The 46552-nt window shown below is 58.5% G+C and carries 72 protein-coding genes; 22 read left to right on the top strand and 50 right to left on the bottom strand.

The features are described 5' to 3' along the window. Window positions 1-166 precede the first annotated feature (166 nt). Entirely contained in the window at window positions 167-1345 is a 1179-nt protein-coding gene (locus CXF97_RS13485) for a tyrosine-type recombinase/integrase (protein WP_101158946.1), read from the top strand. Here CXF97_RS13485 and CXF97_RS13480 read toward each other — a convergent pair. The 16 genes from CXF97_RS13480 to CXF97_RS13405 form a co-directional block, all read right to left on the bottom strand. After that, on the bottom strand, window positions 1342-1686 hold the full coding sequence (locus tag CXF97_RS13480; protein WP_101158944.1) for a LexA family transcriptional regulator: 345 nt from the start codon (window positions 1684-1686) through the stop codon (window positions 1342-1344). The two genes, CXF97_RS13485 and CXF97_RS13480, sit on opposite strands and share 4 nt — an antisense overlap. A gap of 79 nt (window positions 1687-1765) precedes the next feature. After that, complete coding sequence (locus CXF97_RS13475; protein WP_101158942.1) at window positions 1766-2188, bottom strand: cell wall hydrolase; 423 nt, start codon at window positions 2186-2188, stop codon at window positions 1766-1768. A gap of 59 nt (window positions 2189-2247) precedes the next feature. Beyond that, window positions 2248-2577 (bottom strand): phage tail protein, encoded by a 330-nt coding sequence (locus CXF97_RS13470; protein WP_101158951.1) that lies wholly within the window; start codon window positions 2575-2577, stop codon window positions 2248-2250. A gap of 32 nt (window positions 2578-2609) precedes the next feature. Beyond that, the gene (locus CXF97_RS13465; RefSeq protein WP_101158940.1) at window positions 2610-2939 is read right to left on the bottom strand and encodes a hypothetical protein; all 330 of its coding nucleotides are present in this window, start codon (window positions 2937-2939) and stop codon (window positions 2610-2612) included. After that, window positions 2939-3892, bottom strand: coding sequence for a phage tail protein (locus CXF97_RS28480; RefSeq protein ID WP_256589820.1), 954 nt, complete (start codon window positions 3890-3892; stop codon window positions 2939-2941). Before CXF97_RS28480 ends, CXF97_RS13465 begins: the two co-directional genes overlap by 1 nt. 24 nt (window positions 3893-3916) lie before the next feature. After that, window positions 3917-4333, bottom strand: a complete 417-nt coding sequence (locus tag CXF97_RS28475) for a hypothetical protein (protein WP_256589819.1) — start codon at window positions 4331-4333, stop codon at window positions 3917-3919. Between the two features lie 242 nt (window positions 4334-4575). Then, window positions 4576-4884: a hypothetical protein gene (locus tag CXF97_RS13450; protein ID WP_256589818.1), complete on the bottom strand. Its 309-nt coding sequence runs from the start codon at window positions 4882-4884 to the stop codon at window positions 4576-4578. A 51-nt stretch (window positions 4885-4935) separates the two neighbouring features. Next, complete coding sequence (locus CXF97_RS13445) at window positions 4936-7980, bottom strand: phage tail protein (protein ID WP_101158934.1); 3045 nt, start codon at window positions 7978-7980, stop codon at window positions 4936-4938. After that, the gene (locus CXF97_RS13440; RefSeq protein ID WP_101158933.1) at window positions 7977-8375 is read right to left on the bottom strand and encodes a hypothetical protein; all 399 of its coding nucleotides are present in this window, start codon (window positions 8373-8375) and stop codon (window positions 7977-7979) included. The genes CXF97_RS13445 and CXF97_RS13440 overlap by 4 nt, the downstream gene beginning before the upstream one ends. Window positions 8376-8377: 2 nt before the next feature. Then, the gene (locus CXF97_RS13435) at window positions 8378-8980 is read right to left on the bottom strand and encodes a hypothetical protein (protein WP_047297606.1); all 603 of its coding nucleotides are present in this window, start codon (window positions 8978-8980) and stop codon (window positions 8378-8380) included. Next, window positions 8980-9564, bottom strand: coding sequence for a hypothetical protein (locus tag CXF97_RS13430; protein WP_101158932.1), 585 nt, complete (start codon window positions 9562-9564; stop codon window positions 8980-8982). Before CXF97_RS13430 ends, CXF97_RS13435 begins: the two co-directional genes overlap by 1 nt. Window positions 9565-9594: 30 nt before the next feature. Then, window positions 9595-9894: a hypothetical protein gene (locus tag CXF97_RS13425; protein WP_101158931.1), complete on the bottom strand. Its 300-nt coding sequence runs from the start codon at window positions 9892-9894 to the stop codon at window positions 9595-9597. Beyond that, window positions 9891-12791: a phage tail tape measure protein gene (locus CXF97_RS13420; RefSeq protein ID WP_101158930.1), complete on the bottom strand. Its 2901-nt coding sequence runs from the start codon at window positions 12789-12791 to the stop codon at window positions 9891-9893. Before CXF97_RS13420 ends, CXF97_RS13425 begins: the two co-directional genes overlap by 4 nt. 59 nt (window positions 12792-12850) lie before the next feature. After that, complete coding sequence (locus CXF97_RS13415; protein ID WP_157830887.1) at window positions 12851-13405, bottom strand: zinc ribbon domain-containing protein; 555 nt, start codon at window positions 13403-13405, stop codon at window positions 12851-12853. A 106-nt stretch (window positions 13406-13511) separates the two neighbouring features. Next, on the bottom strand, window positions 13512-14450 hold the full coding sequence (locus tag CXF97_RS13410) for a phage antirepressor N-terminal domain-containing protein (RefSeq protein WP_256589817.1): 939 nt from the start codon (window positions 14448-14450) through the stop codon (window positions 13512-13514). A 2-nt stretch (window positions 14451-14452) separates the two neighbouring features. Next, window positions 14453-14608 (bottom strand): Arc family DNA-binding protein, encoded by a 156-nt coding sequence (locus CXF97_RS13405; protein ID WP_101158928.1) that lies wholly within the window; start codon window positions 14606-14608, stop codon window positions 14453-14455. A gap of 121 nt (window positions 14609-14729) precedes the next feature. Between CXF97_RS13405 and CXF97_RS13400 the strand changes: the two genes are divergently transcribed. After that, the gene (locus CXF97_RS13400; RefSeq protein WP_101158927.1) at window positions 14730-15125 is read left to right on the top strand and encodes an Arc family DNA-binding protein; all 396 of its coding nucleotides are present in this window, start codon (window positions 14730-14732) and stop codon (window positions 15123-15125) included. Between the two features lie 22 nt (window positions 15126-15147). Here CXF97_RS13400 and CXF97_RS13395 read toward each other — a convergent pair whose 3' ends face one another. The 31 genes from CXF97_RS13395 to CXF97_RS13250 form a co-directional block, all read right to left on the bottom strand. Then, a complete protein-coding gene (locus tag CXF97_RS13395) occupies window positions 15148-15387 on the bottom strand; it encodes a hypothetical protein (RefSeq protein WP_101158926.1) in 240 nt (79 codons plus the stop codon). A gap of 2 nt (window positions 15388-15389) precedes the next feature. After that, window positions 15390-15875, bottom strand: coding sequence for a hypothetical protein (locus CXF97_RS13390; RefSeq protein ID WP_101158925.1), 486 nt, complete (start codon window positions 15873-15875; stop codon window positions 15390-15392). A gap of 71 nt (window positions 15876-15946) precedes the next feature. Beyond that, window positions 15947-16867: a phage tail tube protein gene (locus CXF97_RS13385; RefSeq protein WP_178081185.1), complete on the bottom strand. Its 921-nt coding sequence runs from the start codon at window positions 16865-16867 to the stop codon at window positions 15947-15949. Window positions 16868-16930: 63 nt separating this feature from the next. Next, the gene (locus CXF97_RS13380; RefSeq protein ID WP_101158924.1) at window positions 16931-17326 is read right to left on the bottom strand and encodes a phage tail terminator-like protein; all 396 of its coding nucleotides are present in this window, start codon (window positions 17324-17326) and stop codon (window positions 16931-16933) included. After that, the gene (locus CXF97_RS13375; RefSeq protein WP_101158922.1) at window positions 17323-17898 is read right to left on the bottom strand and encodes a hypothetical protein; all 576 of its coding nucleotides are present in this window, start codon (window positions 17896-17898) and stop codon (window positions 17323-17325) included. Before CXF97_RS13375 ends, CXF97_RS13380 begins: the two co-directional genes overlap by 4 nt. After that, window positions 17898-18257, bottom strand: a complete 360-nt coding sequence (locus tag CXF97_RS13370; RefSeq protein WP_101158920.1) for a hypothetical protein — start codon at window positions 18255-18257, stop codon at window positions 17898-17900. Before CXF97_RS13370 ends, CXF97_RS13375 begins: the two co-directional genes overlap by 1 nt. Window positions 18258-18260: 3 nt before the next feature. Continuing rightward, the gene (locus CXF97_RS13365; protein ID WP_101158918.1) at window positions 18261-18650 is read right to left on the bottom strand and encodes a protein singed; all 390 of its coding nucleotides are present in this window, start codon (window positions 18648-18650) and stop codon (window positions 18261-18263) included. Window positions 18651-18690: 40 nt separating this feature from the next. Then, window positions 18691-19236: a hypothetical protein gene (locus CXF97_RS13360; protein ID WP_101158917.1), complete on the bottom strand. Its 546-nt coding sequence runs from the start codon at window positions 19234-19236 to the stop codon at window positions 18691-18693. Between the two features lie 55 nt (window positions 19237-19291). After that, complete coding sequence (locus tag CXF97_RS13355; RefSeq protein ID WP_101158915.1) at window positions 19292-20320, bottom strand: coat protein; 1029 nt, start codon at window positions 20318-20320, stop codon at window positions 19292-19294. Between the two features lie 14 nt (window positions 20321-20334). Continuing rightward, a complete protein-coding gene (locus tag CXF97_RS13350) occupies window positions 20335-21030 on the bottom strand; it encodes a hypothetical protein (protein ID WP_101158913.1) in 696 nt (231 codons plus the stop codon). 83 nt (window positions 21031-21113) lie between these two features. Beyond that, window positions 21114-22157: a minor capsid protein gene (locus CXF97_RS13345; RefSeq protein ID WP_101158911.1), complete on the bottom strand. Its 1044-nt coding sequence runs from the start codon at window positions 22155-22157 to the stop codon at window positions 21114-21116. After that, a complete protein-coding gene (locus tag CXF97_RS13340; protein WP_101158909.1) occupies window positions 22150-23613 on the bottom strand; it encodes a DUF4055 domain-containing protein in 1464 nt (487 codons plus the stop codon). The genes CXF97_RS13345 and CXF97_RS13340 overlap by 8 nt, the downstream gene beginning before the upstream one ends. Window positions 23614-23624: 11 nt before the next feature. After that, window positions 23625-25112 (bottom strand): terminase, encoded by a 1488-nt coding sequence (locus CXF97_RS13335; protein ID WP_101158906.1) that lies wholly within the window; start codon window positions 25110-25112, stop codon window positions 23625-23627. A 1-nt stretch (window position 25113) separates the two neighbouring features. Next, a complete protein-coding gene (locus tag CXF97_RS13330; RefSeq protein WP_047297584.1) occupies window positions 25114-25635 on the bottom strand; it encodes a hypothetical protein in 522 nt (173 codons plus the stop codon). A gap of 8 nt (window positions 25636-25643) precedes the next feature. Continuing rightward, a complete protein-coding gene (locus CXF97_RS13325) occupies window positions 25644-26075 on the bottom strand; it encodes a hypothetical protein (RefSeq protein WP_064361127.1) in 432 nt (143 codons plus the stop codon). Window positions 26076-26082: 7 nt separating this feature from the next. After that, a complete protein-coding gene (locus CXF97_RS13320; protein WP_101158904.1) occupies window positions 26083-26313 on the bottom strand; it encodes a hypothetical protein in 231 nt (76 codons plus the stop codon). Between the two features lie 59 nt (window positions 26314-26372). Beyond that, window positions 26373-26555, bottom strand: coding sequence for a hypothetical protein (locus CXF97_RS28320; protein ID WP_047297581.1), 183 nt, complete (start codon window positions 26553-26555; stop codon window positions 26373-26375). Beyond that, window positions 26515-26901 (bottom strand): hypothetical protein, encoded by a 387-nt coding sequence (locus tag CXF97_RS13310; RefSeq protein ID WP_101158902.1) that lies wholly within the window; start codon window positions 26899-26901, stop codon window positions 26515-26517. The genes CXF97_RS28320 and CXF97_RS13310 overlap by 41 nt, the downstream gene beginning before the upstream one ends. Beyond that, a complete protein-coding gene (locus CXF97_RS13305) occupies window positions 26898-27212 on the bottom strand; it encodes a phage holin, lambda family (RefSeq protein WP_162276419.1) in 315 nt (104 codons plus the stop codon). The genes CXF97_RS13310 and CXF97_RS13305 overlap by 4 nt, the downstream gene beginning before the upstream one ends. A 334-nt stretch (window positions 27213-27546) precedes the next feature. After that, entirely contained in the window at window positions 27547-27711 is a 165-nt protein-coding gene (locus CXF97_RS28005) for a hypothetical protein (RefSeq protein ID WP_157830886.1), read from the bottom strand. 151 nt (window positions 27712-27862) lie between these two features. After that, complete coding sequence (locus tag CXF97_RS13300; protein WP_101158900.1) at window positions 27863-28543, bottom strand: hypothetical protein; 681 nt, start codon at window positions 28541-28543, stop codon at window positions 27863-27865. Continuing rightward, on the bottom strand, window positions 28540-29184 hold the full coding sequence (locus CXF97_RS13295; protein ID WP_101158898.1) for a recombination protein NinG: 645 nt from the start codon (window positions 29182-29184) through the stop codon (window positions 28540-28542). The genes CXF97_RS13300 and CXF97_RS13295 overlap by 4 nt, the downstream gene beginning before the upstream one ends. Continuing rightward, complete coding sequence (locus CXF97_RS28000; protein ID WP_156497535.1) at window positions 29181-29348, bottom strand: hypothetical protein; 168 nt, start codon at window positions 29346-29348, stop codon at window positions 29181-29183. Before CXF97_RS28000 ends, CXF97_RS13295 begins: the two co-directional genes overlap by 4 nt. Further along, window positions 29348-29749, bottom strand: a complete 402-nt coding sequence (locus tag CXF97_RS13290) for a recombination protein NinB (protein WP_101158896.1) — start codon at window positions 29747-29749, stop codon at window positions 29348-29350. Before CXF97_RS13290 ends, CXF97_RS28000 begins: the two co-directional genes overlap by 1 nt. Continuing rightward, complete coding sequence (locus CXF97_RS28470) at window positions 29746-30228, bottom strand: helix-turn-helix domain-containing protein (RefSeq protein WP_256589815.1); 483 nt, start codon at window positions 30226-30228, stop codon at window positions 29746-29748. Before CXF97_RS28470 ends, CXF97_RS13290 begins: the two co-directional genes overlap by 4 nt. Continuing rightward, on the bottom strand, window positions 30225-30386 hold the full coding sequence (locus CXF97_RS27995; RefSeq protein ID WP_157830885.1) for a hypothetical protein: 162 nt from the start codon (window positions 30384-30386) through the stop codon (window positions 30225-30227). Before CXF97_RS27995 ends, CXF97_RS28470 begins: the two co-directional genes overlap by 4 nt. Then, window positions 30386-31192, bottom strand: a complete 807-nt coding sequence (locus CXF97_RS13280) for an ATP-binding protein (RefSeq protein WP_101158894.1) — start codon at window positions 31190-31192, stop codon at window positions 30386-30388. The genes CXF97_RS27995 and CXF97_RS13280 overlap by 1 nt, the downstream gene beginning before the upstream one ends. After that, entirely contained in the window at window positions 31182-31967 is a 786-nt protein-coding gene (locus tag CXF97_RS28315; RefSeq protein WP_218239550.1) for a DUF1376 domain-containing protein, read from the bottom strand. The genes CXF97_RS13280 and CXF97_RS28315 overlap by 11 nt, the downstream gene beginning before the upstream one ends. Next, window positions 31964-32725, bottom strand: coding sequence for a phage antirepressor KilAC domain-containing protein (locus CXF97_RS13265; RefSeq protein WP_101158892.1), 762 nt, complete (start codon window positions 32723-32725; stop codon window positions 31964-31966). Before CXF97_RS13265 ends, CXF97_RS28315 begins: the two co-directional genes overlap by 4 nt. A gap of 317 nt (window positions 32726-33042) precedes the next feature. Further along, window positions 33043-33243, bottom strand: coding sequence for a hypothetical protein (locus CXF97_RS13255; protein ID WP_039012569.1), 201 nt, complete (start codon window positions 33241-33243; stop codon window positions 33043-33045). Window positions 33244-33272: 29 nt separating this feature from the next. Further along, window positions 33273-33521, bottom strand: a complete 249-nt coding sequence (locus tag CXF97_RS13250; protein ID WP_101158888.1) for a Cro/CI family transcriptional regulator — start codon at window positions 33519-33521, stop codon at window positions 33273-33275. A gap of 96 nt (window positions 33522-33617) precedes the next feature. Between CXF97_RS13250 and CXF97_RS13245 the strand changes: the two genes are divergently transcribed. After that, entirely contained in the window at window positions 33618-34472 is an 855-nt protein-coding gene (locus CXF97_RS13245; RefSeq protein WP_101158885.1) for a S24 family peptidase, read from the top strand. Window positions 34473-34521: 49 nt separating this feature from the next. Here the strand turns inward: CXF97_RS13245 and CXF97_RS13240 are convergent, their stop codons facing one another. Continuing rightward, window positions 34522-34836, bottom strand: coding sequence for a DUF1654 domain-containing protein (locus CXF97_RS13240; RefSeq protein ID WP_101158884.1), 315 nt, complete (start codon window positions 34834-34836; stop codon window positions 34522-34524). Window positions 34837-35354: 518 nt separating this feature from the next. Between CXF97_RS13240 and CXF97_RS13235 the strand changes: the two genes are divergently transcribed. The 14 genes from CXF97_RS13235 (at window position 35355) to CXF97_RS13180 (ending at window position 41846) form a co-directional block, all read left to right on the top strand. Further along, window positions 35355-35663, top strand: coding sequence for a hypothetical protein (locus CXF97_RS13235; RefSeq protein ID WP_256589814.1), 309 nt, complete (start codon window positions 35355-35357; stop codon window positions 35661-35663). A 53-nt stretch (window positions 35664-35716) separates the two neighbouring features. Next, complete coding sequence (locus CXF97_RS13230) at window positions 35717-35881, top strand: hypothetical protein (protein ID WP_256589813.1); 165 nt, start codon at window positions 35717-35719, stop codon at window positions 35879-35881. Then, the gene (locus CXF97_RS27990; protein ID WP_157830884.1) at window positions 35878-36117 is read left to right on the top strand and encodes a hypothetical protein; all 240 of its coding nucleotides are present in this window, start codon (window positions 35878-35880) and stop codon (window positions 36115-36117) included. Before CXF97_RS13230 ends, CXF97_RS27990 begins: the two co-directional genes overlap by 4 nt. A 413-nt stretch (window positions 36118-36530) precedes the next feature. Beyond that, complete coding sequence (locus CXF97_RS13225) at window positions 36531-36854, top strand: hypothetical protein (protein ID WP_256589812.1); 324 nt, start codon at window positions 36531-36533, stop codon at window positions 36852-36854. 21 nt (window positions 36855-36875) lie between these two features. Next, window positions 36876-37136: a hypothetical protein gene (locus CXF97_RS13220; RefSeq protein WP_101158878.1), complete on the top strand. Its 261-nt coding sequence runs from the start codon at window positions 36876-36878 to the stop codon at window positions 37134-37136. A 21-nt stretch (window positions 37137-37157) separates the two neighbouring features. After that, window positions 37158-37586 (top strand): hypothetical protein, encoded by a 429-nt coding sequence (locus CXF97_RS13215; RefSeq protein ID WP_101158876.1) that lies wholly within the window; start codon window positions 37158-37160, stop codon window positions 37584-37586. 2 nt (window positions 37587-37588) lie between these two features. Then, on the top strand, window positions 37589-37780 hold the full coding sequence (locus CXF97_RS13210; RefSeq protein ID WP_101158875.1) for a hypothetical protein: 192 nt from the start codon (window positions 37589-37591) through the stop codon (window positions 37778-37780). Next, window positions 37777-37980 (top strand): hypothetical protein, encoded by a 204-nt coding sequence (locus CXF97_RS13205; RefSeq protein ID WP_101158874.1) that lies wholly within the window; start codon window positions 37777-37779, stop codon window positions 37978-37980. Before CXF97_RS13210 ends, CXF97_RS13205 begins: the two co-directional genes overlap by 4 nt. Beyond that, window positions 37977-38102 (top strand): hypothetical protein, encoded by a 126-nt coding sequence (locus CXF97_RS28465; protein ID WP_256589811.1) that lies wholly within the window; start codon window positions 37977-37979, stop codon window positions 38100-38102. The genes CXF97_RS13205 and CXF97_RS28465 overlap by 4 nt, the downstream gene beginning before the upstream one ends. 168 nt (window positions 38103-38270) lie before the next feature. Further along, window positions 38271-39074, top strand: a complete 804-nt coding sequence (gene bet / locus CXF97_RS13200; protein WP_101158873.1) for a phage recombination protein Bet — start codon at window positions 38271-38273, stop codon at window positions 39072-39074. Continuing rightward, window positions 39071-40693, top strand: coding sequence for a YqaJ viral recombinase family protein (locus tag CXF97_RS13195; RefSeq protein WP_101158872.1), 1623 nt, complete (start codon window positions 39071-39073; stop codon window positions 40691-40693). The genes bet and CXF97_RS13195 overlap by 4 nt, the downstream gene beginning before the upstream one ends. Beyond that, window positions 40690-40932 (top strand): hypothetical protein, encoded by a 243-nt coding sequence (locus tag CXF97_RS13190; RefSeq protein ID WP_101158871.1) that lies wholly within the window; start codon window positions 40690-40692, stop codon window positions 40930-40932. Before CXF97_RS13195 ends, CXF97_RS13190 begins: the two co-directional genes overlap by 4 nt. Then, window positions 40929-41393, top strand: a complete 465-nt coding sequence (locus CXF97_RS13185; protein ID WP_101158870.1) for a hypothetical protein — start codon at window positions 40929-40931, stop codon at window positions 41391-41393. The genes CXF97_RS13190 and CXF97_RS13185 overlap by 4 nt, the downstream gene beginning before the upstream one ends. A 75-nt stretch (window positions 41394-41468) precedes the next feature. Then, complete coding sequence (locus CXF97_RS13180) at window positions 41469-41846, top strand: hypothetical protein (RefSeq protein WP_101158869.1); 378 nt, start codon at window positions 41469-41471, stop codon at window positions 41844-41846. On the opposite strand, the gene CXF97_RS13175 is transcribed toward CXF97_RS13180, so the two are convergent. Then, a complete protein-coding gene (locus tag CXF97_RS13175; protein WP_157830883.1) occupies window positions 41827-42654 on the bottom strand; it encodes a hypothetical protein in 828 nt (275 codons plus the stop codon). The genes CXF97_RS13180 and CXF97_RS13175 overlap by 20 nt on opposite strands. A gap of 195 nt (window positions 42655-42849) precedes the next feature. On the opposite strand from CXF97_RS13175, the gene CXF97_RS13170 reads away from it, so the two are divergent. Further along, on the top strand, window positions 42850-43494 hold the full coding sequence (locus CXF97_RS13170; protein WP_101158867.1) for a hypothetical protein: 645 nt from the start codon (window positions 42850-42852) through the stop codon (window positions 43492-43494). Between the two features lies 1 nt (window position 43495). On the opposite strand, the gene CXF97_RS13165 is transcribed toward CXF97_RS13170, so the two are convergent. Next, entirely contained in the window at window positions 43496-43738 is a 243-nt protein-coding gene (locus CXF97_RS13165; RefSeq protein WP_101158866.1) for a hypothetical protein, read from the bottom strand. Window positions 43739-43866: 128 nt separating this feature from the next. Between CXF97_RS13165 and CXF97_RS13160 the strand changes: the two genes are divergently transcribed. From CXF97_RS13160 to CXF97_RS13145, 4 genes are all read left to right on the top strand, one after another. Further along, window positions 43867-44451 (top strand): hypothetical protein, encoded by a 585-nt coding sequence (locus tag CXF97_RS13160; RefSeq protein ID WP_101158865.1) that lies wholly within the window; start codon window positions 43867-43869, stop codon window positions 44449-44451. Window positions 44452-44524: 73 nt separating this feature from the next. Beyond that, window positions 44525-45640: a site-specific DNA-methyltransferase gene (locus CXF97_RS13155; RefSeq protein ID WP_101158864.1), complete on the top strand. Its 1116-nt coding sequence runs from the start codon at window positions 44525-44527 to the stop codon at window positions 45638-45640. A 51-nt stretch (window positions 45641-45691) separates the two neighbouring features. After that, on the top strand, window positions 45692-46189 hold the full coding sequence (locus CXF97_RS13150) for a hypothetical protein (protein WP_101158863.1): 498 nt from the start codon (window positions 45692-45694) through the stop codon (window positions 46187-46189). A gap of 70 nt (window positions 46190-46259) precedes the next feature. Continuing rightward, window positions 46260-46472 (top strand): AlpA family transcriptional regulator, encoded by a 213-nt coding sequence (locus CXF97_RS13145; protein ID WP_024013576.1) that lies wholly within the window; start codon window positions 46260-46262, stop codon window positions 46470-46472. Window positions 46473-46552: the final 80 nt, after the last annotated feature.

Raw genomic sequence — 46552 nt, 5'->3', positions numbered from 1 at the left:
TTCCACGGTAGCCTCCCGCCTAAAACCCCTCCGTTTCACAACTCCCCACAAAAGCGCTGCTTTACACGATGCTCACGTACCAAGCTGTACCGTGCGATACCTTCCCAGTGGCAAAGACTTAGTACATCATCCAGTACATTGAGATCAGAAAGCAGAGGATGTACTAGTGGCAATCTCGGACACTGCGGCCAGGCAGGCCAAGCCGAAGGACAAGGCATACACGATCGCCGACTCCCTTGGGCTTTCCCTCTATATAGCCACCAGCGGCATAAAAAGCTGGCACTTTCGATTCACTTGGCTTGGTAAACAGGCGCGGATTTCATTCGGGACTTACCCGGATACAGGCCTAAAGGAAGCGCGCGCGCGTCGAGACGCCGCACGGGAAGACATTGCCAGCGGGATTGACCCGCGCAATTCGAGAAGGGAGAAGAAGGCCGAGATGATCGAGGCCGGGGGTCGAACCTTTCGTCGCGTATACGACGAGTGGCTGGCATTCAGGAGGGGGAATATTTCGCCTGGGACATACCGAATCATCAGCAACCTGATGGAGCTGGATGTACTGCCGGTGTTCGGCACACGGCAGATCGACTCCATCAAGCGCGCTGACGTCATCAGCTTGATACGCAAGATTGAGAAGCGCGGCTCGGTGGCCACTGCCGTCAAGGTGCGTCAGCGAACAGGCCAGGTTTTCAGCTATGCCATTGCAATTGGGTTGATCGACGTAAACCCTACCGCAGAGATGCACGCAGTCACTGAGCGCATGGGCCAGCACAAGCCTCACCCCTTCCTGCCATTCAGCGAAATGCCGAAAACGATAGCGGCTGTTCAAGAATCATCATCAGGCCAGCAGCTTCGAGCGGCATTCATGTTGATGATCTACACCGCGTCCCGCCCGGGAGAGGTCCGTCGCGCCGAATGGTCGGAGATCGATCTCGATGCTGCCGTATGGACGACCCCCGCCGCCAAAATGAAAATGCGCAGAGACCACTCGGTGCCTCTGCCTACTCAAGCGGTCGATCTCTTAAAAGCAATGCTGCCCATCACGGGCCACCTTCGTTACGTTTTCGTCAATCGCAGTGACTCGACGATGCCGATCGGCACCAACTACGCCAACAACGTCCTGGATGCCTGCGGCCTGACCGGAAAGCAGTCTCCACACGGTTTCCGCCATCTCTTTTCAACCGAGATGAACGGGAGGGGCTATAACCGAGACTGGATCGAGCGTCAGCTTGCGCACGCAGACAGCAGCTTCATCCGTGACGTTTACAACCACGCTTCCTATCTCGAACAGCGACGGTCAATGATGCAGGAGTGGGCTGATCTGGTAACGCCCGAGCGAGCTTAAGCGGATTGCCCGTGATCACGAATACTGTGAGTGACCACGCCCCACACTTCAAACGTGTCGCCTTCGAGAATGTGTCGATCCGGGTAGCCACTGCTGGCCGACCTCAGGACAGGCCGGCCATGCACGTAGATGAGGAACTTCACTGCTGGTTCCTGGTTGATTACGCCTATGACCATGTTACCGGCAACTGCCTCTCGTCCTTTGTCCACCACCAGCAAATCGCCGCTGAAAACGCCGGCGCCTTTCATGCTGTCGCCCTCGCACATCACCAAGTAAGTACCGGGGGCTCGAATGTTCAGTAATTGATCGAGGGAAATTTCGAGATGGTCGGGGGCGTTCATGGTCGGCTCAGGGCTGTATGGGCAGACAGCATTCTATGCTGATACGCCTTCTATGTAAGAGCTGCTCGTCCGCATTTGATCAAGGAACATCCTTGAAGAAGATGTGGTGACCGAGCTGGAGTGTCTGCTTGGCCTTCGCCGCCCATGCCGGCGCCTTGATGCTGGTGGCGTAGTAGTGGGTGGCCCCGCCGGTAGGGTCCGGCACCTTGCCATCGATCACCTGGTCAGCAGCGATGCGGCACTGCGCCAGCTCGCGGAACGGGATCTGCTTCACGCCGATCAGGAACTGATAGTTCGGGTCGGTCTTATTCCAGCAGCTGAACTGCCACGGCTTTTGGCACACGCTCGCGTAACCTTCACCCCACCACGACTTTTCCCTCCCATCAAACACACGGTTGCGGATCGTCCAAGCGACGGCGATCTGGCCGGCCGTTCCTTCTCCGCGCGCTTCGCCCCAGATCGTGTGGGCGAGGATGTCTCGGTCTTTCTCGGTTACTGGCATCACTTTTCTCCAGGCAAAAAAAATCCCGCTCGATGGCGGGTTTCGGTGTTCGATGCGGCTCAGGCTGCGTCGGGGCCGCTAAGCAAAGGCGCGGCGATGATTTCCGGGATCGGTGGTTCGGCTGGCCATACCGGCGCTTGATACCAGGTAGGCTGAACGGTCACCTTGCCCAGCGCGAACTTATAGGTTTTCCACGCTTTGAGCGTGACCAGCAACGCGGCCTGCTCTGCCTCATCCTCAGCCGTCGCCTCTCCCACTTCGATACCGAATCCGATCGTGTCGATTCGATCCTGAATGCGGGCAATCTGCGACACCGCTGTACTGTTGCGCGCGGCGAGCTCAGCTTTTGCCAGCGCCAGCGCTTCGGCAGCCTGAACAGCATCCTTCATCGCCTTGGTGATCAATTTGCTCCAATCGATATTCACTTGGCTGCCTCCGTGGGTTGCTCTGGATCCGCCAGTGGTTGCGGCAAACTCACCACACCCTCAGGAACACTCAGTAAAGGTTCCGGGTACGCCTGCTCTGGACTGAAATTGATGGGTAGCGGAAGGAAGATTGTGATCTCAAGCTCCCCGCTCTTTCGATCAACCTGTCCCGCGAACCAGGATGAGCTGATCGCCGTGGCCGGCAAGGTATCGCCCTCTTGAATGGGGGAAAAATCGAAGGTCTCGCCGTTTACCACAAGCGCGTCACCGATGCGGACAACGCTCAGTTCGGCGTCACTACGGATGGGTTGCAGATCAATCCTCATCAGAACCATCTCCCAATCGAAAAAATATTGAATGCCACGCTCGAAGTAACAGTCGACGATGCCGGGGAGGCGAGAAACAGACTGAACGTGTTGCCATTGGTGGCTTCTGCCAAGGGGCACCATGCTGCACGTCCCGCTGCAGAAGGGTCTCGCACTTGAACAAAAAGCAGCGGTGCGGCGGAAAACAATGCGGGCATATTGCCGACTATTGGCCCGGAAAAGCGGTTCGCTGCCACTGCAGACCAGCCGGGGGTGAGGCTAAGATATTGCGCAGTGATCATCAGACCTGACGCGAACTTCACCCATGACCCGGCGCTGCTCGAGCCGGATTCAAAAATTGCACCAGTAGGAACGCCGGCGTTTTGTGAGACCGTGCCAAGCACTGCCGCTACAGCAGCAGTTCCCAGCCCAAGCCCGGTGCGAGCGTCAGGAGCATTCTTACCGCCGGTTCCGCCTTGGGCCACAGAAAGCGCTGTGGTCAGAGCCGACAGGGAGTTGATGTCGCTGTTGGCGCCCGATTTGGCCGCGCCAAGGGTTGATCGCGCAGCGCTCGCATCGGCAGCACTCAACAATCCCTCAATGAAAATTGAAAGATCGTCGATTCCGGTACCGCCCTTGCTGGCCGGCAAAATGTCGTAGTTGCCAGTGGTGCCGAGCGCCGCCAGCTTCTCCCCGTAGTTATTGAGGATGGTGCGCACCTGGTCGGACAGGTCCTTCTGGTAGCCCTGCACCGGCATGATTGAGTAAAAACCGCCAGCCACTGTCGGGCCTTCGTAGTTCGGAGCGATCGACAATGCAGTGTTGCTGGCGATGTTGGTCACCTCATACCAGCGACCGTCCGGCCCGCGAAAACCATCACCGACCCGGCTGTTGGCAATGAAAGCAGTGCCTGTGCCGATCACGGCATTAGAATTTTGGGTGACAGAGACCGTTCCCGTCTTGTACCAGGGCATTGTGTATCTCCAAAAATGAAAGGGTCAGGCCAGCAATTTGGCGCAGAGGAATGGGCGATGGCCCTGATTGGTCCAGGCGGTGAATGCGAGGCTGTACATCATGATTCGCCCGTTGGCGTAGTCGACGCCGAGCGCGCAACTGCCTCCCGAACCTTCGCTATGACAGCTCATGGTGAAAGGGTTGAGAGAAACATACTCGCCAGCTCCAAGCGCTTTATTGATCGCCCAGATATAGCGACGGCCCACGCTCAGCTGCTCTGTCCCGATGTATGTCCAGTCCCCTGCTGCAAAGGTCACGATGACCGCCGGGGCTCCGCTGTCGTAGCAAAGCGCGCCGCTTGGGTCCCATAGGCGAAGCCCATATGCAGCAGTGCCCATAGAAGTCCAAGCTGCTACGAAGTACTGCCCGCTCAACGATTCGTTGACCTTGGAGGCGTTCATTGAAAACCCCGTCCAATTGCCCGGGCCTCCGGTGAACCAGACTGTATATGGAACCTGAATTACTCCCGTCTGATCAGGCCGTATGAAAACAAGCGGCGGATCTTGGCTCGTTATTGCTCGGGAGAACGTTGCCGTGGCATTGGCCGTCCCTGAGTATGATCCTCGCGTCAGCATGCAAAGCCGTGGAGCCTCCGAGTCGATTTGCACGAAAGCATTGTCATTAATGCTCTGGAATCCATAGCTCATGTCGAATACCTGATCGCGTACGCCTTTGCGACGACCCGCGATTGAATCGTACCGGCACTGGAAGACGGGTTTTTGGGCAGAACAACAACCTGCCCAGCTGACGTCGTAACGAATGGGTATGATTTCTGGTTCGCAGCGCCGTCTCCTTCGGCTGGCTGCACGTCCTGTGCTCTCGTCGGGATGATCATGAATACGCAAGTAGCAGGATTGAAGCCAGGGATGTTCAGTGTGTAACTGGGCACAGTCCCGCTGAAGTCAATCACGCCCTGCCAGATCACCTGATAGGTGAAGCTGTTGGTGTCCATAGCGAGCTGACCGCTCTCGTTAAAGACACGCAGTCCAAATAGCGCCATTGATTACCCCAGATAGCCGAGACGAACACGAAGCACGTTGTTGGCGTCGTAGACCGAGACGTTCAGTGAGTTGATCACCAGGCGTCCCTGCCCTGGAACGATGCCGTTTATTTCGAGCGTGCCGTCTTTGTTCAGGATCCAGCCTTGCTGGCCGGCGATGTAGTTAGAAGAGCTGATGTAGTTGCCGATCTTCGCGTTGGTGATCGAGCCGTCCATGATGAACGCCGAGTTCATGAACACCTGACCACCCTGCACTGCAAACGGAACCGAGATCGCGCCGCCGGCGATGGTGTTGACGATGGCGAACCGGTCAGCGCTGACTAGGAACTGACTTTGCAGCCCGGCGCCGGTGTTCTCGATGCCGAGGCCGATGCCGGCTGCGATGTACTGACCTGTCCCTGAGTTGTATTGCATCTTCACCGACCAGCTTGTGGTGATTTTGCCGTTCACGTCATTGACGATTGACGTGTTCTGCTCAATCGCCGCCTCTTGATTGCCGACCGTTGTGCTCAGTTGGGTCAACTGCTGAGCTGTTGCCTGCTGGTTTGTAACAACAACCTGCTCGAGCTCGGTAATGTTCGCCGCGTTCGCTCCGATTTTTGCGTCGAAGGTCGTTATACGCCTTGCCATTGCCTCGTTCTCGGAGGCTCGAACCTTCGATTCGGAAGCGATGGCCGCAGTGCTGGTGTGGCTTTTGATCGCGTCCGCGAGATCGCCAGCGCCGTCCTCGTCGCGGTATGAGGCGCGAAGGGCTTCGAAGGCTGTCGCTTGCGCAGTAACCTCTCCGTCGAGTTCGATGATCTCGGTGGTATTGGTCGCCACCTGCTGGGCAAGGCCGTTTGCCGTTTCGATCGACTGGCCGACATCCAGCCAGTAGTCAGCATTCGGCGGTGGGGTGTTGATCGGCACCTGCTCGGTCGCTTGGTAGATGCGCCCATCTTCGACCACCATTTGCCCGGCCTCATAAATCTGGTCAGGCTTGTAAGCTGAGAGGCCATCGAGCGCGTCGATTTGATCCTGGAGGCCGGGAATCTTGTCGATTTCATCAGCGAGCTCCTGCCCCAGCTCCGTCTTCGTGATTTTCCCACCAAGAGCGGCCAGGTATGCGGAGACATCGTTCGAGGTCTGAGCAGGCACGTAGAGAAACGAGCTTTTCCCGTACGCATTGGAGGAGCGGACGAAATAGTAGTAGTTCTTCCAGAACCCCAGCCCAGTGTGCGTAAAAGAAAGCCCCTGACCCAAGTACTCGGCGTCATTCGAGGTCGCAGTCGGCGAAGTGCTGAAGAAGTATTCGTACGTGCCGCCGTTCAGTCCGTTCTGAGAGTTGCTCGGAATCAGCACAATGTTGTCGATCGACGACTGCACAACACAGCTTTCCGGAATCGGCGGGCCGTTGATGCTGACGGTGATCGTCACCTCACCTGAACGCGCCATGGGGCCGGCGGCCGCCACGCTCATGGTGTAGTTGCCGGACGGCAGTCCATTGATGGCGCACTCCGTCGACGTCGCAGGAACGTTATGCGACTGAATTGCGGTAGTGCCCTGTCGGACGATGACGATGTACTCCTTGACCACGCCAGCAGGAGGCGTCCACGACAGAACACCCTGCGTCACCTCAGCCGTGGTGTCCTGCGTCCACGCGAGATTCGTTGGCGTGCCCAGTCCGCCGGATGGCAGATTGATGAAGCCAATCGGGTTGTAAGGCTGACCGACGGCGTCATCGAAGATGGCAGGCTCGTACTGCTTTACCTGAACCGTGCAGCCCTCACGATCGCCCATCGACCAGTCGGAGACGATGAACTCGCCAAGGATGTTCAGCGACGGGAGATTTACCCGCACCACGCGGCCCGGCCGGCAGTTGTATCCGGCGAAGTTCATCGGGATGCTGATAGCGCCACCAGCGCGGCGCCGGCGCAGTTCCATGTTCGCCAGGCGCTGAGCCTGATAGGGATCGGTGACATAGGAATAGGTCAGCGTCTCCGCCGCCTCACCTCCGTCCTCAACGATCCATTCGGCTACGCTGACTTCCGGGTAATCCGTCTCGGTCCAGGACTGTTCCGGATCGATGAACGTGCCGCGCACGGTGTTGATTGCTGTGTCATTGGTTGGCTCAGTGCTGCCGGTGACGGTGCCGATCACCATGTCCTCGGTGATCTCGAAGTCGTACGGACCGTAATAGGCGCCAGCCTGGAACATCCAGCGGCCACCAACACGAATCAGATGGCCGCCCGACGCTGCTTCCAGCTTCTGCAGAACGCCGGTGCGCTGCTCGTCCGCGCCGATAACGCAGCCGGTGCGATACCGCTGGCTCGTCGAGCCGTCGGCATTGGTTACGCCTTCGTCGCAGACGTTGGCAGCGCTGGCGAAGGTCTCGAAGACGATTTCATCGTCCGGCACGTTGCAGCGGTTGCGCAGGAACCAGAGCAGATGCAGCGCAGTGTTTGCGCTGTAACCCGCCGCCCCGGTGCGCGGATCGTAGATATCATTCCGCCCGCGAACCACAAAACGCGTGTCGGGGATACCCGATGGAAACTTCTCCGCGCTGTAACGCAAGGAAACCCGCACGTAGGACAGGCCGCGACCGATCTGCGAGTCTTTCCAGTCGGGGCAGTTGGCCTTCAGGAACGCGTTCACTTGAGTCGGATTGACTACCAGCTCGTAGCTGGCCAGCGGTCCGAATGCGCCGATCTCTTCCTCGCCGAGGTAGATGTTTTCGAGGGCATCGATCGCCCCCTCGCACAGCACGTATACCAGGTGGAGCCATTCACCCTCACCCTGAGCGCCGGTCTGCTCCTGCGCCCATACCAGGACGCCGCCGGTGGAAACGCGCCCAAGGATGAAGCGCACCGGGGCTTTTGAGGACCGCACGGTCTGGGCAGACGGCTCGTTGTCGCGCAGGGGTGACTTGGTGTTGAGCTTTTCTTGCTGCTCGGCTGCGTAAAAGGCAAGCGCCGCGCCCGCGACCGCGCCCCATGGGTTACCGGTCTGCAGAAATCCTGCTACGGCCCCGACCACAACCGCACCGAGTTTTTTAACGCCGCCGCTCATTCAATTCTCCACGCGGCCAGTGGCTCGCACTCAATCCGGGCGGCGCCGTCATCGGTCGCCGCCCAGTAATCTCCAGCCCAGAACACGGCCATGCTTCGGCCGCCGGGCGCGTCGTACAGCACGACGTCACCGCGCTGGATGAATGGCAGTGGCACGCGGGCAAAGTGGGTATCCCAAGCCGCCTCAAGGCTGCCGTGCTGCTTCTTCAGCTGCCGTTTGGCACCGGTTTCCGTCGTGTACTTGCCCCGGTAGTTCTCCGCCGGGTCGACGCCACACACCGAGGCCGTGCAGTCGGCAGCGAACAGGCAGCAGTCAAATTCACCCCATGAAAAAGGCCGCTCTTGGGCGGCCTTGATCGTTTCGTTCAGACGGGTTGTCCAGTCTCGGTAGCGCATGGCTAGCTTCCATAGGTGAATGTCGGAGCGTCCTTCTTCGAGCCCCAGTAAATGGGCCACTCGGACATTTGGGCGATGGCGTAGAAAAACCGGTCACCCTGATGGCGCGCGCGGTGGTTTTCGTCGGTGAATCGCTCGGTACCGGTGCGGCTCCACTCAGCCATGCGATCGATGACCGGGACAGTGATGCTATTGCCGTCCTCACCATTGCCGGCAAAAGAGAACTTTGCCGCGTCCATCCGGCCGGAGAACAGGATGTCCGCCGCGTAGTTACCGGCTTCGTCGAACACCACGAACATGACTTTGGCCATCCGCCCACGGCAGCCCCGGACGTTGGTTTCGGAAAGGATGTAGGCATCCAGGCCGCTGAGTGTCAGCTCGACCGACATTGGCGACCCGGAGTTGTCGCTCTCCTGCGACTGGCTCACCTGGCCGAAATTGCCCACGCCGAGGTAGGTAATGCCGTCGATTACCAGATCGCCGGTACCGGTGTGCGCGAAGACCATGCCGTCGACGAAGTCGAGCTGCACGGCGTACACCGGCATGAATCGGCCGGTCGCGATGATGTTCACCACGTTCTGGCTGAACGGGAATGCTGATGGCATCAGAACGCCTCCCTGAATTGGTAGCTGCCGTTGGCGATCACCGGCTTTACGGACATCGCCCAGGTGTCGGTGGTCATGCGCATTTCGGAATATGGGTTGAGGTACTCGACGGCGGTACCGGCTGTGAGCGTCCTGCGGATCCGCTTGTTGAGCGACACCGTCACCCTGCCCTGCGCGTTCGCCGATGCCGCATCGGTGATCTCGAACATCTCACCCGCGATGGTGATGTAGTCCCCAGCAGCGAACACAGCGGCGTTCGCCGGCGCGCCGCCGATGACCATCGACCGCGCCTGAGCATTGCCGGTGACCACTGAGAGCACGCCGACGCTGTTGGTTCGCCGACGGGTGAAGGCCGGCAAGTTGAAGGTGCCGAACATCCCATCCAGTCGCCCGAGAAACGCCGACAGCTCGCGCTCTTGGGCTCTGGTGAGTAGTCCGAAGGTCAAGGTGCACTGCCAGTAAGCGCCCGGGTAGCCGACGATCTGCTGGGCATTCGAGAGCGTCGAGGTGAACGCCCTGCTGTTGTTGACGATGCCCCACGTCATTTCTGACGGGCGCAGCGAAGCCGGCCACGTGAGAGCCATGCAGTACTCCTTGGGGAAATCGGGGGGTTTTTAGAGTTTGTGGATTTTGCTCAATGAGCCGCCCGGCCCGAGAACCTCAGAAAATGATTGCTCGTAGCCGGTCTGCATGTGCCGCGTGCAAAGCTCTATGAGCTCATGAATATCAGGTCCGACCTCATCGCCGCAGTGCAAAACTGCAGCGATACGCCCCATGACTTGAGCGTTCAGTCGTACACGCTCGCGCCATACGTGGGGCGCTGCCTTCTCGTCTACGCCTTTGAACAGCGTCGGCGCGATAGCTGTGCTGATCACGCTAATAAGCTCTGCAACGTCCAATTCACTCATTTTCATCGATTTCTCCTAATCAGTTGCATTGCTGGTCCGTTCTGTTTGAGGTCACGCAGCACCATTTCGTAGCCACCCCTCATGCCGCGATTCGCGCCGTCATCTGCAGCCTGTTTGAGCAATTGAGCAGTGTTTTCGTCAGGATTTCCCTGGAAATGAAAGTGCTGCTCAATGGCAGGCAGGCTCATCGTTGCCGATGTCGTAGCCGACCTGGACGTGGACGCGCCGCCCACATACCCACCACCAGCATAGCCCTTGGTGTTCGCGTTCATGCGCTCGAGGAATTCCCGTGCACCTGGCTGGTTCACTGCTTCCTTGCGGACCACGAACTCGCCGCCGTGCACCACGCCCTTCGGTTCGAACTTGCCGCCGTCGCCGGTATAGCCGCCGTCAGAGAAACCGAACTTCGAGCCGTAGCCAGCGGCAGATGCGCCGAGCGTGGAAGACGTTGCGCCCGCCGATCCGGCCGCGAGGCCGTTGCCGGCAGCAGCGCCACCGGCGGTCAGCCCGCTGAAGATTGTGCCAAAGATGCCGACCGCCGCCTGCCGCACCTGGATGCGGATCAGGTCGGCGATGATGCCGTCCGCCAGATCTTTGAACGACAGCTTGCCGGTCTTCACGAACTGGATAATGCCGTCTTCCATGTTGCTGAAGGCGTTGGTGAACAGGTTGCGGGTCTGGCCGGCCACATCGCGCGCCTGCTCCGAATAGGTCTGAAATGCCGACGAAGCGCCGAGCGCCCAGTCCGATTGGGCCTTGTCCACATCCGTGTAGTACTGCTGCTGCATGGCGAGACGGGTTTGCAGCGCCGAACGCAGGGCTTCGGTCTGCTGGTTGTACAGATCGGTCTTGCCGGCAGACCTGTCGCTCTTGTTGTAGTCGTAGGTCAGCCGATCCATCTGTGACTGGTACGACTGCTGGATGCTCAGCTGCTCCTTCAACCGCTGACGCTGCTGATCGCCCATGCCGAGGCCTGCCAAATCGTTGTCCAAACCGGTCTGGGCGGTCTTCAGCTGCGATTGCAGGTTTTCCTGAAACGCTGCGAGCTTTTGTCGCTGCTCCGCAGCAGTGGCCAACAGCTCAGTCTGCTTTTCCAGTGAAGCGTTTTGCTTCTGCTGCGCCAGATTGAGGTCCGCCATGGCGAGGATCTGCTTCTGTGCAGCAGTGAGCGTTTTCTTATCTTTGAGGTCGGCGATTTGCTGTTCCAGCTCGAGCAGCTTTTTGGCTTCGGTGCCGAGTGATTTTGTGCCGTCGGCTTGGCTGCCTATGAGCGCGTTTTGCTGCTGTAGAACTGCGTAGCGCTGCCTTGCCTCGTCGAGCATCCGCTGACCAGCATCCTCAGTCACTGCCTTCGGCTTCGGCTGGCTTTTGTCGAAACGCGCCTGAATGGCAGCGACCTCCTTGTCGATTTCAGCCTGAGATTTTCCCGCCTCTAGGCCAACCTTTCTCGCCTCGGCGATCTCCAGAGCGAGCTTTTTCTGCTCCGACATGTTCTTGTTGGTAATGGAGAACCATTTCTCATCGGCCGAAATTGTTGTCCTTCGCTCCTGAAGCTCATGAGATGCCGCTTCCGTGCGCTGAACCTGCGCATCAACCGCTTTTTGGGCGAGCTCTACCTGCTTCTCCAGCCCGGTGATCAAGGCCTTGTCGCCAATTTCCCGCGCGCTTTCCAACTGACTCTGAAGATGCTGCAACTTGAACAGCTCTGGGCTAGCGGAAAGACCGGTTTTCAGTTCGTTCCATGCAGAGGAAACGCTGGTCTTTACGTCATCCCAAGCTTTTGCCAGGCCCCTCGTTGACTCAACCATTTCCCTGTTTCGGGCGCCCATCTCGTCAGCCACCGCGCCGGCCAATACCTTGATGGCCTCCATTCGGTTGCCCTGCTGTTCCAGCGATCGTATCTGTTCGTAAACTGCTTGAGTGATTACGCCATATTTGTCGCTGTACTCCGCAGCGAGATCGGTGACGCTTCCTTTTGTTCGCGACAGCTGATCAGCAATTTCGCCGGCGTTCTTGCCGGTGGCTACGGAAAGCTCCGTCGAAGCTCTGGCGACCTCCGTAAACGCATCACCAACCAATCTGCCGCTGCCGGCCAGCGCCAGCACAGCCTGCGTAGCCTCAGTGAAATTACGACCCTTTGCGAGGCTGTTAGAGAGAGCGATCAGATCATCCGCTGTTCGCCCGGCCGCGTCCCCGGTGATGACAAGAGCCTTTCGGTACTGCTCGGCCTGTTCGTAGCCTTTGTAGGCAGCGAGAGCAAAAGCTGCGATAGCCGCACCCGCAATCGTAAATGGATTGACCAAGCCAGCAACATAACCGCCCAAGGCCTTTGCGGCAGGACCGATGCCACCGAACATATCTTTGAGTTGACCGCCTTGTTGCAGCAAGACGGTAAGCGGAGCCTGCCCTGCTTGCAATGAGACCGCGATGTCGGTGAATTGCGCCGGCACACCACGCAATGCTGCGGCAGTCGCTTTCGCCGTCATCCCAGTCTTACCGAGGTCACCATTAAGGCTACCGAGCGCAGCACGCTGAGCCGTAATTGCAGTCGACTGATCTCGAATAATGCTGGAAAACTCTTTATACCCAGCGTCCCCGATATCTCCTCGCTTGAAAGCTGCTGCGAGTTCCGCCTGACTTCTCGCAAGCTCCTGCTGTTTCTTTCGCAAAGGATCGAGCCTGCCTAAAAGCTGTTCAACTTCCTCCCGGTAGTAACCGTAAGACTTTCGCGCACCATCAGCGCTTTTGCCGGACTCACTGAGCCCCGCTCCGACTTTAGCCATCGAGCGCTGAGTAGGAATCCCCAAGGACTCCAGCTCTTCAAGCGCCTTGCGGGTGTCAGCAGCCTTTTGCTCAGCGTCTCTGCTATCGATTTCCAAGACCAGCCGTGAGGTCTGAGCCATAGGTTTCTCCGGGCGAAAAAAACCCGCTCAATGGCGGGCTAAAATAATCTGAAATGTAATCAGCTGTAGTCTCCGCTGATTTTGTCGCGGAACATCACGGTAGTCGAATATCCCAGCCGCTGTTCAATAGCGTCCGCGGCTTTTTCGGCTTCAGATTTGCTTTCGAATGCGCCGGCTCCGACGCCGCCAACTTTGAGCATTTCGACAACCGGGAATCCAGCCCCGGCAATGGCGTCAGAAACCATTATCCGCTCTTCCTCGCTGGCGCAGATTACCCTCGCAACCCAGCCGAATCGCAGCGCGGACATTGCTTGAGAGGATGCTTTACCAACATCGCCACCGCAGTGCTTGCATTTAACCGCGGCATTTTTGATGTTCTCTGCGCAGAGTGGGCAAGGCCTAGTATCGAATGTTGACTCAGGAGCAGCTTGGGTTCTGCGGCCGAAGATCACCATCAATAAGCCGGCAATCAGAATAACTCCACCGATCAAGGTGTAGTTCTGCCGGTCGGCCATCAACCCCAGGTTGTTAACACGGCCAAGTCCGGACGGAACAGAAACATCCATTGTTGTCGCGGCAATCATGACGATGATCCCAACCGCAACGATCAACAAACCAAATCCCCTCATAAGCGCTCTCCCTGAGTAATGGCAGCAATCTACCACCATCCGCAGGAAGCACCAAAACCCCGCTGATGCAGGGTGATGGGTGAAAGTTTTGTCAGGCTGCTCTGTGCTTAGACCTCAGGCGCAGGTTGCTCAGCGCCGCGAGGGCGAACTCGAAAAGGTCGTCAGTAGAAATCGGGATGTCGCCAGGGATGTGCGCGATGCCCTTCAAAAATTCCCGGCTCGACAACACATAAGCGTCATCAGGAATCCGCGTGATCTGCTGCTCACCTTTGTGATTGAAGCTGAGCATATAGCGGCCATCCTGGCCGACATCGAAATACGGCTCTGCTGGTTTTGGCAGATACTGGCCTTCGATGGCATATGCAGCAACGAAATTCATCGCTGATTCAAGTTTTTCAGCGGGAATGTCTTCCCCGCGCACGACGCTGAAAGCTTTGTGTACCTGCGACCAGATGTGCATGCGCGCGCTTTGTTTGGCGCGCTTATCGAGCCGGCTGATCTTCCCATCGATCACAGCAGACAGGCAGTGAAAGCCATCGGAGCCGATGGTTGTTCCAATCAAGGTGTAATTGGTGTTCGCTGCCAACTCGACAGGCGCATGGATCTTGTTCCAATGCAGCCACAGGACGTCATCGCACTCGTTCTGAAAAGCGATCACGCATTCGCGCAACTCAGGCCGGACCTTGCTTGCATGAATCGACATCAACCAGCCCGGCAGCTTGCGCAACGGAAGACATGACATTTCGTACTGCTTGCCGTCGACACCAGTTGTCACGATCATCGTGATAACTGAATTGAATCGTCCCGATGTGAGTTTGGCGTGCTGGGCTTGCCATGCCAGGCCCATGCCTTCAACGACCGGTTTCATCGGTACGAATGGCTCGCCACCCTTCTCAACCAGCAACAGACTGGCTGAACGGAACGGGATGACATTCGATACCGCTGTGCTAATATTCGACATGACGATTTCTTCCTCGAAGTTGATCTCGTTTTCCGAAGCCTCAGTGTTCCCGCACTGGGGCTTCTTCATTTTCAAGCTGCTGTTTGCTCTTGCCGCTTCTTCGCCGCCGTCAGCCAGAAAACAATCTCGGCGGTCTGGGACCGGCAATTCTCCTTCGCACTCTGCTCTACCCACTCCTTTACCTCCTCCGGCAACCTCAAATTGAACTGCGGATCTTTCCTGCTCATCAGCTCACTCCTTGTATAGCACTTTGCTTGGTTTGGATTAAAGCACTTTGCTTTATTGCCGTCTATAGCAAAGTGCTTCATCCTTTTACTCGTTTTACTTTTAGTGAAAGGCGCCAACCAAATGAGCCGTGCAGACCTTCAGGTCAATTTTCGTATGCCTGCATCCCTAAAGGATGAGCTTGAAGCGCTCGCCAAGCTGAACAGGCGCTCTCTTACCGCTGAAATCGTTGCTCGGCTTGAACGCAGCGTCGGAGATACGGACGAAATGGGTATCAGTGACAGGGATCGATTAAATCCTGAACACTCTTTCTATATCCCGTCTGCAGAGCCCATTCCTGTCACTCGGGGTGTTTCGAAAGAAAAGTTGCTGGCATCTCTTGACCAAGACAGCCCCGTCACAAAAAAGGATCTGAATGAGGCGGTAATGGATGCCATGTTGAAGGCTCTGGATGCATGGCAGGACGGATCCGCATCACCAAAAGGCCCCAAGCCCCGCAAGAGACTCCCCAAGGAGTGACCCTCTTGAAGAGGGCCGCAGATCACTCGTCGGCGCTGGCCAGGCACACCGCATCGAGCGCAAACATCACATCATCGATCTCATCGCGCGGCAGCGGCGAAGGGTGGGATTCCAGCCAGTCGGAAATCTCCCGCGCCGAGAGCGGCAGCGGGAACGCCCCGGCCATGCCGGCGATGTACCGGCGGCCGCGAGAGACGTTCCGGTACAGGTTGAGCAGGTAGGCGGTGAGCGGGTCATTCTCTGGCTCGCCGGGGATAGCCATCTTCAGGCGCGAGTAGACCGCCCGGCGCTTTTCGCTTTCGCCGCCCCACTCTTGCTCCCACTCGAAGCGGGCAAGCGCTTTCCCACCGACTCAGCTCGCTCCTCGGCAGCATCGTTAGCGGCCAGCGCGCCTTCGCGCAGCACGAAGATGAAGAACTCGATGTTGTTTTCGAGCAACTCAGCAGCCACTGCCGGGCTGTATTTGATCGGATTGCCGTCGGCATCCAGCACGCCTTCCCAGTCCTTCACGATGAAGTGGCTGAGCAGCATTGCGTGGTTCTGGTGCTCGGTCATTTCGCCGACGACCACGCCCACCTGGCCCTCTTCAAACCGCGCGTCATTGCGCTGGATCCGGCGCCGCATCCGCTCAAGGGCGACTTGATATTCAGGGTTGTCGATGCTGGCCAGCAGGATTTTGGTGTCGTCGTCGAACTTCGCCCAGCGCTCACCGGCGATCGCCGGCTTCTTCTTGCCTAGTTGCAGAGCCATTTCACTTCCTCAACGCCACGCCAATAAAAGGGCTCCCCCGGCCGGCGTTTAAACCGAGGGAGCCAAATGGTTTACGGGGTTGGATCAGCCGCGTCGCGGGTGATGGTCGGGCTGAGCTTGGCGACGGTGTAGTTCAGCGTGACCTCGATCAGGTCGCGCTTGCCACCGTTCGGCAGCTCACCGTCCACTTCCACTGCTGGGAAGTTGAACGTGTATTTGTTGCCCAGCGAGTCGGTGATCGGGAACACAACTGCGATCGGCGTCCGCGTGAAGGTGTTCTTCCAGATCTCCCACGCTCGCTTCGACCAGGCCAGCGTGATGCTGCCGGTGACCGCCGCCTCGGTGGCGATGTGCGCGCCCGGCCCCAGACGATCGGAGCCCAGGCAGCGCTGAGTTTGCAGGCTGTTGTCGAGGTTCACGGTCATGGCCGAGACGCAGGCAACGCCTTCCAGCGACTGGCCGTTCACAAGGATCGTGCCGACGTTGTTGTTCGACAGAAATGGCGTGGTGGTCGGCGCATTCGGCGAAACGACAATCGGGGTGTCGCCGTCGGTGTAGTCCAGGCACGCCATGTTGAACGTGGCGGTCACCTTACCTTCCGACGGAATGTCGAGCGCGAAGGTCGAGACGTGCGCGCCCTTGAACACGCCATACACGCCGACGTCGTTGTAGCCCTTGGCGATGCTGAAGGTGTGGCGGGTATCGCCTACGCGGAGCACGTCAGCCGTCCACACGCCGTAGAAGGCGGCTTCGAGCAGTTGGTCGAACGAGCCGAACGAGAACTCGGCCGTCAGATCGCCCCCGATATCGATGCTGGTGGCCACCGAGCCTTGGCTCAGGCGGGTGTCTGTGATTTCGTCGCTGACTTCGGTATTGACGGTCGGGGTCAGCGCGTTGCCGGTGAGGCGCAGCGTGTCCCAGGTACCGGTGGGAGTAACGCCGGGCGTCACCTCCGCAATGATGTGGCTTACAACTTTTGCGCCAGAGCTCATTGGAGCCTCCTATTCGCGGGCATAAAAAAACCCGCAGGCGCGGGCGTGGCGGTTGCTTTGCTGTCAGCCGGCGCGAAACCGGATGTTGACGTTGATTTGGTAGAAGCCCTCAAACTCGCCTGCGACCACCTGGCTGGCTTCCATGCACTCAAGGTCGCCGGACATCCAGTAGGCGAAGTGCGCTTCGAGCGCGTCGGCCAGTTCGTTGATTGCTTTGGTTCCGGTTCGCTCGCGGGCGAAGCACTGAATGCTGATTTGCCCGGGCTTGCGCGTGTGCGGCCGGTCGGCCATCCCAGCCATGAAGGCCGAGGCGTATTGAATATTCAGCCGGCACCAGAGGCCGGTCGCCGGTGGCGTGAACACTTCCGGCTGGTTCGGGTAATCGATCCGCGCCTGGTCTATGCCGGTGAAGGCCACCATGCGGCCGGTGATGAGCGCTCTGATCTGCTCGAAGGTCATTTGTAGGCCTCGGATACGCCGATGAACGCGAGGTCATAAACCCCGCCGGGCGCCTGCGTGGAATGCCCCAGTTCCAGCGCCTCGCCGTAGGGACTGTTCGTTTGGATGTAGATGACGGGAAACTGGCCCGATGCCTTGATGAGCATGCTTCCCTTGCTGATCGTTTCGCGGCCGGACGGGTCGATGTTGTCGGTCACGGTCATGTCGGGCGCACCGATCGATACTAGGTGGCTGCCTCGGAACGTGCCTCCGATGTAGCCCTTCCCCGCTGCCTGCGCTTTGACGAAGTAGTTCTCCTCGCGCTCGCGCTTGGTCAGCTTCTTGAATGCTCGGCCACCGGTGCGCGCCGCGTTACGTGCGTCGACGTTCGCGTCATAGGCATCTGCCAGCGCTACGTTCTTTGTGCGCAGCGCCACGTTGGCCTGCCACAGGTCGGGGTTGCCGACCGGAGAACGGTTCACCACCTCCGTAAGCATGGCAGTCGCGATGACGCGCGCCATCTGGGTGATGTCCTCGCCAGCCTGATCAGCGAAGTCCGTGAGGCTATGGCTCCAGCCCGCCTTGTTCGTCATCAGACTTTCCTCAGCTGGATCTCGTAGTGGGCGCCGACCGGGTCGGTCTGGACGTTGACCACGTCGAAATCGTTGATCTTGTGGCCGATGTCCGGAACACCGCCGATCGTTTCGTTAGTCAGCGCGATCAGCAGCAGGTCGGTGGCGCGGATGTTCACACCGTCGACCTGAGCAATCTTGAAGGCGTCGAACACACCTCGGCCGGTGTAGGCGATGACAACAGGGTCGCCCGCCACCTCAGTGACCGGATCCCACGTTCCCGGCAGCGTCACGCCACCGCTGAATGGCTTCACTGCGTCCGCCAGATCAGTGTCAAAGGCCTCGGCCAGATCCGTTTGGATCTCTTCACGTATGCCCATGGGTCACCTGTACACGTTGAAGCTGAAGCCGCTGGCACGCCATGGCGCGAGCAGCCCCAGCGCGAACTGTACGCCATCGGGAAGCGCGGTGGATTTGCTGGTGTCGATCGAGGCGAACGTCTTGCTTGTGGTCACCGATCCGGCCTTCACCGTCTTGGCTTCCAGCGACCCCTCGGTCTGCTGTTGGTACAGCTTGCCCTCGGAGGCGACAACCGCTAGCTCGGCGCCGGCCTGCTTCACCCCTTCGGGAATGGCGTCCATATCGACACCGACCAGGTTGAGCGAGGCCAGATAGGCATTTGCCTGCAACACCGCCCGGGCTTTCTTGTCATCTGGAGCCCAAGAAGGCTCGAGTTCGGCGTCAACGTCCGCCACGGTGATGTAGGTAGCCATCAGGCCTCCGCTTGAATGAATGGGGCCGAAGCCCCGGGTATTACTGGTTGGCCTTCAGCAGTGCGAGCAGCTCAGGCTTCGAGTCGTTGACCTTGTAGGTCACGCCCTTGGCGTCGAGCTGTTCCTTGATCTGCACGACGGTCAGCTCGTCGAGCGGGTCGGTCGCGGCCGCCAAGCGGTCTTTCTCTGCCTGCGCCAGCAAGTCATCGACCTGCTTCTGCAGCTCTTCCGACTTACTCACAGCAGCATCGCGAGCATCCGCCAGGTTCTGCATGCCCGACTGAATGCCGGACAGGGCCTGATACAGGCGCATCGCTGGGCCTTCGCCTTCAACAGGATTCAGTACGCCTGCTTCAAGGCCGGCGGCCAGCGTATTTACTGCGTCGAGCTGCAGAGCCTCGCGGGACGGCTCAGCACCGCCGCCACTGTTACGGCCACCACCTTCTTCGATGCGCGATCGCGCGTGATCGACGCCACCAGTTTCACCCACGGTCTGCGGGCCGACGGTGATCTCGCCTTCATCACCCGAGAAGCCCCAGCGAGCTTTGATGTTCGGGTCGATTTGGTTGTCTTTTTTAACGGTCATGGGTTTCTCCTGGATCAGTGCTGCGCGGCGGGCAACTCACCCGCCGCGCGCTCGGTTACGGCGTTGGCGCAGTAACGAGGGAGGTGATGAACGCCATAGGCACCTGCTTGCGAGCGAACTTGCGCTCCCAGTTGGTGGCCAGCGCCAGGTCCGCCCAGTTCGCCGAGATCGGGCGAGTGGTGGTCGGGGTACCGGTGATGGTGGCGCTGGTGAACGAGAAGCCCAGCGGATGCACAACGAAGTTGCGACGAGTCCACAGGGTTTCAGCGCCACCACCGTTACCGCGATCAGGCGTGCGGTCGTATTCCAGGCCATCCTCGCCTTCCGGCTGCTGCTCGGCGTAGCCGATAGCGCCCGGGCCGAAGATGATCGACAGGTACTTGGCGGTTGGGCCGGTGCCGATCACAGGCAGACCGTCGTCCAGAACGACCGGCATACCTTGGAAGCGACCGAACTCTGGGGTCTGATCCGCAACCGGCGCGAAGTCGATCTGGTTCTGGATCGACAGCTCGGTATGAACCGCCGAGTGCATGGCGATGACGCTCAGGCCGCCCAACTGGCCGGAGTAGTCGCCCATCGTGCCCTTGGCGCGGATCACTGCCGCCGGATTGATGATGCCGCCGGCGTCTACGACCATGTCGCCGCCATTGGAGGCGATGTTGTCGTTGTAGATGCCCACTGCGGTGGCAATCGTGCGGCGCTGGGCCACGCGCTGCCAGTAGGAGATCAGGCGACCTGCCACGAACTCCAGCGGGTCTTGCTTGGTGATGTTTTTCACCAGGTTCATGCAGTTCCAGCCTTCGTTGAGGTACGCGGCGCGCGCCTGCATGGAAGCACTGGTGACCGACAGCGGTACCGCGATATCGGTATACACGTCGTTCGAGTAGTTCGACTCGATGGACGCGTCCAGGTCAACCCACCACGGAATGGTGAAGGTGTTCGACGGGCTGGCCAGCAGAGTGGTCATATCCGAGTTGGTGGTCAGGATGCCCGACTGGAAGAACGCGGTGCGCTCAACGGTGTTGACGGTGATGTAGTCGCGCAGCTCATCGCGGAACACGACGTCCGAGAGAATGGTTGGCATTGCTGAATTTCCTTTTACTTGGCCTCAGCAGCGGCTTTCATGCGCGCGTGCTCGGCGGGGTTGGTTCGGCGAAGCTCTACGCGCTCCATGCCGGTCATTTGGTCCCACGTTTTGGTGGCCCCGCCACCCTTACCCCCGGCAGCCCCGCCGCCGTTCGCTTGCGTGCCGCGCACCAGTGATGCGTAGCGCGGCGCTTGCTGGAATTCTTTTGCCAGGTCTTCGAGACTGGCGATGGTCAGGTTGCCGGAGGCGTCCGTGACCTTGACCTGGCCTTCTACGATCTTCAGGCGGCGCTGGACGAACTCGGCGAGGATCTCGGCGTTTTCGCCGTCGGCGATGCTGCTGGAGACCTTCGAGGCTGCCGACGTCAGGTCGCGTCGCTCAATGTTTGCGGTCAGTTCGGCCAAGCGCGTACGCTCTTGCTCAAGGGCTTGCTGAGAGCTGGTGTACAGCTGCTCGTATTCGCCGTTCGCTCGCTGCGATTCTTCTTGCAGGCGTCGCTGCTCCGCTTCGGCTGCGTCGCGCTTGCGCTTTTCTTCCTTCTTCTCGGTGAGTAGCGTTTGCACTTGGTTGCGCAAGCCTTCGAGGTCATCGCTGCCCGTAGGCAAGCCCTCAACGAAGAGAACGAAGTCATCGCCCATCGCCTTGTAGAGCGCCTGCATGGCCGCATCGAGCGCTTCGTATTCCGCCTTGCTGATCTTGTACTTCATGTCATCCCCCGGATGATTTGCCGTTGGCTCAGCCTCAGGCATAAAAAAACCGGCTCAAGGCCGGTCGTTTGTGTGGTTCTTTGTCAGAGCCCTGCTCGCTCGAAAGCCAGCGGCTCAAGGTCTTTCAGCTGTTGAAGGGTCAGCGTCTTGCCGTTGTCATCCACGAACTTCTCCAGCGTCAGCTCGCCCTTGGTGAAGAGCGCGTAGCGGTTCGGGCCAAGGATATCTCGCTGGAACGCAGCAGGCTGGCGCGAAAGCCACTCCTGATAGCTCGTCTTGCTGGAGACCAGCGTGACGCCGTCAGGGCCGATTGAGGGCCGGGTAGAACCGGGAATCTCGCGGGCAAACTGATCTTTCAGCACTGGCAGCGCGCCTGACCTGCAATTCCAGTGGCCGGGTGGCTTGGGGTCGTCCCATCCGTAGATGTGCTGATCCCTCGCCTGACACATGGCGCTGGTCTTGCTGTCGAGCGTGGAGATCCAGCGCCAGCCCTGCAGGATGTCGTCGTTGGCCTTGAGCGTTTCCATGCGCGCCGTGCTGGCGACATGGTTGGTCATGGTGCGAACGAGCGATGAAGCCTGATCCTGATGCAACTGGTGGATGCTGGTAAGACGCCGACCGATCTGCTGGCTGGTCTCGCCCAGGCTGGAGCCGATTTGAATCTCGCCGATGATCTCGGCTGCCTTCTTCGTGCCGAACTGGTCAAGCGCACCGCTGATGCTGATCCGCTGCACACCCTTGCGAGCCTCCAGCAACATCGGGTCAGCCAGTGCCGCCGCGCTCACCATCTCAGCTGATGGCACGTTGAACTGCACAACGGCCTTAATGACCTTGCCCAGCATCTTGCCGTTGAACTCAGCCTCATAGACCGCGAACTCGCCGAGGTCGAGCTGAGCTCTGCCCTTCATGTCGTCGTAGATGCCTCGCAAGTCGCCTTGGAGCGTTTCGATCTGCGAGGTATACCGACGCGTGCCGTAGGCGCTCAGTCCTGCCGCCACGCGAGCCTTCGCCGTATTGATGGCCTTGCTGATGAATGACGCCACCCGCTTCAGGTTGCCGCCGGCGTATCGCTGGACGTAGACCTGGTGCCGAGTGGTGGCATCCGTCAGATAGCCCTCACTACTCATCCTTCACCTCTGGCGGCTCGTTCGGTTTCAGCGGGTCGTCTTCGCTACCCGGCACCGGCGCCTCGCCCTCGCGATCTTCGTCGATGTCGTCATCCGTGCGATCAGACTCCAGCACGCCCGCCTGACGCAGGTTAGTGCGCAAGTCCTTCTTGGCGATGATGCCCTGTTGCCAGAGCTGCATCTGAGCCAGGATCGACTGAGCATCCATGACCTGATCGAAGAATTCCTGATTGAGCCAGAAGACCGTCCCGGTCTCGTCGATCGCATCCATCATGAAGCGCTGGGCATCGAACAGGGAAAGCCGCACAGCCTCGGACACGTTGCCGGCGATCGTGCCCAGCACCGAGTTATCCGAGCTGTACCGGATGCGAACAGCCTCTGCCGTCTCGGCGCCGCCGCCCTGCTGGACGATACGAGCGCCGATCATGAGCATCTGATCTTCCTTGTCCTTCATCAGCTCGCGGGCCAGTTGCGTTTCGTTGGCCTGCAGCATGATTGCAGTCCCGGACTTGCCGAGGTTGTGGCCCCGGCGCGAACCAATATGCATGCCGTTCGGGTTCAGCTTCACGAACTCAGTAGGGTCAATGTCCGTGGTGATGAACAGGCTTGGCTGGGAGCTGATGAAGCCAGACTCTTCCACCGTTGCGCTGTTGCCGTAATGGAGAATGTTCACCTCGGCCAGGTCTTCGAGCGGCGCCTTGTCGATGCTGGCGTCGTTGTTCTGGGAGCCGAAGAAGTGGAACGGGATGTGATCGAATGACTTGCCAGTCTTGTCGGTCGGGTTCGTCTCTACGCCGTCCGGGGTGTCTTCCGTGTACACACGCTGAACGTAATTGCCGTCGATCAGCATCAGCGCGCGGTATTGATCCTTGGCGGTGAACTCGAACCCGTCAGCCGTGGCTTCGTTGATCTTTTCGTGCAGCACTACCAGAGTCAGCCGGCGTACACCGTCGATCACATCCTCGCGCCAGTTGACGATGCTCTCGGCCGGATAGAAGTGAACGTAGGCACGCGCATTCGCGGCCTGGGCGACTGTGAGAGACGTCTGACCCTCTGGCAGCTCCACCTTTGGAAAGTCCACCAGCAGCCCGCCACGACCAGTGTCGAGGCATTCGCCGGTTGCCTCCTTGCACAGTTGCTCAAGGCTGGATCCGTCGCCGCTGACGTTTTCGAGAAGGTAGTCGATGGCCGGAGGCAGTTCGATTTCCGCCGTCTTGCGGAAAACCGCTCCCAGCAGGCCGGTACGCGTGCGACCGGTGAAGTTGAGGAACATTGCCCGCTTTTTGAGCTGCTCATAGCGCGCGATGTTCTCGGGCGACTGATTGAGCGGGTCAGGCATGGGCAGATATTCGTTGTACTTGCGAACCTCTCGCGGCCCGGCTACGCAACGCTTGACCAGCTGCCAACCGGGCAAGGCATCGCTGTACTCCTGCCTGATGGCGCTGTAGTTGGGCATTGCATATAGCCTCAGAAGGTGAACGTGACAGGAATGTGGGTCATGGTGACGCGCTTGGTCTTGGCGACAGCGAAGTAGCGGAAGGCGTCAGCAGGGTGAGACGCCCAGTCATGAAGCGGCTTGTCTTTCCAGCAGCCCTTCTTGTCGTCCCACTCTTTGCGGTAGTTCTCCAGCGCGGTGATGCCCTCTTCGCACTTCGCCTCGTCAAAGGCGCAGAGCCCGAGGATTTCCCGTGCCTGATCAATGCCGTCGTCGACGCCGATCTTCGGCACGACCTGGAACGTCATGCGGTAGTGCTGGCCGTCGATCTCGTAGCCTTCGCGCGCCATTTCCCGGCGGGTCTTGGCATCGCTACCGAACTCGCGGTTGTCGATGTCGTGCGGCCCCCAGTGTTCGGAGTAGGTGTAACCCTTGTCCTTGAGCACCTTCATGTAATGCCGCAGGCCTTCCCCGCTGTTCTGGTAGAAGTCGATGACGTGGTACTCGTTGCCGACCTGACGCACAAACCAGATGGCCGTGGAATCGCCGACGCCGATGTCCCAGAAGGTCATCACCGGCAGGTGACTGTTGTCTGGCAGCGTGCCGATGCGCTGAGCGGCATACAGCTTTGTGAACTGCTGGGCGTAGTAGGCGCCCTCGATCGACTGCTGGAATGCTTCGGCCGGAATCGATGGGTATTCCCGCTTCATGTCGTCGCCGAGGGTCTTCTCCTTGGCGGCGTACCAGGCGCGCTGGCCGGGGTTGGTGTCGATGCCGTGCTTGGCGAACAGCTCGTTGAAGTAGTCGGTCAGGCGCTGCGGGATGACCGCTTCGGCAGGATCGAGCCAGTAGGCCTTGTTCTTCCACCAACTGAAAAAGAAGAACTTCCAGTCCAGCTTGCCCAGCGGCGTACCGGACAGCAGCTGCTTCTCTGCGCTCTGCGAGTACTCGAAGAAGTAGCCCGCCCGCCCCTCCGCCGTCGATTCAATCGTGACGAAGCAATCGGTGGCGACAGCCTCGAAGGCGCCGGTGACGATCTCTCTGGCCTTGTGGGGAAACTTGGCGCAGATCTTCCCGAACTCGGATACGTGCAGATACCGTAGAGTCCCGCCCCGGAAGGACGTGGACACGTAGAGCGATCCGCCTTTGCTGAACACAAGCTCACCAGCAGCATCGTTAGAAGCAGGATTGGCGGCGCGTATCTCTTTAGGCAGGTTGTCGTAGGCATATTTGACCTTCTCCCGGAACAGGCGCTTGGCGTCGTTCAGGGTGTGAGCGATCAGCGCGCACTTCGCCGACTCGAATAGAGCGGCGTCGAGCTGGATGATGCAGCACTCAGTAGTGAAGCCGAGCTGCCGAGCCTTCAGGATGATGTTGCGGGTATGCATCCCATCGAAGTATTCAATCTGCTCGTCCGTCATCCGGAAGCGGACTTTCTTGCCCTGCTTGTCGGTGATGAAGTAGAGATTGTTCAACCGCCAACGCTTATCCCGGAGCAGCTTCATGTGCTCGGGCTTCATGTCAGGCGTCCTTCGATAGTTCGTCCATCATCGCGGCCAGGGTATCGACTGTCTTGTCACCCTCTTCCGTGTCGAGGTTGTAGGCCTGGCGCTCGCCCTTGATGACCTTGAGCTGGGCATCGACGCCCGCGTTGAGCGATCGGGAGAAGTCGCCGATGTTCGCCTCGTTGACTGTCATGGCCTGAAGCGCGGCACTGAGCTTGTTCGCAATGCCTCGCCACTGAGCCAGATCAACCCGGTGCGCGAGCACTACAGAGGCAACCTTGTCGGAAGCCTCCTCAATGATCTGTTCTTCGGTTACCAGTGGGTCTTGGTAACTTTCCGTGGTAACCGCGTTGGTAACCTTTCGTTTGGCTGCGGCTCTGACCTTATCCGTCAGGTCGCGCACCCAGCCTTCCTTCTTCGCTCGCTTGGCAATCGCTACGTGAGAGATGTTGCTCTCTTCGGCGATTGCTCGAACTGAAAGCGACCCAGCCCGGTAGGCTCGTTCGATCGCCTCCCAGTCGGGTTGCTTGGTTGTCATGGGGATCCTTATTTTTGCTTAATGGTCATCGTGCGGATGGTGCCGCCGGTGTAGATGTCTCGCTTCATGGCGGCACGAACCGCGCCCACCGCGTTTGCCCCCATATCCATCGCTGCTAAGGCATAAGCGGAGCCACTGCCAATAGCGTCAGGGTTGGATGGGTCGAGCTCCTGCTTCCAAAGGCCCGTCTTGTCGTCGTGGCCGACCATCATCAGCTTGCCACCATCGACGACATAGCCCGAACACTCCACAGGAACAAGCGAGGGGGTTCCGAAGTAGGCGGCAATCAAAGCCTTCTCGTCGCATACAGCTCCAGCCAGGAAGAAACTGACTCCATCAACGGTCGCGCACTTCAAGCAATCATCTGAGACGATCGCGCCCGACCTGGTCTGCCGCGAGTCATAGGCGATAACACCGTCCTTGTAGGCAATGGTTGTCATGTGGGCCTCAGCTGAATGGATCCGCAGGTTTGGCGATCGAGCGAACGAACCACATGAAGCCCTGCTGAAGATTGGTCTTGGCCAACGCCAACAGCCGAGGGCCAACACCTTCAATCTGGCCGATCTGCTTGAACAGTTCGCCGGCGTCGACCTCCAGAGCCTTGATCGAGTTCATGCCGTCGATTTCAGACTGAGTCAGGTCGCGGTAGCCGGTGATCTTCTTGTGCTGGTTATCCATGCTGCTCTCCTCGTCGCGTGTCGCGACACAATTTGCACTCTCGCGAAACGTGTCGCGACCTACTTGCTCTGACTGCGCTTGATCTGCGCGTCCACCTGATCTGCGCAGGTGTCGAGCAGGTTGATGGCTTGGTTCTTCAGTTCCCACAGCTGGCCGTTGTCGGCGAGGTCTTCATCAGCTACCCGCTCGCATGGCACCAGCTCAGGGGGCTCGACTCTTACTGCCGCTGTCTTTGTTACCAGTGGCGGCTTTCCCGCGCAGGCCGTCAGGCAGAGGCTGAGCAGCCCAATCACGAACAGGCTTGCTGTTGCGTTTGAGTTCTTCAAAGTTCTTCTCCGCCTTTCTGGCTTTGGCCTGACTGGCCTGTAAACGCTTGTTCAGGTCTTTCTGGTAATCGGCGTTGCGCTGGGCTTCGGCGCGCAGCGTCGTGATCGTGGCCTGGCTTTCGAGGTTGGCGTCGACCGCCTTCTTTTTCTCGCTGGCTTCGAATGCCACCTCCCCGCGAAGGGCGACGACGCGCGACTGCTGAATCCCAATGAGCAGCAGGCCGACCAGGGCGATGATGATTGCTGCAGCGAAGGTCTTCATGCGGCATCCGCCTTGCGACCGAGGAATCGGGTCACCAGTTCGCGAATGGCTGTCACGCCGAGGAACCCAATAGTCCCTCCGGCGGCGACCGACAAACTGGAAGGCCAGGCCATCCACTCGATAATGCTGGACGCGACCAAGCTCAGCGATCCACAGATCAGCGCCTCGAAAACGATACGGCGCTTACTGGTTTCCTTCGCGTCGTACATGACTCGAAGCAACGATACGGTGATGGACATGATCACGCCCTGCCAGAGCGGATTGCTCAACGCCAGCCAGATCTTGGCCCATGTGTCTGGCTTGTCAGGCATGTTTGGCATCCGGGTTGCCTCCCCCATGGGGAGATTGATAAATCCGGCGTCCGCTGCACTCCCAGCTCGGGGCAATGGGTGTGGGGAGCCGAAAACGAAAAAGCCCCTGCGAGTGCAGAGGCCCTGAATAGGTGCGCTCGTCTTTCCGAGCTGTCGGCCAAAGACTTTCCCAGCGTCAACGCCCCTTTGCATCGATCTCGCCCTTCCTGTCTCGCGCCACTCCACAAGCATGTGAGGTCAGAGTGCACGGGCTGCCGGTGTTGATTCCGTACGTCGCACCATCCGGCTATCGACGTCCAGGCCTTCCCTAGGGCTGTCCTGGCTACAGGTGAAACTACAGATTCTTCTTATGGATGCGCCAACCCATGGCGACACCGGGGTGGAGGTATTCTCCGGTCTGCGGATGGCGTGAGAAATCCGTCTCCCCCACCTGCCGCGCGACTACCTCCCACGCTGTTCTGGCGCGCTCCAGCAGATTTGCTTTGGCCTTCAGCTTCATGCGCACCTCCCAGCGAGTCGAATTCGAGGCAATAAAAAACCCGGCGCGGTGGCCGGGTTTAGTTTGTCAGTCCTACACACGCAGGAATGACAGGATGGGTGAATAATGCGACATGGCGACATGACATTGCAAGCCCTTTTGAGGGACTATTTTATGCCGCCTCGCTTTCCAGCACTCCGACTGCTTCAAGCATGTGTTGCGCCTCGACCAGAGCCTCGTTCACCAGCGACTCCAGCCCGTCCTTGATGGCCTTGTTCCAGCGCTGGTAGGTGCGCTCCGTGAGCCCCTGAGAATCCCAGTTCGTCATGTCGTAGTTCGAGTCGGCCAGGACGATCATCTCGCCCGGCTTGTCCTCTGCTACGGCGCGCGCATGCTTGTTCGCCCGGGCAACGTCAGCGTCTGCTGCCGCGTTGCGCCAATCCCACTGCCCCTCCTCCTTGTTCTCCCGGTGCTTCGGCGCCTTGATCTGGGTCACCGCTCGCTGAATGCCCTTCACCTGCTGCGGTACCGCCCAAACGAGAACGGCCTGTTGCGTGAAGCGCTGCGGCGCTGGACTCTTCACCACGGCGACCAGCCGGCCGATGGAGTCGATCTTGCGGCCACGGTGCGTGCTGTACTTCGCCACCAAGGCGTTCCAGTGCCTCGGGGAAAGCTGGGCGTGCAGGAGCTTGTGCACGATGCAGTCAGCCAACAGCGCGGCATCCTTCCCGGATATCTCGCCCTTGAGCTTGCTGGCCTGCACCCGGGGCTCGACGTTGCATCCGCCGGAACTGTTGATCGTCTCGGCGGCCAAGGCCCGAACTACTGCTGAGATCACATTGTGGTAATTCATGCTGCCTGCCCCTTTTTCAGTTCGCGGGTCTTGGCCCGGTATTCGGCGGTGATCGCCTTGAGTTCGTCTACGGTGTGCTTTCGCGGTTCGTGGTCGGCTTCAAGCGCTTCGACGGCCTCCAGGCCGATGCGGGCGATAAGACCAGTTCGGAAGCCTTGGGAGACGGTGTATCCCTTGCGGGCGTGCATGTAGGAGCCTGAGTTACAGGCCTTGCACTGAAGCCATATGTTGGATGGTTCTAGGCGCAGCTCGGGCCGTGCGCCCTTGCCAAGGAAGTGGCCGGCATCGAACGCACCTCCAGTCTTCCAGCCCTGCGCCGCCAGAATCGATTCCTGCGATTCCCCACAGCTCATGCAACCGCTGCCGATGCTCAGCTCATAGGTGCGCCGGTAGTCCCGGACTGCCTTCTCGGCATCCTTGAGGTGGTCGCCGCGACTTTTCAGGGCCTCTTTGCGGACCTTGATCTCGCGGCGTTCGCGCTGGGCGAACGACTTGCGCTGCTTCTCCTGTCGCTGGCGGATGATCGCTACTGCACAGTCAGGTGAACACCAAGTTTGAAATGGCTGCGCAGGGACGAATGTGGCCCGGCATCCGGCGACTCGGCATTTCTTCGGGCGGGACTGCTTCACAGTGAGGCTCATAATGCTTTCCTTGCTGCTCGCTCTACTTCTTCCTTTCGGGCTTTGCGCTTGCGTTCGAACTCTGCGAGCGATTGCTTGCGGCGCCGCTCGATGAAATGTCCAGCAATTACCCCGACGACCAAGGAGAGGAAAATCACAATCCAGAATTGCTCTGCTGGAGTCATCAATACCGCCCTCCCCACTTGTCCTGCTCAGTCCAGCGCACACCATGCTCGGCGCCGAAGGCATGCATCAGCTCGAATAGATCGCTGAACCACTTCTGGGACTGCTTGCGGGTCGATACGGCCATCACGACGAATCCACCGTCGAGGCCTGGCTCGGCGCGCTGCTTCTCCAGCGAGGCACTGAAAAGGCACTTCCAATCCTCACTGGTCAGCTTCTTGCCGTGCCAGACCACCTGCTCGGATACGTCCTTGAGCATTGCCCACATCTTGCGGTTGCAGACGTCAGGGCGCTTTTCGTCCTTGATCACCACGATCTTCGGCTTGGTGAAGTCGGTTGCGTGCAGGACGCCCATGAGGCGGCTGATGTCGCGTTGGCTGCGGATTGCGAATTCCGTGCTCATGACTGCTCTCCATTGCTCAAGGCGGCTTTAATCCGAATCACCGTAGTCGTCGAGCATTTGGCAAGCCGAGCGGTAGGGCGAACCCCATGCCCGTTCTGAAGCAGGTCGATCACCCGCGCATGAAGATCCGCGTCAACCGGCCTTCCTTGATACTTGCCTTCGGCTCTCGCTTTTTCGATTCCTTCGGCCTGCCGTTCTTTACGGATTGCGCCTTGCGCAGCCTTTTCGCCCTGCAGGGCTTTGAGCTCTATGAGCGCCGTCTGCAATTGGCGTGAAAACCCTGCTGCTGCACTTTCGCATTTATCGGCATAGGCTCTATGCCTCTCAACCTCAGCCTTGAGGGTCTCTAACTCCTCCAGAAGCTCCACTACCGCTCTGCCGGTCGCTCTGCGCATCCATGCAGCCTCGTCTCCCTCGGCGATAGACGTGCAGGATTCGATAGCCTCGGCCAGCCGCTTCAGTTCGGTGTAATCGCTCATCTGCACTCCTCCAATGCGGCGGGAAATCCTTTTTGGTCGGTGACCACCTTCACGCAAATGAGCGTCATGCCCCGGGTGGACTCCGAAAGCAGCCAGCTGTAAGAAGCGAATGCCGTGAGCAAAAACAGAATCCACAATAAGTCTTTGGGTATTTTCATCAGAACCCTTCCTTGCCGCGCTGAGATTCCCAGTCGAACGGGACCACGATCATTCCGCCCTCGCGCAGACGGTCGACGCAGCGATCACCCATGGCGGCCGGCAACTGGCTGGCTTCGAGGTTGGAGATCACCACCGTCGGGCGCTCCTGCTCGTACCGGCCGTTGATGATTGCGAACAGGGTCGTCAGCTCGAAGTCGCTCGGCTGCTCCTTGCTCACGCCTACCTCGTCCAGCACCAGCAGATCGGGGTCGATCAGGCTCGACAGAATCTCGGCCTCGCTGCGTCCGCTGTGCTTGTCGTACGTGGAGCGGATCGCCTGAAGGATTGCGCCGACAGTGCGGTACACGGCCGTGCGTGACGTGTTGTGCAGCAGCTCGTTGGCCATGCCGGCGCCGAGGTGCGTTTTCCCGGTACCGGGCTTGCCGATCAGCACCATGCAGCGACCGGTCTTCAGGATCTCGTCGAAGATCTGGACGTAGTGCTGGCAGAACCGGAGGGCTTTGCGCTGGCCGTCGTTCTCGGCCTGGTAGTTGCCCAGGGTGCGAGTAGCGAATCGTTTCGGGATCAGCGCGTCGCCCAGCTTGCGAGCAAGGGACATGCGCAGTTCCATTGCTTTGTTCGCTTGCTCGGCAGCTTCGGACTTCTCCCGGGCAATGCGGCTGCACTCGGGGCAGTTGCTTCTCAGCTCCCTGTTCAGGACCGAGAAGACTCGCTGCTCGTAGGCGCCGTGGGTTTCGCACTCGGCTGGCTGGATGCGAGTGCCCGGCGGCAATTCTGGAGTGGGCTGGACTGGCTCAGAGCGCATAGCTGCCGTCCTCCCGCATTTTCAGGCCGGACGTGTAATCGCGTTCAGCGAAGCCGTTGTGGCGGGATTGCGGGAACGGGTGCACGTTGCTGGCGACTTTCACTTCGTCTTCCCAGCGCTTGCCGTTCAGCCACGTCGCTGGGTGGGGAATGAACTGCCCGCCGTCCTTGACCCATGCCTCGCAAACGACTTGGGCGGCCAGGCCTTCAGCAATCTGGCCGAACAGGTCAGCAGTGACCTTGAGTTTCTTCCAGGCTTTTTCAGCTGCGGCTTTACCCTTCTTGTTCGGGTACATTTTCCAGAACTTCGGGAAGAGGTCATCCACCATCGGTGGAGTGTTGTTTTTGTTCTTATCTGTATCTGTATCTGTATCTTTATGGTTGCCATTCCGTTGCAACGTATCGTCAACGTTCGTTGAACGGTCGTTGAGTTCTTGTTGTTTTTTGAGGGCCTTTGCTCGAGCGGACGCCTTACCCGCGTTGGAGGCAGTGACGACTTTGCTGTTGACTGCCTCGAGATCTGCTTCGACGCGGAACTGCACCCAGTGCGTTTCCGTGACGTGGAAGAACTCACTCAACGTATCGGCAACGGACGGCCAACGTTCGTTGGGAATCCGTGCGACAGTCGCGAGGCGATCGATTCGCAAAGGCTTGCCCGTCTGCCAGTAGCTGAACAGCAGGAGCATGTACGCGCCATGCTCTTCCGCAGTCAGGTGCGTGGTGTCAGCCAAATAGTCGGCGACGTAGAACTGCATGTACGGAAGCGCGGCCATCATTCGACCCCCTTGAGATTGTGCTGAGCCCACAAACCGGCAATCCAGTTGACGCCCTTGGGGGTGAATTTGGATTGGTTGTAGGCGTGGCCGCTGTCGCTAGTGCCGGCTTTGACTTCAAAGCGGCCAGCGTCGATGTGAGGCTGATAGGCCTGCCACTCGCCGCCCATGCGATACATGATCTTTTTGTCGAGCAGGAACTCACGAAAGCGCGATTCGTTGGCCTTCAGGAGCTTCGCTACTTGGCGGAATCCCTTCAGCCCAGTTGATTCCACGTAGCGCTCAACGAAGGCAATCTTCGGCGCGGCCTCAATCAGGGCCTGATTGGCAGCCTGCTGAAGCTCGAACTGCTCAGCCCACGCGCGGGCGGCTGCGGCAGGATTGGAGAAGTCTGGGAGCGTGGCGAGAACCCGAGGGCCTTCCAGCTGCTTCAGCTTTTGAAGCACGGATCGGCGAACCGCTTTCGATTCGCGCATCCCTACCAGCATGCATTGGTCGAGAGTCAGGCCGTAGGTAGCAACCTGGTTGCCGTGGAGGGGGGTGTAATATTTTTGCACCCCCTCCAGATCATCGCCCAGCTCGTCTTCAACCCGGGAAAGGAAATGGTCGTTGCGAACCTTCGGCTCGCCGGCTTGCTGGCGCGCCTCGTTGATCATGTCGCGGAGGGTGATTGTTGAAATGAAACGCGACACGTTTTCACGGTTGCCAAATTGTGTCGCGACACTGGCCGGGGTATTGATTGTTGATGTTGTGGTGTGCATATAATTCGTCCCACAGAGATGCTTAAGAGAGCCGGGTCACTACCCCGGCTTTTTTTCGTCCCGAATTTGGCAGAGGCCCTCTGGATTACCCCGAAGAGTCCCTGCCAGAGGCCCTCATTGGGGTCACCAGTTGAAGGACTGGCGCCTTCTTCCTTCCCACCTCGGAAAGCGCCCCACTCGCGATGGCGGTTTCCATTACTTCGTTGATCGCACGGCTGAAGCTCCAGCCGTTTACGCGCATCAATTCCTCCACTCGCTTTCGAGTAGGCGGAGGAAGCCTTTCAAGCTCTACGGTCATTTGGCCCTCCAAAGGGGCTTCAGCCCGCGATATCTTCTTGTTTGTCCTGCATCAGTTCCTCGATCACGCCATTGGCCACTGCCCATTCGATGATTTCGTAGAGGTAGGTGGCGTGCTGCATACGGGTTTTGGTCGCGGCCTTACGCAGAATCCGATCAAGCACCGGTTCAAATCGAACCTTCACCGGGATGGCGCGCTTTTGATTGGGGTCCATGTACATGCTTCGATGCTCCTGGCTGTTGAAATTGGTTATGCAGCTGAAAGTGTTTGGCCGGGCGCAGACTTGATCTGCGCCCAAGGAAAAGATGGGCAGAGGTCGGCGCGATCAACTGCGCCTCCGGTCAATGCCTCGATTTCGATCGCACGCTTGGCAGGAACAGCGCGCTCTCCGGAACACCACTGGTTAACTGTTGGCGCAGCAACCCGCAGGCGGCGCGCCATTTCCGCTTGGCTGCCGAGCAAGCGGGATGCTTCTTTGGCTGCTTCTGCTGGTTTCATGAGTTCTCTCCTGGAGATGTTGCGGTGAATATAAGGCATTACCTTATCTCAAACAAGCCATTGCCTAACCAACTATTCGAAAGGCTAAATTAGGCAATGCTTACCGGCCCAGAATTAGGCGCCGCCATCGAGGCCGCGCGGATCGCCAAAGGCGTATCCAAGAAACAGCTCGCAGACGACTTCTCCGTGAAGCCTCCGTCGGTACAGGGGTGGGTGAAAAACGGCAGGATCGACAAGTCCAAACTGATGGACGTGATCGCATATTTCTCAGACGTAGTTGGCCCTTCCCACTGGGGGATGCGGCCAGGCTTCACGTATGAGAGCCTCGGCGAAGGTTCGGGAAATGGGCTTGTTGTCGAAGAGCCCGAAACAGGATCGACTGCTGCCGATAAGTTTCGCGCGATGCTCGCCGGCAAAAGGCTCGACGAAAGCAAGTTGACGAAGTTGCTCGCGATCGCCGAGAACGACGCGCTCGATGAATCAGTTGGCGTTCTGGTGCAAGACGCTTATCGGCCTGGCAAAGTCGGCGATGAGGTGTGGATTGCCCACTACGACATTCGTGGGGCGATGGGTGGCGGCGAGGTCAACCACGATTACCCCGAACTGCTACAAGATGTGCGTGTCAGCCCTTCCCAGCTGCGCGCAATGGGTGTCGAGTTCAAAGAACACTTCCACCTCAAAATGATTACCGGCTGGGGTCAGTCGATGGCGCCGACGATCAAGCATGGCGACCCGCTACTGGTGGACATCAGCGTCAAGGACTTCATCGGTGATGGAATTTACTTTTTCTCGTACCAGGGCTTTCAGTACATCAAGCGCCTGCAGATGAAGGGTAAGGATAAATTCAAGATGATTTCTGACAACCGCAAGCACAAAGCAGAGGACATCTGGCTGGAGGAGACGTACATTCAGGCGCGTGTTCTGCTGGTTTGGAATGCGAACTTGGTGTAGCGCCCGATCGTGAAAAAGCCCGCCAAATGAGCGGGCTTTTTTGTGTCTTTTAGAAAGGCGCCACTTCCATTACAGGCTCCTCTTCTACCGGCACCATCCGCTCTTCTTCTGATGAAGGTTCCCAGCGCAGCGTGAAGGAATCGTCTTCATCGTGACGCGTCATAGCGATGCCGTCAGCTTCGGATAATGCGCCCAGTATTTCCGACCACTCCCTCTCCCCGTCCGTATCAAGCCGATGAATCCGCACCTCGCGCCGCTCTTGGGCGATCGGGTGATTGATCATCGACGACACGCGCAGCTGAAGCCGCTCCATGGAGTGCATCGGTCGAATTCCTGACTCTTTCTTATTGCTCTGCTGCGCCATAAAACCTCCTCAAAAATGCTGTATATCCATACAGGTTAGGCGAAGCTTAACGGCTTGCCTTGGAAAAGCAATCCCTCCCCGACCAGATCAACCGAAAGAAAAAATCATGAAAATAATTAGGCATTACCTATTTACAGAAATTAGGCATTGGCTTATCGTTCACCCATCGCAGCGACACACAGCCACTGCAAAGGGCCTCAACAGACCCGCCGCTCTTTAACAACCCAAACCATTCGCGGATCGATCCCCGGAAACGGGCAGCCCTTGAGGCATCGCTGGAAACGGCGAACAACGCGAACCATAAATTTCGATCCCCATGTCAGCTCTGGAACTGAACCACGCCCGGCTCTGGTTACCGGACCAGGTCGACCTGCTGATGCGTCTGGATTTAGCAGTCACCGACCTGCGCTGTGAGCACTCCCTGCCGGAGCCGAGATGAGGCGCTTTACCGGCAAAGTGCGAAGCAGTGACTTAAATGCGCCTCCCGGGATGGCGAGTAATCCCGTACCGACAGCCAGATGATTCAAGCCAGTGACGGCCGCCAGCAGCGGGTCACGGAGAACAGATTTACTGATGCCGCTTCGATGAGGCGGCATTGGAAATCAACGGAGGAAAAGTACATGGCTCAATTCGATATTGATTCACACCTCAGCAACGGCAAGCGTCTCGAATGGCTTGCCCTCCCAGATGCTGGTGAGCGCGCTGACGACGTGCTCAGCAAGGTGAAGCAGGCGGCCATCGACAAGTTCGGCGGCGTCGTTTTCTTTAACCGCTGGGAGCGCGTCGTGGCGAGCAATGGCTACATCACCGTGCGGATGTATGCGTGATGAGGCTGTTCAAACCCATGAAAGGGTGTCGCGTCTTTACGAGCGACAAGCACATGACCAAGCCAGCCGGTGAGCTACTCGGCTGGGTGGATCGGGTAGATGAAAACCTCTGTTACTTCCGCGAGGTTGGCGGCGGCATGGATGTTTTGATCTGGCGGTTCACCAACAGCGGGAACGGTAGCCAGTACCTGAACGCTTGGCATGAGTTTTTGGCATGACGATTTCACTGGCTGGCCTTGGCGACAGGGCCAGACGGGAAATCAACCGGAGAATCACGATGACGCGCAATGAACATGAAGAAGTCGAAAGCTATGCACTGGCAGCAATGATCGGCCTTGTCTCTGCGAACGATTATCCACCCGAGCTGATCGCGGCCAGAGCCTTCGATATCGCCGAGGCATTCCAGCAAGAGAAGCTCAACCGCATTGGTGATAAACCACCATTTGACTGCTGAGCAACCAGCGCCACGACAGCCTGTCGTTAACTGCCCGATCCTCTCTATGAGAGCGCATCGGGGTGTGATTTGGAGTTTGCCTCGGCGGATCAGGGGCGCCCTGCGTGCGGGGTGGTGTCGACTAGGTAGCGCTGCCGAAATCGACGTAATTCTTTTGGGTTCGAATCCCTACCAAATCACACCCGATGCGGACGAAACTGCGGCCTATAACCGCCCACCTGCATTAATCCCAGAATCGGTTGTCATCGAGCGCTGGTGAACTGAACACGGCCGTGGAACTCGTCGCCGGAGACGTAACCGGCATCCCTCCCCCGAAAAACCCCGAATGCACTCCCCTCCGCGCCCAACGGCAACCAGCGGAGCGGATGAGTGCATCCGACTTTTGTTGGATCAATCAACGAATGGAGAAAGCCATGAATTTTCAGCCACCAGATCCGGAACGCTTCGGGTCGTGCTTGAAGTGCAATAGCCTGATCGAGGAGTCGGAACAGTCAGGCGGCGTGTGCTTCGAGTGCCAAGCCGTCGACGCCGCAAAGGAACCGGCCTTTCCTGTTGGCGCCAACGAATACGGCGGGCACGGCACCTGCTTCGGGGTCACGGTTCGCGACTACTTCGCAGCCAAGGCAATGCAAGGCATCTGCTCTCACGCAGACACATGGGGCTTGATCAGCAACGAGAAAATCGCAGCTGCATCTTACGAGCTCGCCGACGCCATGATCGCCGCCCGCTCCGCCTAACCCCAAACACTGGAGGTCGCCATGGCCCGCACCTACGAGTATTGGACGGTCAAGGATGGCGAGGACGTCTCGATCAACCTGACCGTTGTTTATTTTTCCCAATCGAAAGGAAATTTCAGTTCGCAAGCTGCCGATCCCGATGAGTACTTCGGGCATTGCGAAATCAATTGGGAATCGAAGGACGACACCAGCTTTATGACGGAATCCGAGATCGCCTCAATGGAGGAATGGCTTGTAAACGAGCATTCCGAGTATCTGGCCGATCAAGCCTATTACGACTGACCCGCCAAGCTGGAGGCAACCATGAACGCAGCACTGAAACTCTGCCAGGCCATGCACGACGCGCAGTTGCCTCGGATGGCGGCCGAAAGACCTTTATCGGAAACCGAAAAGGCTTGGGTTGCCAACGGCGTGGAGCAGTTGGTGCGGCTCGAGAACGACGTAACGTTCAATCGCCGTAATCGCAGACCCCAAGGCGTCACGGTAGATGATCTGGCCCTTGCGGTAGATGAGCATGTGAATGGTCGAGCTGCTGACTTCCAGATCCACACGCCAGCTCTCGGCTATCTCTTGATCTCTGCGAAGCACGGTCGCGCCGACAAAACAGCCGCTGATGAGCTGCTGGGCAACAGCGAACATGCATACGGCAAGCTCGGCGAGCTGGCTGAGGCCCTACTTCGGCCCTTGGCTCGTGACGCGCTGATCGCCCAGGCCGAGGATGACTCACTGTGAGCATGAGCCCGCACGTCCTCATCGGCGAGGAGCTGGAGACCTTGAGAGAGCCAGCAACACCGATCAGTTGGTCGGTGATGATCCAGAAAACGCTCACCGAAATGATGGCCGACGAGCGCATCACCATCGAAGAATTCAACCACTACTGCGGGCGCCTCAACAAGATTGTTGCAGGGCGCAAGGAGTTGTCATGACCACGCCAATCTACAAGTCTCTGGTCGATGAGCAAATTGAAGAACTGCCATCCGACCGAATGATCTTGGCATTCACCCACACCAAGTGGCTCGGTGCGCTTTCACTGGCGCACGACGCGGGTATCCCGGACGTGCATGCATGGAGTGGCCGGGCCTGCATGTGTGGTGAATGGACGGTCGCCTACGAGGTGAAAGCATGAATCTCGTCTACTGGGTTCTAGTCGTGATTCTGGTTGCCGGCGCAGGCGCCTACGGCATCGTGAAAGACGGCCAGGGTACTTGCCAGGTGCCCCGCTCCACCACCTACAACGTGTTCCGATGACCGGTCGGCAGATGGCACGCCGCATTCTCATTCGGCGCGGATCGTTCTCTGACATCGGCGTTTTCACCTTCCTGATGCTGCTCAGCGCCCTCGCCGACCGCATCACTCAATAACCCAAGCATTCAATCGCTGCGCATGTCGCGGCAAGGATTCCCCATGTCCGCAGTAATGAAACAGGCTGATCATCTGCCAGCCATTTCCGAGGACGCACTCGTCGAAGTCCTGAGCGGAAGCCTGTATCCAGGCGCGGCGCACAACTCGGTAGTGATGGTGCTGGCCTACTGTAAGGCCGCCCAGCTCGATCCGATGCTCAAACCAGTGCACATCGTTCCGATCTATCAGAAAGGTCGTGGGATGGTCGACACCGTGATGCCTGGCATTGGCCTGTACCGCATTCAGGCGGCACGTACCGGGCAATACGCCGGCATCAGCGACCCTGAATACGGGCCACCGATCACCGCCAAGCTTGGTGGTGTCGATGTCACCTATCCCGAGTGGTGCCGAGTGACGGTAAAGCGCCAGATGTCTAACGGCCTTGTGGCCGAGTTCACAGCCAGCGAGCGCTGGCTTGAGAACTATGCCACTGCCAGCAAGGACACTGTCGCCCCGAACTCGATGTGGAAGCGCCGAGCTTTCGCCCAGCTCGCCAAGTGCGCCGAGGCGCAGGCGCTACGCAAGGCGTTCCCCGAGGTCGGATCGGCGCCGACGGCAGACGAGATGGAAGGCAAGACTTTCGACGAGGCTCCGCGCGATGTGAGTCCGCAGCGGCAGCAAGAGCCTGAGCCCGAGGCTCTTCCGCCCTACTCCGATGATCTCCTGAAAGAGAACATCGCCAAATGGCAGCCACTGGTTGATGCCAACCGAACCAGCCCAGAACACCTGATCGCGACCATCAGCAGCAAATACACGCTGAGCCCGGCCCAGATCGAAAAAATCCAGAACCTCAAAGCCATCGACGGAGACACAGCATGAAAATTCACAACGTAGCTCAAGGCTCCGCCGAGTGGCACGCATTGCGCGCTCAGCACTTCACCGCCTCCGAGGCGCCCGCAATGATGGGCGCTTCGAAGTACCAGACCCGCACCGACCTGCTGACCATGAAGAAAACCGGCATTGCGCCGGAGGTCACTCAGGCGCAGCAGTACATCTTCGACAAAGGCCACGCAACTGAAGCGCTCGCCCGGCCGCTGGTTGAAGTCATGATCGGCGAGGAGCTGTATCCAGTCGTTGGCACCGACGGCAATCTGCTCGCCTCCATGGACGGCGCGACGATGCTGGGCGAGACCCTCTTCGAGCACAAGCTTTGGAACGAATCACTGGTCGCCCAGGTGAAGGCCGGCGAGCTGGATCCGCATTACTACTGGCAGCTTGAGCAGCAATTGCTGGTGAGCGGCGCCGAGCGCGTGATTTTCGTTTGCTCCGACGGCACCGCCGAAAACTTCGTGCATATGGAATACCGACCTGTCGCCGGCCGCGCCGCGCAGTTGGTCGAAGGCTGGAAACAGTTCGAGGCCGACCTGGCCAGCTTCGAAATGGCCGAGACGCCGTCGATTGTCGTGGGCAAGGCCCCGGACGAGCTGCCAGCGCTACGCATCGAACTGACCGGCATGGTCACCGCGAGCAACCTCAAGGTGTTTGAGGATTCGGCTCTCGCTGTCATCGACTCTGTGAAAACGACCCTGCAGACCGACCAAGACTTTGCCGATGCCAAGAAAGCGGTCAAGTGGTGCGGCGATGTCGAAGAAGCGGTCGCGGTAGCGAAGAAACAAGCGCTCTCCCAAACCCAAAGCATTGACGAGCTTTTCTCGTCTCTTGATCGAATCAGCGCACATGCTCGCGAGACGCGCTTGAAGGTCGACAAGCTTGTGAAGGCTCAAGAGCTGCTGGTGAAGACCAACATCAAGCAGAAGGCTGAGCAGGCGCTGGCGGATCACGTCGCGGCCATCAATAAAACACTGGGCCGGGTAACGCTGCCAGCGGTTACTTCCGACTTCGCCGGCGCGATGAAGAACAAGCGCACGATCACCAGTTTGCAGGATGCCGTTGACACCGAGCTGGCTCGAGCAAAAATCGCCGCGAGCCAGTCGGCAGATGCCATTCGCTTGAATCTGACCAGCCTGGCCGAGCTCGCGCCCGACCATGCATTCTTGTTCAACGACATCCAACAGCTTGTTCTGAAGGCCAACGATGACTTGGTCGCGCTGATCAAGGTGCGAATCTCTGAGCACCAGAAAGCCGAGGAGGAGAAAGCCGAGGCGCAGCGCGAGCAGATCCGGCAACAGGAGCTGCAACGGATCGAAGCTGAGGCGAAAGCCAAGGCCCCTGTTGAGCCTGCACCAGTCGCCAGTCCAGCACCGGTAAAAGCAGCCTCGCCTGTTCAGTCTGCCTCGAAGCCAACGACCACAACTGCGGCGCCGACGAACCTGCAGGCCGAAGTGTTTGATCTGGAAGAGCTGATCAAAGCGGTTGCTTACGGCCAAGCGCCAATCTCGGTGCTGACCGTGAACTGGGAAAACCTCGACGCGCTGGTCGCCGATCAGGGCAACAAATTCAGCATGGCCGGCGTGAGGCTGGTAAAGGTGGCAGCATGATCAGCAACCACCTCAACCTCGTCGAGCAGCACCGACCGGACGCCGAATCGATCGCTGAACGAATTGCACAGTACCTGGCCTCCGGCGGGCAGATCGACCAACTGAAAAGCCCGCCGCGCAATCCGCTGCCACCGCCCCGCTCGAAGAAAATAGACCCTGAAACGGTCCTCAAGCGGCGGCCGAAGCCGATATCGGCGGCCGAACGCAAGGCGCTGCGCAAAATGGCGGACTCGCTATGAAGTCGAAACGCAAACCCAACAACGGTTTCGCCCGGGCTGAACGCAGTTGCCGGGCGCTGCTGCGAACCAACCACGTCGCGGTCGTAAACATTGATCCCAGCGGAAGCCAGATCATGGCGAACTGGAAGAGCTGCCGGCAGATCCGCAGTCTGGCGATCGCCAACGCGATCTTCGACTTCTCCTACCGCTGGACGATCTACATCGCCGCTATGTGTCGAGACGAGCGCGGCGCCGAGTACATCAAGTCGGTCGAGATCTCGCCCGAGGGCATCTACAAGGTCGAGCGCCTGACCGATGCCATCGAGCATTACTACCTGGAGCTGCGCAACAGCGCGAACCCGAACCATCTGGTCGCATCGGGCTGGATCGCCATTCCCGACGAGATCTCGATGGACGAAGCCCAAGCCGCGAAGCTGTTCTACTCCGCCGGCGCCTGGCATCAGGTGAAGGTCGCAGCGTGAGACGTTTTCGCACCCAGCAACGCAAACGACAGACCTGGCTGGACTTGCCGGCCAGCGGAATTGAAGAGGTGGGCCATGGCCGAAGTACAGGAGCCGACGAAGGAAGCGATCAAGCAAAAGAAAAAGCGCGAGAAGGCAGCAGCAAAGGACGCTGCATTGGGCGTCGAGAAGTTTACGGTTGAAGTGGCCGGCGTGTTCAAGCCAGACCTCAAGCGGGTCATGGCAGCCCACGGCATCAACAACCAGCAGGAGGTTTACCAGCTGCTGCTGATGAACCTTATCGCGGCAGACTTCGATACTCAGACCAAGATGCTTCGCTGTGTCACGACACCTTTTGTCATTACCGAAAAGGTGTCGGAGGCATTTCGATTAAAGAGCTTGGCCGAGATTGAAAAAGACCCAGGCGACGAAATATTACAGCTGCAACGGCCGACTACCTTAGATCTGATGTAGCCAAGCGCTCCAAAATAGCGCTATGTAGTAAATCTTGCCTATATGGTTTCAGGTCGTCATCAGCGGCACCCGCGAGATATTCAGCATGCAATACATTCGCAATCATAATTTTATATTGTTTCGAAAAAATCATCACATAAAAGATGAGTAGCTTTTCAGAGGAAGACATTTGGGCAAACACCGCACGCAGGGCGAACTCCATATTCCGCTGACCCTTTGAATTCTCAATCGCATACTGAATCAAATACAACATTGACTCTATATAACTGGCTACTGCAGGCCAATAGATTCGTTTCCATCGTTCAAATTGAGGAAGTAGCCGGCGATACATATCCGAACCCTGCCCACGCTCAGCTTTGTATAAGTATTCTTCTTGAAGGCTATTCAGCGCATACGCCATGGCACGATGCCCATCGTAGGTGTCTTTTTCATGTCCCGCACTGACGCCCAGAATTTTAACTGACGAAACTGCGCTGTGGCTCAATGTAAGCAGCTGAAACAAACGCGCATCAAAAAGCGCCTCCTCATGACGCTTTTCGGATTTTTTACTTTCAGCTTGCTGCGAGCGCAGTGTAACCATTAGCCCTACTAGAGCAAAAAAAGATAATAAAGGATTTAACACACCACCAAAATAGTCGCCGAACTGCCCCCAAATGGCTTGATCTGTAGAGCGTACAGATGGGAAGCTAGAAAAATAATTAACCGAAACCGATAAAATCAATAATATGCAAATTGATACTGCCAATATCAAAACATTGTTTTCCAGAAAAATTTTGAAACTTCTCCACAACCGGCTGGCTTTATCCATTTTTCCCTGCTCGACCCCGAAAATATTCAAACCATTATCACACTAAATGCATCCGTTCATGAATAGCGGAGCGTGACGGGAGTAACCATGGATATTACTTACGGCTCGGTCTGCTCCGGCATCGAGCCGTCGCATTCTCAAACAACTCTGAACCCACCCTCCACCGCCCGGGCATGCCCCGGCATAGGAAGCCCCATGCCCACAGAAAACAAACCGGCCGAGCCGCTGAAGGTTGAGCGCTCAACTGTGACCAAGCTGGTGATCACCGGCGCGCCGCGTCTCGACGCGATTACCGTGTTCCTTGAGGACTTCGGCCGCCGCGACTGCCCTACTGAATCCGACCCGAGCTATCAGACCGCCCAGGGCAAGATCACGGTCAATTGCTGGGACAACAGCTGGAGCGCCTACTGGGGCGGCATGGGTCCACGCACGGTGGCCGAGTTCGTGGCCGACTGTGATTGGCACTACGTCCTGAACTGCCTCGATCGCGGTATCAGCAGCACGCGGTTCAGCGGGAATGCCCTTCACACCTTCGCGAAAAAATGCATCGTCCAGCGCCGACGGCAAAAGACCGGCCGACATGACTGGGAGCTGGATGAGCTGAGCAAGGATGAGGCGCGTGAGCTCTGGCATGACATCGACGTTCTGCGAAGCGTGGAGTCGCCAAACGAGTGCTGGCATCACGACAGGCTGCTGACTGAACTGTTTGGCGATGAGTGGCACTACCCGGTTGGCGACAAGGCGGTCGAGGAGAATCACGAATTCAACTACCTGCGCCGGGTGGTTGAGGCAGTACAGGCTGCGCTGCGTCAACAACCGCTGGAGCAGCTAGCAGCTTGAATCAAGGCAACTGACTGTCGACCCATCGCTCAGCAGTGGCCAGCGCCTCCGCCAGCGCGCTTTGATAGTCCTCCCACGGGCCAGAGAGATCTGCAACAGTGTTGGCAAAACCTGGAACTTCACTAGCCTCAATGACATGAGCACCCACAGGGGCTTCGTCGTTGGGCTTGTCCCAGTCGAATTTGATGATCACTTCATGCCCTCGATATTCGTGGGCGATAGGCGTATCCAGACTGTGTGACATGTCCCTCTCCTGTGGGCTGCCCTGAGCAGAACTATCAGTTTCAACTATCCCGGTCGATTGCACTATTGAGGCAAAAGGCCACTCCCTCCCCCTTCAAAGTCAGCCGCTATAGCGGCAAGGACGAAGTCATGTCTGAAGAAAAAGTCGTGATGTACGAATCCCCCGAAGCCGCCAGCATTCAGACCCTCACTGGCTGGGTCGCAGCCGATGGCCGCTTCTGGGGCAACGATGAACACATGGCTCGCTGGTGCGGCGCCACTCACCGCCGGTGCGAGAAGAATCCAGATCATCCAATCCACGAGATCCGGAGCTACTGCCGCCAGTGCTACGAAGAAAGTCGTCTGGCGAAGTTTGCATCGATGCCGATCAAGGATTGGGCAGGCGAGCCGCTGGTCATTTTCGATGATGAAGAATATTTTTTCGACGAAGACAGCCTGCGTGATTACCTGATCGACAGCGATATTGATCTGGCAGACCAAAAGCTCTGCATCTGCGAGCCGAACATGCCGCGCGAACTAGACCCGTCCGACATATTTGTTGACGACCTTCCCGAGGATGGCGAAATCCGAGATCAGCAGCTTGTCGCGGCGTTCGAACTGTTGAACGAGATGATCCGTCAGTCCGAACCGCTGTCGTGGTCGGAGGGCAAGTTCGCGGCACGCCTTCCGCAATCGCTCATCGACGAGGTCACAGCTGCGAGATCCGCACCATGATCACCAAGTGCTTACTCGGCTGCACCCTCTTCTTCTGGCTTCCATTGGTACTGACCATAAAGGCGGTGATCGGATGAGCGAACAACACCGTATTTTGGTCGGTGACTGCATCGACATGATGCGGACGCTGCCGGACAAATCAGCTCATACCTGCGTTACCAGCCCGCCCTACTTCGGCCTGCGCGATTACGGCGTGGAAGGGCAGATAGGTTTGGAGGAAACACCGGGCGAGTTCATCGCTCGCCTGGTCGAGGTATTCCGCGAAGTGCGTCGAGTACTTCGCGACGACGGCACGGCCTGGGTGAATATGGGCGACAGCTATGCCGGCAGCTGGGGCGCCCAAGGCAGACCTCAAGGTGACGGCCAGATGTCTGGCCGCAGCGTCACCTCGGCCCGCCAAATCAACGAGCATCCGCGCTTCAAATCCGGTACCGGCGTGCGCGGCCGGGAGATGGGCATGAAGTCGAAGGACATGATGGGTATGCCTTGGCGCTTGGCATTCGCCCTGCAGGATGACGGCTGGTACCTGCGACAGGACATCATCTGGAACAAACCAAACCCGATGCCGGAGAGCGTACGCGACCGCTGCACCAAATCGCACGAATATGTGTTCCTTCTCAGCAAGTCGAAAAAATATTACTTCGACCAAGCGGCAATCCTTGAGCCGTGTTCGCCGAACACCCATGCCCGGCTGTCGCAAGATGTTCAGGCTCAGATCGGCAGCGAGCGGGCAAACGGTGGCGCGAAGAGCAACGGCAACATGAAAGCAACTACGCGGAAGACCAACGGTGTTGGTTGGGGTCATGGAAGCGATGCCGAGGAGCGCCAGCGGGGACGGGTCAAGGATAACGACTCGATGAATTCAGCACTCGCGATCATGCCGACGGAGCGAAATAAGCGCAGCGTCTGGACTGTGGCCACACACAGTTTCAAGGGCGCCCACTTTGCTACATTCCCGCCCGATCTAATCCGCCCCTGTGTTCTCGCCGGAGCCCCGCGCGGAGGTGTGGTGCTGGACCCGTTCGGCGGCGCCGGTACCACTTCGCTGGTGTCGATGCAGGAAGGTCGGCGTTCTATCATCTGCGAGCTGAATCCAGAATACGCCGCAATGGCTCGGCGCCGAATCGACGCCGCCTGGCTCGACGGCGCAGCGCAGATGGACGTTTTTCACGACGCCGCAACAGCCTAACCCCTCCCCCAACTCAACAGCCTGCCGGTGTACGGCGGGCGAGGTATCCCTATGTCCGAAGAAAAGAATGCATTCCGCGACGCTGCTATCGAAGCCATCTCGGATATGGCTCAGCACCTGCCGCTTGATTGCGAGCTGCTGGTGGTGGCCTGCCGTCCCGGCAAGAAAGACTTCGACCTCGTGCTGCCGTCGCCCGAGTCGAACCTGAACAATGCCCTGGACGCGCTGCGCCGAAACGGGCTGAGCATCGACGGCGACAACGCCTACAAGCGTGACTTGCTTGATGTTGTCGTCGGAGCGCTGGCTCTCGGCGCGCAGAACAGCAACCCGCCGCCATCCTCTCACTGGGCAACGCGATTCTGGGAAATCGGTCGGGAAGAGCGCGAGTTGCACGAAGACCTGGTCGCGGCACTGAAGCTCACCCGCGAGAACCTGCGCGCCTGCCAAGCCACCATTCACCTGGCAGGCGGGTTCGACCCCGCCTACGTCAACGATGCGCAGGCTGCCATGAAGGTTGCCGACGCAGTTCTGGCCAAGGCCGGCGCATAACCCATCACCACCTTCTGCCGCCACGCGCGGCATAAATTCAAGCCAAGCCGAAATCGGCGAGGAGTTTCAAATGGCAGCGACAGAAAACATCGATCGTTTCCTGCGCCTCGACGAGGTGCTTCACACAACCGGTCTTGGCCGTAACACGGTTTATCGCCGGATCAGGGAGGGCACCTTCCCGAAACAGGTTAGAATAGGCCCCAACTCGGTCGCCTGGCGTCAGTCTGCTATCTCGCAGTGGATGCTCGATTTGAACCCCAGCAACGACCAATCAGTACATTGATCAGTACACCAGCAACTGACAATTCAACAGATCCCGCTAAATTCAAGCCCTACAGGTCATACCGTGGAAATCTTCAAAGA

Source organism: Pseudomonas sp. Choline-02u-1 (genome assembly GCF_002836515.1).
Taxonomy (GTDB): domain Bacteria; phylum Pseudomonadota; class Gammaproteobacteria; order Pseudomonadales; family Pseudomonadaceae; genus Aquipseudomonas.
The sequence above is the reverse complement of the archived record's forward strand: the minus strand, read 5'-3'. Positions and strand labels throughout refer to the sequence as shown.

What these genes read in the sequence shown, in the direction of transcription:
- CXF97_RS13480 (WP_101158944.1), bottom strand. Translation starts at nt 1,686, where the DNA reads ATGAACGCCCCCGACCATCTCGAAATTTCCCTCGATCAATTACTGAAC.
- CXF97_RS13475 (WP_101158942.1), bottom strand. Translation starts at nt 2,188, where the DNA reads ATGCCAGTAACCGAGAAAGACCGAGACATCCTCGCCCACACGATCTGG.
- CXF97_RS13470 (WP_101158951.1), bottom strand. Translation starts at nt 2,577, where the DNA reads ATGAAGGATGCTGTTCAGGCTGCCGAAGCGCTGGCGCTGGCAAAAGCT.
- CXF97_RS13465 (WP_101158940.1), bottom strand. Translation starts at nt 2,939, where the DNA reads ATGAGGATTGATCTGCAACCCATCCGTAGTGACGCCGAACTGAGCGTT.
- CXF97_RS28480 (WP_256589820.1), bottom strand. Translation starts at nt 3,892, where the DNA reads ATGCCCTGGTACAAGACGGGAACGGTCTCTGTCACCCAAAATTCTAAT.
- CXF97_RS28475 (WP_256589819.1), bottom strand. Translation starts at nt 4,333, where the DNA reads ATGAACGCCTCCAAGGTCAACGAATCGTTGAGCGGGCAGTACTTCGTA.
- CXF97_RS13450 (WP_256589818.1), bottom strand. Translation starts at nt 4,884, where the DNA reads ATGGACACCAACAGCTTCACCTATCAGGTGATCTGGCAGGGCGTGATT.
- CXF97_RS13445 (WP_101158934.1), bottom strand. Translation starts at nt 7,980, where the DNA reads ATGAGCGGCGGCGTTAAAAAACTCGGTGCGGTTGTGGTCGGGGCCGTA.
- CXF97_RS13440 (WP_101158933.1), bottom strand. Translation starts at nt 8,375, where the DNA reads ATGCGCTACCGAGACTGGACAACCCGTCTGAACGAAACGATCAAGGCC.
- CXF97_RS13435 (WP_047297606.1), bottom strand. Translation starts at nt 8,980, where the DNA reads ATGCCATCAGCATTCCCGTTCAGCCAGAACGTGGTGAACATCATCGCG.
- CXF97_RS13430 (WP_101158932.1), bottom strand. Translation starts at nt 9,564, where the DNA reads ATGGCTCTCACGTGGCCGGCTTCGCTGCGCCCGTCAGAAATGACGTGG.
- CXF97_RS13425 (WP_101158931.1), bottom strand. Translation starts at nt 9,894, where the DNA reads ATGAAAATGAGTGAATTGGACGTTGCAGAGCTTATTAGCGTGATCAGC.
- CXF97_RS13420 (WP_101158930.1), bottom strand. Translation starts at nt 12,791, where the DNA reads ATGGCTCAGACCTCACGGCTGGTCTTGGAAATCGATAGCAGAGACGCT.
- CXF97_RS13410 (WP_256589817.1), bottom strand. Translation starts at nt 14,450, where the DNA reads ATGAAGAAGCCCCAGTGCGGGAACACTGAGGCTTCGGAAAACGAGATC.
- CXF97_RS13405 (WP_101158928.1), bottom strand. Translation starts at nt 14,608, where the DNA reads ATGAGCAGGAAAGATCCGCAGTTCAATTTGAGGTTGCCGGAGGAGGTA.
- CXF97_RS13400 (WP_101158927.1), top strand. Translation starts at nt 14,730, where the DNA reads ATGAGCCGTGCAGACCTTCAGGTCAATTTTCGTATGCCTGCATCCCTA.
- CXF97_RS13395 (WP_101158926.1), bottom strand. Translation starts at nt 15,387, where the DNA reads ATGGCTATCCCCGGCGAGCCAGAGAATGACCCGCTCACCGCCTACCTG.
- CXF97_RS13390 (WP_101158925.1), bottom strand. Translation starts at nt 15,875, where the DNA reads ATGGCTCTGCAACTAGGCAAGAAGAAGCCGGCGATCGCCGGTGAGCGC.
- CXF97_RS13385 (WP_178081185.1), bottom strand. Translation starts at nt 16,867, where the DNA reads ATGAGCTCTGGCGCAAAAGTTGTAAGCCACATCATTGCGGAGGTGACG.
- CXF97_RS13380 (WP_101158924.1), bottom strand. Translation starts at nt 17,326, where the DNA reads ATGACCTTCGAGCAGATCAGAGCGCTCATCACCGGCCGCATGGTGGCC.
- CXF97_RS13375 (WP_101158922.1), bottom strand. Translation starts at nt 17,898, where the DNA reads ATGACGAACAAGGCGGGCTGGAGCCATAGCCTCACGGACTTCGCTGAT.
- CXF97_RS13370 (WP_101158920.1), bottom strand. Translation starts at nt 18,257, where the DNA reads ATGGGCATACGTGAAGAGATCCAAACGGATCTGGCCGAGGCCTTTGAC.
- CXF97_RS13365 (WP_101158918.1), bottom strand. Translation starts at nt 18,650, where the DNA reads ATGGCTACCTACATCACCGTGGCGGACGTTGACGCCGAACTCGAGCCT.
- CXF97_RS13360 (WP_101158917.1), bottom strand. Translation starts at nt 19,236, where the DNA reads ATGACCGTTAAAAAAGACAACCAAATCGACCCGAACATCAAAGCTCGC.
- CXF97_RS13355 (WP_101158915.1), bottom strand. Translation starts at nt 20,320, where the DNA reads ATGCCAACCATTCTCTCGGACGTCGTGTTCCGCGATGAGCTGCGCGAC.
- CXF97_RS13350 (WP_101158913.1), bottom strand. Translation starts at nt 21,030, where the DNA reads ATGAAGTACAAGATCAGCAAGGCGGAATACGAAGCGCTCGATGCGGCC.
- CXF97_RS13345 (WP_101158911.1), bottom strand. Translation starts at nt 22,157, where the DNA reads ATGAGTAGTGAGGGCTATCTGACGGATGCCACCACTCGGCACCAGGTC.
- CXF97_RS13340 (WP_101158909.1), bottom strand. Translation starts at nt 23,613, where the DNA reads ATGCCCAACTACAGCGCCATCAGGCAGGAGTACAGCGATGCCTTGCCC.
- CXF97_RS13335 (WP_101158906.1), bottom strand. Translation starts at nt 25,112, where the DNA reads ATGAAGCCCGAGCACATGAAGCTGCTCCGGGATAAGCGTTGGCGGTTG.
- CXF97_RS13330 (WP_047297584.1), bottom strand. Translation starts at nt 25,635, where the DNA reads ATGACAACCAAGCAACCCGACTGGGAGGCGATCGAACGAGCCTACCGG.
- CXF97_RS13325 (WP_064361127.1), bottom strand. Translation starts at nt 26,075, where the DNA reads ATGACAACCATTGCCTACAAGGACGGTGTTATCGCCTATGACTCGCGG.
- CXF97_RS13320 (WP_101158904.1), bottom strand. Translation starts at nt 26,313, where the DNA reads ATGGATAACCAGCACAAGAAGATCACCGGCTACCGCGACCTGACTCAG.
- CXF97_RS13310 (WP_101158902.1), bottom strand. Translation starts at nt 26,901, where the DNA reads ATGAAGACCTTCGCTGCAGCAATCATCATCGCCCTGGTCGGCCTGCTG.
- CXF97_RS13305 (WP_162276419.1), bottom strand. Translation starts at nt 27,212, where the DNA reads ATGCCTGACAAGCCAGACACATGGGCCAAGATCTGGCTGGCGTTGAGC.
- CXF97_RS28005 (WP_157830886.1), bottom strand. Translation starts at nt 27,711, where the DNA reads ATGAAGCTGAAGGCCAAAGCAAATCTGCTGGAGCGCGCCAGAACAGCG.
- CXF97_RS13300 (WP_101158900.1), bottom strand. Translation starts at nt 28,543, where the DNA reads ATGAATTACCACAATGTGATCTCAGCAGTAGTTCGGGCCTTGGCCGCC.
- CXF97_RS13295 (WP_101158898.1), bottom strand. Translation starts at nt 29,184, where the DNA reads ATGAGCCTCACTGTGAAGCAGTCCCGCCCGAAGAAATGCCGAGTCGCC.
- CXF97_RS28000 (WP_156497535.1), bottom strand. Translation starts at nt 29,348, where the DNA reads ATGACTCCAGCAGAGCAATTCTGGATTGTGATTTTCCTCTCCTTGGTC.
- CXF97_RS13290 (WP_101158896.1), bottom strand. Translation starts at nt 29,749, where the DNA reads ATGAGCACGGAATTCGCAATCCGCAGCCAACGCGACATCAGCCGCCTC.
- CXF97_RS28470 (WP_256589815.1), bottom strand. Translation starts at nt 30,228, where the DNA reads ATGAGCGATTACACCGAACTGAAGCGGCTGGCCGAGGCTATCGAATCC.
- CXF97_RS27995 (WP_157830885.1), bottom strand. Translation starts at nt 30,386, where the DNA reads ATGAAAATACCCAAAGACTTATTGTGGATTCTGTTTTTGCTCACGGCA.
- CXF97_RS13280 (WP_101158894.1), bottom strand. Translation starts at nt 31,192, where the DNA reads ATGCGCTCTGAGCCAGTCCAGCCCACTCCAGAATTGCCGCCGGGCACT.
- CXF97_RS28315 (WP_218239550.1), bottom strand. Translation starts at nt 31,967, where the DNA reads ATGATGGCCGCGCTTCCGTACATGCAGTTCTACGTCGCCGACTATTTG.
- CXF97_RS13265 (WP_101158892.1), bottom strand. Translation starts at nt 32,725, where the DNA reads ATGCACACCACAACATCAACAATCAATACCCCGGCCAGTGTCGCGACA.
- CXF97_RS13255 (WP_039012569.1), bottom strand. Translation starts at nt 33,243, where the DNA reads ATGTACATGGACCCCAATCAAAAGCGCGCCATCCCGGTGAAGGTTCGA.
- CXF97_RS13250 (WP_101158888.1), bottom strand. Translation starts at nt 33,521, where the DNA reads ATGAAACCAGCAGAAGCAGCCAAAGAAGCATCCCGCTTGCTCGGCAGC.
- CXF97_RS13245 (WP_101158885.1), top strand. Translation starts at nt 33,618, where the DNA reads ATGCTTACCGGCCCAGAATTAGGCGCCGCCATCGAGGCCGCGCGGATC.
- CXF97_RS13240 (WP_101158884.1), bottom strand. Translation starts at nt 34,836, where the DNA reads ATGGCGCAGCAGAGCAATAAGAAAGAGTCAGGAATTCGACCGATGCAC.
- CXF97_RS13235 (WP_256589814.1), top strand. Translation starts at nt 35,355, where the DNA reads ATGATTCAAGCCAGTGACGGCCGCCAGCAGCGGGTCACGGAGAACAGA.
- CXF97_RS13230 (WP_256589813.1), top strand. Translation starts at nt 35,717, where the DNA reads ATGACCAAGCCAGCCGGTGAGCTACTCGGCTGGGTGGATCGGGTAGAT.
- CXF97_RS27990 (WP_157830884.1), top strand. Translation starts at nt 35,878, where the DNA reads ATGACGATTTCACTGGCTGGCCTTGGCGACAGGGCCAGACGGGAAATC.
- CXF97_RS13225 (WP_256589812.1), top strand. Translation starts at nt 36,531, where the DNA reads ATGAATTTTCAGCCACCAGATCCGGAACGCTTCGGGTCGTGCTTGAAG.
- CXF97_RS13220 (WP_101158878.1), top strand. Translation starts at nt 36,876, where the DNA reads ATGGCCCGCACCTACGAGTATTGGACGGTCAAGGATGGCGAGGACGTC.
- CXF97_RS13215 (WP_101158876.1), top strand. Translation starts at nt 37,158, where the DNA reads ATGAACGCAGCACTGAAACTCTGCCAGGCCATGCACGACGCGCAGTTG.
- CXF97_RS13210 (WP_101158875.1), top strand. Translation starts at nt 37,589, where the DNA reads ATGAGCCCGCACGTCCTCATCGGCGAGGAGCTGGAGACCTTGAGAGAG.
- CXF97_RS13205 (WP_101158874.1), top strand. Translation starts at nt 37,777, where the DNA reads ATGACCACGCCAATCTACAAGTCTCTGGTCGATGAGCAAATTGAAGAA.
- CXF97_RS28465 (WP_256589811.1), top strand. Translation starts at nt 37,977, where the DNA reads ATGAATCTCGTCTACTGGGTTCTAGTCGTGATTCTGGTTGCCGGCGCA.
- bet (WP_101158873.1), top strand. Translation starts at nt 38,271, where the DNA reads ATGAAACAGGCTGATCATCTGCCAGCCATTTCCGAGGACGCACTCGTC.
- CXF97_RS13195 (WP_101158872.1), top strand. Translation starts at nt 39,071, where the DNA reads ATGAAAATTCACAACGTAGCTCAAGGCTCCGCCGAGTGGCACGCATTG.
- CXF97_RS13190 (WP_101158871.1), top strand. Translation starts at nt 40,690, where the DNA reads ATGATCAGCAACCACCTCAACCTCGTCGAGCAGCACCGACCGGACGCC.
- CXF97_RS13185 (WP_101158870.1), top strand. Translation starts at nt 40,929, where the DNA reads ATGAAGTCGAAACGCAAACCCAACAACGGTTTCGCCCGGGCTGAACGC.
- CXF97_RS13180 (WP_101158869.1), top strand. Translation starts at nt 41,469, where the DNA reads ATGGCCGAAGTACAGGAGCCGACGAAGGAAGCGATCAAGCAAAAGAAA.
- CXF97_RS13175 (WP_157830883.1), bottom strand. Translation starts at nt 42,654, where the DNA reads ATGGATAAAGCCAGCCGGTTGTGGAGAAGTTTCAAAATTTTTCTGGAA.
- CXF97_RS13170 (WP_101158867.1), top strand. Translation starts at nt 42,850, where the DNA reads ATGCCCACAGAAAACAAACCGGCCGAGCCGCTGAAGGTTGAGCGCTCA.
- CXF97_RS13165 (WP_101158866.1), bottom strand. Translation starts at nt 43,738, where the DNA reads ATGTCACACAGTCTGGATACGCCTATCGCCCACGAATATCGAGGGCAT.
- CXF97_RS13160 (WP_101158865.1), top strand. Translation starts at nt 43,867, where the DNA reads ATGTCTGAAGAAAAAGTCGTGATGTACGAATCCCCCGAAGCCGCCAGC.
- CXF97_RS13155 (WP_101158864.1), top strand. Translation starts at nt 44,525, where the DNA reads ATGAGCGAACAACACCGTATTTTGGTCGGTGACTGCATCGACATGATG.
- CXF97_RS13150 (WP_101158863.1), top strand. Translation starts at nt 45,692, where the DNA reads ATGTCCGAAGAAAAGAATGCATTCCGCGACGCTGCTATCGAAGCCATC.
- CXF97_RS13145 (WP_024013576.1), top strand. Translation starts at nt 46,260, where the DNA reads ATGGCAGCGACAGAAAACATCGATCGTTTCCTGCGCCTCGACGAGGTG.